Below are 50768 nucleotides of genomic sequence, written 5' to 3'. Positions count from 1 at the left end.
TTTAGGTTCAAAAACCGGTCTTAAAGTGGCGCACTTTTAAAGCATAACTGTGGCTCATTTTTAGACCATAATTGACACTCAGGTCACAAAGTTGCCGCAATTCAGGCGGCAAATGGAACTCCAGCAGGTCACACGCCGCCGCGGGCTGGGTCATAAAATTCTTAAAAAGTGCATCATGGGGTGTAGGGGTCGTTTTCATCGGGCGATGATAGTTATGAGGATCAGTGTGAGCAATCACTCTGCTCCACTTTAGGACAAACATTTTTTCTTTTAAAATAATGGGTTATCGAGATGAATAAGAGAGGGAAAATAATCACAGTACGGAATAAATAAGGTGCGAAAAACTGGTAAAATAAGGCGACGTCTAACACAACATCGCCCGCTAGAATGGGGGTTAACGCGTTATTGCGTCAGGTCTTCATCACGTAGGCCAGTAACTTCCTTTACCAGAGTGCGATCAACACCTTCGGCCAGTAGAGACCTAGGGCCGTTTCCCGATAGCTTTCAATGTATCCTTTCAGAAAGCTTTCTAGTTCCACTGCTTCTGCAATTTTCATCAGTGCTTCCTTGTACTACGACGAGTTATTGGGTCACCCATCTGATCGTCGAATTAATTAATAAGCGTTTATTAGTCGACGGTGTTTAGGTAGCCACCTTGAGATTCCCGTCTCCGTAGGTGGTGAGCTGGATGGGGTGACAGACCAGTCACAAAAAAACCGACGCATCCTGCGGTGCCCCCGCCCAGCTCACCATTTCTTGCTTATTACCCATGTAACCGTGTCTACGTCATGCGCTTTGGTGTATGCCGGACTGCCAAATCCGGTAAAGGATTTCACCGCAGCGGTGTGACTATAACCCGATGAGGTTCTGCTGATCAATTAGCCAACATCATTTTAGGAAAAACTTTTTCCTAAGTTAAAATAATGAGTTACAGGTAAAATCAAGAAGTATCTATACCACATCCGCTAAAGATAATAGTAGCGGAAGCCGGTGGAATTTATTGCTCGTTCAAATCATTGTTGACGAGCTTGCCGCTGGCAGATGTTTGCAATTGAGTGAGGGCGGGTAACAGGATACTGATTGATGCCAGACAGTGGCCCAGTTGGCACAGACTTTCTGCTGAGAGATCCAACACCTCGTTGTCGGCAAAGGACACAAAAGTATCCCCGATAAAATTTAGCCCATGCAGCAGTCCGGCTAACACTCTTCGCTACTGTTTGCCAGTTCCAGTGTGTCATCAGCACTCAGGTGTGACATATCCAGCTTACCGAACACCTCAGTCAATGTGGGATAAAGTCTATTGGTATCAGGCAACATGGCGCTTCTCCTGTGGTTTGCAAGAAACAAACACCAGTGAGAAACCGGCCAGCAGATTGCGGGCTTCACATTCAGTGGGAGCCAAAACGGAGATCAGGCGCAACGGAGAAATTTCGGCCAATAATGTGTTAGAACGGGCGTTAAGGAAGGTGTAGAGCTTTGAATATGCACGTATGTTACTATTAGCGTCAGCCATAGCATTACCTCGTTTAATGTTGTGGTTAGATGCCCTGACGGTGTTCCCGCACTTTCAGGGCATTGCAATTACAGCAGTTATTACCATCAATAATTTCAACGTACTATTTTTGTGGCTGATGGTAACCACAATTATTCTGATTCGAATTATTCGCCTAACCAGTTGTCGACAATCAGTCCAGGCACGCGATCAAATTCTTTACGGTTATTTGTGACTAATATCAATCCAGTACTTCGGGCATGACCTGCGATATGTAAATCATTAACACCTATGGGTGTCCCTTTTTGCTCCAGACTCGCACGTATCGAACCATAGTGAATGGCGGCTTTATCGTCATAATCCAGTACAGTAAGACGTGAAACAAAGTCCTCTACAACACTCAAATTGCGTTCAGGTGCCGCACTTTTCTCTACGCCATGCAACAACTCAGCAAGTGTGATGGAAGAAATAACCATTCTGCCCGCATTAGCGTTAAACCGACCTAACACTTCTATAGGTCGGCGTTTAATGACATATATAACGATATTAGTATCGAGCATGTACTTATGCATTAAAATAACTCACGCTCTGATTGATGCTGTTCTGCACGTTCTGTCAGAAAATCATCTGAAACACGCGGACTATTGAAGAAAAAGCTATCCCAAGAGTTTTCAACGGGTGACAAGATACGCTCATTCCCTACCGCTCTTACCGTCACTGATTTAACATTCTCTGGAAAGCGCATATCCACCGGTAAACGCACATTTTGAGTACGATTGTTTGTAAAAATGGTGCCCTGTGACATGTTGAGCCTCCTCTATATATAAATTATGATTAAAGTATATACAACACCTAGCCATAGAGCAATGCCATATAGCACATGTGTAAGCAAAAAAATGGAATTTAAGAGAACGCATTGATATATAAATTGCGAGAGTTTTATTGATTCACTTTAGCTAGTTAAGTCTCTCTAAGAAAGTCACCAGCAATCGTTAAGTCATGCTGGTTTAGTTTTTTGTCCTGTTGTCTAACAAGATTAGACAATGGTCAATATTTTCAAACGATAGAGAGTCGTCTTTTGTAGCCCCGGAGACACAATAATTCAGTTTATGGCGATAAGTGTAGTCCTTGGGATACAAGAAATTAAAAAGCCATTGTCGATAAAGCGACTGATTCAGTAAACAATACACCGACAAATATCCCGCTAACTGTAACCACGGACATCATCCCGAACAATGCCTCAGCTGTGGATAAAAAGGATATTGCGTAGAGAGTTACGCGAAAGAGGCATTGAACCTAAAGGTTAGTGGAATCATAAAAACAGACGGGTTTAGGTTTACTGATTAGAGTTGGCCTTGTGCACTTTTTAGATAAATCGAACAGCCCGAAAATGAACTACAATGAACCTCGCGCTGGCTGGGACAATGGATGGACGCATCGTTAACATTTCAGACGAAGCGAGGACATCAGTTTACGAACTCATTCAGCTGGTCGGAGGATCAATGGCCCAGTCATCCGAGCCTCTCGATAATCCCAGGCACCTTCATGTTGATGCTTCACTTGCTCGTAGTCTTGGCTTTCAGGCCACTGTAAGGACTGTCTATCAGGCTCAACAGGAAGGACTGCTTTAAGCCCTTCTGATATCGAGTCCGGTATTTATCTAACTGGATGTTATATTCCTTTTAATCAGCAGACGGATGATTTGCTGCTTTCACTCTGGGTATTGTTTGACGTGACGGGCTTAATTGCCCGGCATGTTATAAATTGTGTGAAATCACTACGCTTATTAAAGCCTTTATCCACTTCACATCTGAAAAGTATTTTTTATAGACGCCACTTTCAATAGATCCTTTGGCAGCTATCAATAAACCATTGACAGAAATAGGTGTACTGTCACTATATTTCTGTCATATAAAATACAGGCTTTATATTGAGCTATTCGGCCGCATTATTAATATAATGACTGAAGAATATGATTAGCTGCTTCCACTCGGACAGGATTAGGGTAATTTTTATTAGCTAACATCACTATTCCTATCTTCTTCTCTGGGATAAAAGCGATATATGCGCCAAAACCATTAGTGCTACCCGTCTTGTGTACCCAAGATGCTGGAACAGCAGAATATGGAGGCATCAACGCGTTGATTTTATGGGGTTGCAAGGCAATCTCATTGCTACTGAAAGCAATGACTTCTTGTGAGTTAATCGGCCAATTATACATTTCCCATCCCAGCCCTTGAAACATGTTCCCTGATCGGTAATAACGCGATTGGGCAGCGATGATGGCTTTCTTTAATTTATCATTATCAGCAAGAAGTTTTTCAGGCTCAATATTTGCCTGCATAAATTTTACCATATCTTGAGCCGTAGATTTTACTCCGTAGGCTTCAGCAGCCAGTACACCCGGAGTGACACGAACCGGTTGACCGTCTTTATATCCCCACGCGTAGTCTGATTGCATGGAATCGGGGATAGTTATAAAGGTATGTGTTAACTTTAAAGGTTGAAACACATGTTGGGCCATATAGTCTTCAAACGACAAATTGCTTTTTTTCACTGCCAGTGTGCCGAATAATCCAATACTGGCGTTGGAGTAGTTTCGCATCACGCCGGGTGCCCACTGCGGCTGCCATTGCTGGTAGTATTGCCACAATAGTTTCATGTTAGTGACAGTATCAGGAATTTGAAGAGGGAGACCACCCGCGGTGTATGTCGCCAAATTCAGCATGCTAATATCTTTCCACTGACGGCCAGTTAGCTCCGGGCTGTATTTTGTTACAGAGTCACTTAGGTTAAGAATACCTGTTTGCTCAGCATATCCACCAACTACCCCAGTGAAAGTTTTACTGACTGAGCCAAGTTCGAATAAGGTATTTTCCGTTACCGGGCGGCGATTTTTTATATCGGCAAAGCCATAGTTAAAGAACAAGGGTTTGCCGTCATAAAACACAGCAACGGCCATGCCAGGAATATCCTGTTTTTCAATTAATGGCGTCAGAGTGTTATTGACAATAGCCGCTATCTGCTGTTGTGTGAGAATCTTTTGTTCAGATGCATAAAGCGGCGAGGCTGCAAGAGTGGCAAAAATAAGAGAGCTGATAATCGAGGTTTTCATTGTGAGGACATCTTCCATGGGTTATTAAATGGCAAACAGTCATTTCTGTCCGTAACTAGTTTAGCTTGTATATTATAACGCACTGTACGCCGTTGACCACTGGTCAGAAAAGGAATGACTGAATTTAAGTGACCACGTAATGGAGACGTTGTTAGCGCCAACCTTTAAGGACTATCTGTGATGTTGCTATGACTTCGCTATCTCTCAGCTAAGCAGTCTTGTAGAATTTTTAACGTATCATGGTATAGTCCGATTTTTACGGAAAATTATGCTGACTAACTCATCCATTCGTCTTAACAAATACATTAGCGAGAGCGGTATCTGCTCGCGCCGCGATGCTGATCGTTACATCGAACAAGGAAATGTTTTTATTAATGGCAAGCGGGCTGCGGTTGGTGATCAGGTATATGTCGGGGATGTGGTGAAAGTTAATGGCCAACTTATCGAACCGCGTGACGAAAACGACTTAGTATTGATCGCGTTAAATAAACCGGTTGGCATTATAAGCACCACGGAGGATGGTGAATCCGATAACATCGTCGATTTCGTTAATCATAGTAAACGCGTTTTTCCTATCGGGCGTCTCGATAAAGACTCTCAGGGATTGATTTTCCTGACGAATCATGGCGATTTAGTCAACAAGATCCTGCGCGCTGGAAATGATCACGAAAAAGAATACGTGGTGACGGTTAATAAACCGGTGACTGACGAGTTTATTCTCGGCTTGGGTGCGGGTGTGCCGATGTTGGGTACGGTGACCAAAAAATGTAAAGTGAAAAAAGAAGCTGCCTTTGTGTTTAGCATCACATTAGTGCAGGGGCTTAATCGCCAAATCCGCCGTATGTGTAAATATTTTGGTTATGAAGTAACCAAGCTTGAACGCACCCGTATTATGAACGTCAATCTGAAAGGCCTGCCACAAGGCGAGTGGCGAGATTTGACCGACGATGAACTGACAGAATTATTCAAACTGATTGAGAATTCGTCGTCTGATGAAAAACCGCCAAAAAAGCCGAAGGTTAAAGCTATTACAGATAAAAAACCCGTCATTGTCCGATCCAAAAACACTGAAAAATCAGAAGGTAATTCAGCTGCCCGTAAGCGTTTTACTCAACCGGGGCGCAAGAAAAAAGGGCGCTAATTTCACGTGATTTTTACTCCTCCTGTGGCTAATGAATAGTATTTTTTTGTGAACCTAATGGCGTTGTATTTTATAACAACGCCAAATTTTGATTTTTTTAATCGGGCGCTTAATTGAATCAACTTAATGGGGTAAACATAGGGAGTAATAAAGACAACTTAATCACGATAGCATTGGCTATATCCAGGAAGAATGCCCCGACCATCGGAACAATAAGAAACGCAACGTGAGATGGCCCGAAACGATCGGTAACTGCCTGCATATTGGCAATTGCCGTTGGTGTAGCGCCTAAACCTAAACCACAATGCCCGGCGGCAAGAACCGCCGCATCGTAATTTTTCCCCATAACCCGGTAAGTCACAAATATTGCGTATAATACCATTAACAGTGTTTGCGCCAGTAGAATAGCCAACATTGGCAGGGCCAGGGAGGCTAGCTCCCATAACCTTAAGCTCATCAACGCTATTGCCAGGAAAAGAGAAAGGCTAACGTTACCCACGACAGAGACAGCACGGTCAAATACCTGATAAAACCGAGTGTAAGCGAGTATATTACTGAGAATGACCCCAACAAACAGGACATAAACAAAGACAGGTAATTCAAATACTGTTCCTACCAGCAGTTCCCTAATATAGCCGCCGATCATTAGACAAATGGTAATCATGGCAATGGTTTCGACCAAAACCAATGAGGTAATCATCCGCCCCGACTGAGGTTTTTCGAAGGTTGTCGGTTGTAACGTATCTTCTGGTCTTCCATTAGGCATCGCAGAATGTTTAATGAGATAAAGTGCAACAGGCCCGGCGATTAATCCACCTAATACCAAACCGAAGGTCGCGCAGGCCATTGCAACTTCAGTAGCATTAATTAACCCATAATTTTCGACAAATACACTGCTCCAAGCGGCCCCAGTACCATGTCCGCCAGACAGCGTAATGGTTCCGACCAATAATCCCATTAAGGGTTCCAGCCCGAGCATTTTAGCCATACCAATGCCAATCGTATTTTGTAATAGCAATAGGCCAATAACTACGACGATGAATTTTATTAATACCTTTCCACCCGCTCTTAAACTGGCGAGATTAGCGTTAAGGCCAATTGAGGCAAAAAAGGTCAACATCAATGGGTCTCGTAATGACGTATCAAAGTGAGCTTCCCAACTTGTGGTTTGGTGTATAAGCAGAAATATTAATGCGACCAGGAGGCCGCCAGCAATGGGGTCAGGAATAGCATATTTTTGTAATAAAGGAATTTTTTTGACGCACTGCCTTCCTAGTAATAGAACCAGACTTGCAGCGACGAGTGTGCCATAAGCATCGAATTGGAACATTTTTTTGGAATCCTTTATATGTAAAAGCAATAAACCGTTATTTACGGTGTTCTTTACACATTTTCAGATATCACATGAAGGAGGATTCATTGTAAAACTCCTGGTAAAAGGGATGGTTACTTATGGTTATGGCCTATTTTTTGATAAGTGTTTATATTCTTTGATAGGTGTTTATATGCCATATATTTAATACTCATATTGCCCTTGATACTTAATTAAAGCCTAGCAGGACTTTCTATTTTATTACTCCTGTCGCAATAATTTTTTTGCATAACATATTGTTTACACAATGAAGCGAGCAGACGGGGGTTATTACTGTAGAAACAGTTAAATTTAGGCAGTAAAACTCACTTTAAATGTATTACTCAGATTTATCACTATCAGGGTGGCGGTAGACTTCACCACAAATCAATACCACATCGGGTCTTCTTTGATGAAGACGAGCAGCGACAGCCATACACTCATGGCGTGTTGCGTAAATATCGTCAGTGACGGGCAGAGCCTCGCAAGCATCCATTCCGCAGGTGCTAACCAGTAAAGCAAATCCTATGAGCATATATTCTCCTTATTTATAGGATTTATATGAGTATAGCGTATTTACAGAAGAGGTCGCACACTCGTTTTTTATCGAAGCGATAGGGAGCAGGTCAGTTTCCTTGGGAGATTAAAAATCAACCAAATTTGGTAATAGCCACTCCGGCCATAATAATGGCACTGGCTATAAGCCGTAACATTGAGGGTTTTTCTTTTAACATCCAGATAGAAATAACCATTGCAAAGAGAACGCTCGTTTCGCGGAGTGCGGCTACCAAGGCAATTGGCGTACTTTTCATGGCCCAAATGACAATGCCATAAGCCAGTAATTGCATGGCCCCCCCGATGATGCCGTGACGCCAATGTTGTCGGATTTCACGAAACACCACATTGCGATGCAGGACCCAAAGTAGTCCAAACATGGTCATGCCATTGAACATAAATAGCCATAAAATATAACTGAGTGGTTCAATACTGGCACGGCTTCCTGCTCCATCGGATAGAGTATAACAGGCGGTAAATGCCGCAGTTGTTAATGCATAGAGGGTGGCTCTGAGATTAAGTTTATTTGGGCCATGGCGACCATCAAATGTCATCATAATAACCCCAGAAACCAAGATAACGGCACCTAATAAAGCCATTGCTCGTGGGATTTCAGACAAAATTAACCACGACAGCAGGGCGCTTAATAATGGCGCTACACCACGGGCAATCGGATAAATTTGTCCAAACTCTGCTTGCTCGTAGGCTTTACTGAGAAAGAGGCAATAACCTGTGTGAAAAGCGACAGACAGAAGTAACCACGGGATCGCGCTAAGCGAGGGTAAACCAACAAAGAAAATACCGAAGAATGAGATGACACCGGAAAAAAAGGCCATTACCGAAATAGCGACTAAACGGTCAGTACCAAATTTGACTAAAGCATTCCAGCTAGCATGCAATAGCGCTGCACCCAGTACCGCAATAAATATTTCCGTGCTCATCCCATCTCCTTATTTAGGCGCATTAGTTTACCTTGAATGACTTTGTTTGGCATGAGAATTAGTGGTGTAAAAGCAAATAGGATTTTTAACATTAGGATTAGAGGCGTTTAAGATTCAATGAAAAGGAATATATATGCCGAACATACTCAATATAAAAAGGTATTGAAAATGAGACTGAATAGCGTTACGGCTAGTGCTTCCTAAAAAAGCGGTATTTTGGCATTATATCGGTATGCAGTGTTTTTTTAGGATGAGTGATGAAACAGTTCCCTTTTGATAAACGTTACGAGATTGAAGATGCCAGCGGTGTTGTTGATTACTATATTGACGGCGATGAGTATATTCGTGGTCAGGATGGTGTGCCGGGTTATCGAATTGCAGGTTATGAAGTGTACGAGCATAATGCTGAAGCCAAACTCGCTGGTTTCCTGGAAGGGAAACATATCACAACCCCGGATGCGGATATTTTGCTGACGATTTTAGATGATATACCCGCAGAAAATTAATCTTTGTTAGTGTATTTTTCGGCTATGGGCTGCGATATAAACGTTATTCGCAGCTCATGAAAAGACGAGAAGTGGCACATGTGATGAGATATGTTTGAGGGCACAATGCATATGGTTGCTCAGTTTACTATGGAAAACATTGTCGGGCTGATTTTAGTCATCAGTTGCGTCATTGCCTTATTAATTGTCTCGGTGTGGGGAATGCGACGGCACCATTCTCGTTATAGTTTTATATTACAATTTGTAAGCTTCCTGCTGTGGTCTGTCATGGTGATTGTAGTGGGGAAAATCATCAATAATGCACTCGCTGACATAAAGATAAACTTCATCACAGCCAAGACAGTTAATTTTATCTGTATGTCAGTTATCCTGCTGATGTTGATGCGTAGGATGTTTGTATTATTTGATGTATTGGAAAAACGACAGGTAGCAAAAGGGAGTGATATTACCAGCGCTAAAATCATCTCGCGCATGCTAAAAATTACATTCGTGGTGGTCGTCGTTCTGCTCTATGGTGAGCATCTGGGCATGAGTTTTTCCGGGCTGGTTACCTTTGGCGGTATTGGGGGGCTTGCTGTCGGTATGGCTGGAAAAGATATTTTGAGTAATTTCTTTTCTGGCGTGATGCTTTATTTTGATCGCCCTTTTAATATCGGAGACTGGATACGTTTGCCAGATCGCCATATTGAGGGTGTTGTTGTTGAAATAGGTTGGCGGCTGACAAAAATAATGACGTTTGAAAACCGTCCACTGTATGTTCCAAACTCCACATTCACCGATACTAGTGTTGAAAACCCAGGGCGCATGACCAACCGCAGAATAAAAACCACTCTGGCGCTGCGTTATGAGGATGCGGATAAAATAGGGATAATTGTGGATGAAATGCATAATTTTTTAGCCAATAATGATGATATTGATCAGCATCAGACCTTATTGGTCTATTTCAATGGGTTTGGCGAGTCTTCCCTCAATGTTATGGTTTATTGCTTTACTAAGACCAAAGTATGGGCTGAATGGCTGGCAGTTCAGCAGAACTGTTATTTGAGATTTATCGATATAGTGCATAAGCATGGCGCAGACTTTGCTTTCCCCAGCCGCACACTTTTTATCGAAAATAACATAGAGCCACCGGAAACTTCAGCGAAACAGTAAAATCGACTAACGTCATCTTTTAGTGATAACCCGGTGGAGACATCATGAGTCAGCAAACCATTACGTTGTATACTGATGCGGATTTTTTCAGCCCTTATGTTATGTCTGTGTTTGTGTCACTGACAGAAAAAGCCCTTCCTTTCACTTTAAGTGCTATTGACCTGTCCGCTGGCGAGAACTTACGCGAAGAGTTTGCCAAGCTATCGGTCACTCGTCGTGTGCCAACCTTGATAATCGATGATTTTCGATTATCAGAATCCTCCGCGATTGCTGAATATTTGGAAGAGCGATTTTCTTCGCCAGAATATGCACGGATTTTTCCACAAAATAGGCAAGAGCGCGCTAAAGCACGCGAAATCCAAGCATGGTTACGCAGTGATTTGATGCCGATTAGGGTTGAACGCCCCACCGAAGTTGTTTTTGGCGGAGTGAAAATGCCCCCATTATCGGATGCGGGGCAACAAGCGGCACATAAACTTATTTCAGGGTTGAAACCTTTACTTTCTGATGGTCGGAAGAATTTATTCAGTGAATGGTGCATTGCAGATACTGATTTGGCGTTAATGATTAACCGGCTGGCGCTCAATGGTGACGAACTGCCGGCATACTTGCGTAAGTATGCAAGTTATCAATGGCAACGGCCTTCAGTACAGCAATGGCGTGGGTTGTCACAACAATAGTGAAGCACCGGGCGCAGAAGGGAGATATTTCGGTAAACAGCATCGGAGGGTCGGTTATTACTTTTTAATCGCCCTCACCAACAGCGGCTTAACCGATTATTTGGTTTTAGGCGATTTTTATGAAAGTAATATAAATTTAGTGAGTTAACAATGGCCGTGCTGCTGGAAAATATAATGATAAAAAGTGGGAAGTTAATACGTGCCACGGTGCTACTGACGGGCTTTTTTTTATTAGGCGCGTGTAGTCAATTACCCAGAAACCCAGTCCCTGTGGCGTTAATGCCACAGGCGGAAATCCTTGGTATGCCCAATATTCGTGCGGGAGCCGGGCATATTAGCCCAATATTTGAAGCTGACTTACTGCAATCTTATCAAGACGAACCGAAAGAGATGTTCCGCGTGGCTGATGGAACTCATGTTTATCCTCATTTAGCCTTATCTGGCGGAGGCCCTAATGGCGCCTTCGGTGCCGGTTTTTTGAATGGCTGGACTAAAACGGGCAAACGCCCGGTTTTTAAAGTGGTGAGTGGGGTATCAACCGGTGCTCTGATCGCGCCTTTTGCCTTTTTAGGCAGTGATTATGACCAGGCGTTGCATGACTTTTATACCACGACGACCACCCAGGATATTTTCCATCTGAATAATCTGCTATTTCGTCTATTTTTCCGCGAGTCATTGGCGGATACCAGCCCACTATCTCAGCTCATTGATGGTCATATAACACCGCAATTACTGAGTGAAATAGCCAAGGCCCATCAACAAGGGCGGCGGTTGTATATGGGCACGGTTGATCTTGATTCGCAGCGCTTTATTGTGTGGAACATGGGGCTGATTGCCACGAAAGGGACACCGGAAGCTTTAATGTTATTCCGTAAAGTGATGCTTGCCTCTTCCTCCGTCCCCGTCGCTTTTTCACCGGTATTTTTTGATGTGGTGGCTAAAGGGAAACATTACGATGAAATGCACGTCGATGGCGGTGTTGCGGCGCGAGTCTTTTATAATGGTGGGGTATATAGCTCCAAAGTGGTGCGTGCCAGAGCGGGCTTAGCCGAGAGTAAAGAAGACATTTATATTATTCACAATGGCCAGCTTGGCCCACAACCCGCACCTACTCCGCGATTGGTCCGAAATATTGCTTTACGCACGTTGGATTCAACCAGTAAAGCGGCATTAGTCGGCGATTTGTATCGGATTTATGCTTTCTCATTAGCTGAAAAATCAGGGTTTCACTGGATAACTATTCCACCGGATATTGATATTAACGGCGCAGAGATTTTTGATCCGGTGAAGATGGAGCATTTATATCAGGCGGGTTATGCAGAGGCTTTACAGGGGCCTAAATGGGCGTTACGGCCGCCGGGTGCTATTGAGATGGGGGCCTTATTGCAAGATGCTATCTCTAACGAGAATGGGGTAACAGACTCGCATTGACCGACATCAGGCTAGAATAACGGCATCTGGCTAAATAGAGGCAGCGAGCCATCAATAATTGCGGCACTGATATAAATAATAAAAAGTGAATAGAGAAAGAAATTGCTGATCATTTGACACCTCGGGTTACCTACAGGGGTAAAACATGTGACTATGTCAGAACCATAACACTATAGACTCTAATTGAATAAAAAGCGCACAACAAATGAATAAATAATGAATTTATTGTTACTGATTTGCGACAAAATTGGTTTTTTTTAGAAAACATTGAGATTTGAGGTCAAATTTTGCGGGCCACTAAGAGCGTGGGGCAAATGAGCCAGAGCTAAGAGTCACTGATAATATTTATTGAATCTCGTTTTTTATCAATCGGTTAGCCTAAATAGAAAACAATTTAAGCAGCATATGAGCAGAGAGAGTGAGATTGTGCTACACTATGCGACCGATAATCAAGGATAAAACATGAAAAAAGTCTCAATCATTGCTCAGTGCTTAATAAACGCTAAGAGTTTCAGTGAGATGTCCGAAGCTGAATCCTCGATAAAAAAGGTTTTCAACGACAGTTATGCCGATCATTCGTTTGATGAATGGAATACGGATGTTTCTACGTTGAGCGCGAACCGTATTATCAGCCTGGTTGCTGGTGCTTCCAAGGTTCGGGTCAGAGGGTTGATCCAAGAATTATGGAATCACTGATCCCAGACCAAGGGTTTCCAATAACCTGCCTACCATTTCACTACGCCAAGCATGCCAGCCATGCAGCGTGGTGAATATTTCCCCTCGTATCTTTCCATTTTCTGCTTGTTTCTTTCCATTGTCTCCTGCAAAACCGGTTATTTCCACTGAGTGAAATCTCATCCGGTAAAGATAATCTGAGTAACGCTGACCACTCCACGGTTTAGGGGCGTTGGTTAACGTAATCTAATGAGGTTGTACAACTGAGAGGCGAGCATATGTCATTTCTTGATAGCATCAGAAAACTGGTTAGTAGTGCCAAAGTAAACATTAAGTGCCCAGATTGCGGCGCAGCATCTGAGCAAAGCACAGAAAAAGTGCATAAAAATACAGCGTTAGTGTGCCCAAAATGTGGCTGTTTATTTTTGCCTAAAGACAAACAGTAGTGGCGGCTCAATCAGCCAAAAATCATAGACGCCCACCGCAGCAGCATTAATGCGCCACAGATGCAAAGTAATACCAAAAACATTTTCCAATGTTTTGTATGCAAGCGTTTGGTCACCATAGGCCTTTATTTTTACCTCAATAGATTTGTTTGACTTGAAATTGTTTGATTTGAAATTGCTTCGCGGGATTTATTTTTTTACCGCAATTTAGGTATAGTAGCGAAAATTTATGTTGATGCGAGAGTGAGTTTATAGCGTTAAAGTATAATATGCGCTGCATCAATAATATTACGAATAGGAATAATGAAACTATGGCTGCAATTCCACAAAAATATGAAAACGCCGAACGTTGGGCTTTTGGTGATACTGAACAAGTCGCTGATGATTTATTGGCATTAGTCCTCAATGGCACTAAAACAGCAACTTGTGCTGCATTGGATGAAGAAGGTGTCCCGCAGGCGGGTGATGTTTTTGTTGTGGTCAATGGCCGTAATGAACCGGTTTGTGCCGTCGAGCTGACGGATGTTGAGTTGAAAACCTTTGATCAGGTTGATGAAGCGCATGCTTTTGCTGAAGGCGAGGGCGATCGTTCTTTGGCTTATTGGCGTAAAGAGCATCAGCGGTTTTTTGCAGAGTACGAACTATTTTCCCCAGATATGATGCTGATTTGTATGCAATTCAAACTGTTGGAAACATTCTGATAGCAGAAATTGTGATGCAAGCAGCAAGCGCTTTTTAGCCGCGGGCTTTATCGAATGTAACGGTTTTATCGAATGTAAAATGAAGAAACCGCCACTCATAAATTTTAGCTATGGGTGACGGATCTTTGAATCATCAAGTGACCTTCATCACCCAGGCGTCTTGATGTTGGTCATAATGTTTTTTGTAGAGCAGCTTATCTTTACCGTCTAATGTTGCAGGAATACTGGTATTTTCATCCCATCCATCTAGCTGCATACACAATTCAGGATCTGATTTGCACGGGATACTGAGTGTGTTTTCACCTTTCTCCAATGGTGCGGATAATACTGCGTCATCCACTTCGAAACTTCTGATTTTTACCACGGTTTTTCCCATAAAGACTCCTTCTTTACCGAGTGGTATGAGGTATGACCAGATTGGCCGCCTTATTGAGAATAGCCGAGCTAAAAAAAAGCGCCAGAATGTGGCGCGAAAAAAATGCCGCTAGCCGCTAGCAGGGAAGCTCGGCCAAATTAAACTGATTACGACCATTCTTTTTAGAATAATAAAGCGCCTGGTCAGCAGTCTGCACCAAATCAGCCTGATCAGTAATATTGCTGTGCAGTTGAGATTGATAGACGGTGACACCCAAGCTGATGGTAACTTTGCGGAATTTGCTTTCGCCGTGTTTGATACCCATCGCCCGGATAGATTGCAGAATATGCTCCGCCACTAAACTGGCCCCTTTTTGGTCTGTGTCTGGCAAGATAGCAGCGAATTCCTCTCCGCCATAACGGGCGACAATATCGGTGCTGCGTTTCAATGATTTGCGCAATGCTCTGGCGACCAGCCGCAGACAGGCATCGCCAGAAATATGGCCGTAGCAATCATTGAAATTCTTAAAATAATCTATATCAATCATTAAAACGGCCAATGGCGAGTTTGAGCGCCTTGCCCGCATAAATTCATGGGCCAATACTTTCTTGAACTCTCGGCGATTAGGTAATTTGGTTAGTGAGTCAGTTCTGGCTTGAATTTCCAGCCGCCGGTTAGCCTTAATCAGCTTAAGTTCCAGTAACTTGCGTTCATGAATATCTTCCGCGGTGCCGTACCAACATTCCACATTACCCTGATCATCAATGCTGGGGACGGCGCGGATACGCATCCAGTTCCAGCCTTTTTCCACATGACAAAAACGTATTTCGACGTCGAGTGGTTCCTGTGTTTGCAGAGAATGCTCCCAACTTATCAATGTGGGGTGGCGGTCATCCACATGGATAGTGCGCAGCCATCTGTCTGCCAGTGCTTCTTCGCGGGTTAACCCCGTGATTTTTTCAAAGCGAGAGCTGATATTGGTGATCATGCCGTCTGGCGAGGCCGTCCAGGGGATCTGTGGGTTCAGTTCCACCATATTGCGATAATGTTGTTTACTGCTGCGCAGCTTTTCTTCCATCTTTTTCAGCGCAGAGATATCTATCATCGCGACAGACAGGCCACTGACCTGACCATTCGGATATCTGGCGGCATTGATGCGCATGAAAAACACCCGTTGTTTATCCGGCATCTGAAACTCAGCATCTGGGATGCTATCGTTACAATAGGCTTTTAGTAGGGCACTTTGCAGAATAGGGATGATGCTGGGCAAGAAATCTGCCACTTTACGGCCATTAACATCTACGGTTTTTTTACCCAATGATTCAGCAAGATAGTCATTGACTGTCAGGTAACATAAGGTTGTATCGATAAAACACAGCCCCGCTGGGGCACTGGAATAAATCGATTCCAACTCAAAAAGGCGTTTATTGGCATCATAAGGTAAATTGCTCAGATTACGGTCTATTCCCCGATAACCTTTGAATTCCCCATGATTGTTAAAAAGCGGGATACCGCTGCTTTCTACTAATACTTCGCTGCCATCTGCGCGGATACTACGATTTTGTATACCCGCAAAAGGAATGCGCGCAGCCGCGATCTTGTCAAATATCGTACCTACCCGATTAGCTTCATCTTCGGACATAAAATCAAATGGGGTTTTACCAATCACTTCATGCGGGAGACGGCCGAGCAGCTCGATAGATTTTGCAGATGAAAACGTATAACGGCCGGCAACATCAACCTCCCAGATCCAGTCTGAATTATTTTCGATGATATCCCGTAAGCTGTTCATTTCTTTTAACAGAGTAATGTCAGCTGATTTCTCCCGATTATCATAATCAGTCATGGTGCCCACTCCTGTTTAATCGCGGCTTTCCTTAGGTAGAAGTCTTTCGGCTATTATTTAAGCCCGCAGATTGTATAACAGGGACAGATTTAGTACAGCTCATTCGGAATTTTCTTATCTTTAAGTTATTTCTTAACTATTATCGCACTGAAAAATAAAGGGAAATACATAACTCTCCACGTCAATATAGGATAAATACGATATCCTCATAATTAACAATTAATACACAAGTACCAGACTGACATTGTCCTGATAGTCGCCTGGAGTTCGTTGATTCTGATTGGCGTTAATAACGGCGTGATAAGGAACAAGTTGCGCAGCACCCGTCCCTGAGCCGGGTTGCATTGAGGTTGCATTCCATAGTGTGGTGCCAGACGTGCCTTGGTAAAGCTGATATTGTAAATAGTCAGTGACGGTCGTGGAGTTCAGTTTCATTTGCCGCCAGTTGGTCACGGGGTTATCCCCAGCAGTGACATAAGTATTAAAGGTCGAGCCTTTGGTGCAGGTGAGAGTGATATTTTGGCTGACGGGGTTGAATTGGCCCACTAAAGCAAAACCACCGAAATTGACATCAGGGGAGCTATTAATCGCACAATCTTTGCTGACCACCAAGGTGACGGTGACGGTGGAAATATCGACCCCTGTACCATTACCCGACCAATAGCCACCAATACAGGCACCTAACGCAGCCACTTTGCAAATATTGTAAGTCCAGGCCAGATTAATGACGTCGGTATAAGTCCCGGCACTGATATTGACGTTAATTGCGCCATTGGTTCCGGTTCGGATATAGATAGGGAGATTTGCGGTGATCCCTGTTAAACCGACCACCAGTAGATTAGCGCTACTGTAATCCAGCACACCATTGAGACCCAGCGCTGGGCTAAAAGATCCATTGCGATAAATCGAATAAGGAATTAGGTCTCCGGCCGCGTTTTTAAGGTTAAGATTATTAGTAGTACTGGTTATTTTGGCTGACAATGAATAGGAGGATAATAAACTGACCCCCAGGCCGGAACAAGACATCGCAGTATTGCCCTGAGCATTGACTGCGGTGGTATTGGCCGCAACCGATGAACTTGGTGGCAAGGTCACAGCGCCGGGTGAAAAGGAGCAGGAGTCAGCGTGAGCGGAGGGAACCATAAACCCTATCAGTAATATCAGCAACGCGATAATACCGGAGAGGTTGCTAGCATAATCTGCTCTGATGTTCTTTTGGGTCATATGTTCTCCGTTATTTCCGCTATTTTTGTCTATTTGTCTATTTGTCTATTTGTCTATTTGTCTATTGATAGATAGCTTTTGTTTATTGGCATATCAGAGTGCCGATATTCTGTATTCCTACACTGTTTTTCAGTGTGAATTGCACATAACACTGGGCACCATTATCCGCTCGGATTATTTTCAGTTTATTATGGGGTTTAGTTTGTTCAATATAAGCAATGCCATCCCAGCCGACATAGCTGACGGGTTGGGTATCGAGGGTAAATATCGGGCTGCCTTTGGGTAAATCTTTGCCAGATTTATCAGTAACATGCAGCGTCGCGGCAGTAATTTGTTCCAGTGGGAAATCGACTAAATAACCGCTACGTTCGCTAATAGCCAGGCGGCGTTCAACTTCCGGCATGGAAACATCCGCCGGTAGGCTCATTGGGTCTATCTGGAATTTTGCCTGATAATAAGAGGTGACATTCGGAATGAGTAAATAACCGTCGTCGTTGGTGATGCCTATTAATTGATTTTCATAACTTACCGGAATTTTGCCAAAGCCGTGGGTTGATACCAGCGCAAAAGCATCATTAATAGTATTACTGGCATAGACTCCATGATTCATCATGACCAGTGATCCGCTGATTTCTCCCCAGCTACGATAATCGCTGGCATTGCCATACACGCCAACCCGACTCTCCATCACGCGGGTTCGCCAGATGAGGTCGGCTTGCTGATAACTGCTGCTTTCACCGGCGCCATTGGCATAAGCCAAATTCCAGCCAAACCCGCCATTCGTTGGGGTTGCACGGCTATAATTGACACGTTGGCTCCAGGCGTTATTGGTGTCGCGCACACTGCTGATGCTGCCCGCCCCCCAATCCCCCAGAGGGATGCTGAACACCATTTGTGCGTTATAACCTTTGCTGCCCAGCTCTCGGTTGACCGAAAAATAAAAGCTGGTATTACCCACGACAGTGGTGCTGTAACTGAGGTTGACCAGGCGGGTTCGCTCTCCTAATGCATCCCGGACATCAAAGTAACCGGAGCCGATAGAACCATAGGCACCCAGCCCGAGGCTGCCGGTGATTTGGTCTGTACGGCGACTGGGCCGGTATTCACTTTTATAATTTGCCAGGTCACCGTAATTTTCACTGCGAGTAATACGTTGCGCATTCAAACTGAAAAATGCATTGCTATAGCTGTAACCGAGTGCGTATTGATCACCGCGCCCGCCATAGCGCAGAGTTGAGGTGGAGGCCGGGAAATCGACATTTGTTTCTGTGGGGGCAATGCCACTGCCTAGCACGTCATCACCGGCTTGACTGATACTGTAGGAACCATTCAAAACGCCATAATTCCCGACCCGTAAGCTGACGCCACTTCCGGCGACATTCAATTGTTTGGCAATATCTGCCCGGCCCTCAAGTGTCAGCCAAGGGGTGGTGCCATAACGAAGCACGCCGCTGGCAACCGGGGAACCATAATCAGCAGAACGAATACCATAGTTTTGGCGTAGCATGCCGCTTGAAATACTGAAGTCCCATAAACCGGGTTTGAGCAGATTACTGGCGACATAGAAAGGGATTGAGGTGCTGACCTGGCGGCCTAATGCATCCGTGGTGACCACGGTGGCTTGCCCGGCGCCATTGATTCTGGGTCCATTATCAATAACAAAAGGGCCGGGGTTAACCATTGCCGATTGGGTTCTAAAGTTATCAATATAGAGGTCAACGGTACTGGGGATAGCGGCCTGACCTGCAAACTGGGGCAGCGGGTAAGTGACTAAGTCCGGGCGGATGGCAAAGTTGCGTGATATTTGAAACCCACCCAAGCGGACTGAACTGCTCCAGGTTAGTGAGTTAGTTATCAGGTCGCCCGCCGTGTAGCTGAGTATATGATTTTCATCATTTAATCGCCACTGAGTATCGTATCGGACATACCCTTTTTCGACGGTGATATTATCGGTATCCGTCAAACTAGTGCGATAAACCCCGGTGTTACTGAACAAACCGAAGTGGTCGAATAGGCGCTGTTCCGTCCAGGCCGAAACATGACTGGGGTGGCCACTATTATCTCCCTGACTGGCATAGACATCATAGTTAAAGAGCAGCCCAAGGCTGCTTTGAGCCAGATTATAGTCCTCTGTAGCGGCAGTATTGACCCGCTGCTGCGGTAACCATTCACTAGGAATATCAATGAGTAATTTTTGGCTATCACCTTGGTAGGTGACATGCACTTTATCCATAGTATCAATGGCAACTTCGGGCGTATTCGCTACGGATGAGGGGAAACCGACGGCTTTTAGTTGTTCGGACGTCAGATAATAATGCCCGCCACGGTATATCACCGGCACAGCTTCGCCGAAGTTGCGGCCATTAACCACCAGTTCAAGATATAAGGTCGTGTCAGGCATCACCGCAGCAGATGGCGGGGGAGGCAAATCATCCCCCAATACCGTTAGTGGTATAAATACAGGAGATATCATTGAGGCATACATCAATGTCAAAAATGGCGACAGCCTGAATTTGATAATCATGCCAAACCCTAACGTGTTTACAGTTATTCCTGTTTATCAATGCATTAACCCTGCATTAATTAATAAATAAAAGACTCTTCACCTGGATAGTCTATTGATGGGGAATAACAATAGGTTTTGGGTGGCTATTCACCAAGGCTGTTAATTGACCGACACTTGCTGACGGCGGAACTTGGAAACGCATTTCATTACCTGGCAACACGTAGCCCATCAGCCCGCTATTAATATTTTTATTCTGTAAACTGACGTGAGAAATTCGGGCATGAGTCTGTCCTTGATTACGGATCGCCAACCAGGTTTTACCGTTATCCTGAATGAACTTGTAGCCGAGATTCAGCGGAAAGAAGGTCGCGGGGTTATTCGCATCTTCAGATTTCAGACCCTCGCCATAGATAAATAACGGAATGGAGTAGCGCATCTGAAATTTCAGCCCCATATTCAAAGAGGGCATAGGTGCGTCTTCGTTGGGATCTTTGCGGGGAATTTCATCAATCAACACTCGGAATGCTTGTTCCTGGCCTGCGGGCACCGGGGTGTTTTTAATGAGGCGGATCAGCTGGCGCTTACCCGGCAAAATAGTCGCCACGGGTGGGCTGGCAATAATAGCCGACTGATTGCTGTAATCTTCCTGCCCAGCTTTTTGCTGCCAGCCTAATACGCGGATTTGCATATAAACCGGCTGACTGTCTTTATTTTCCAGCCACAGCGCCGTCGCTTTCTCATTATTGTTTATCACCGGGTCAATAGGCCAAATCAGTACCGAGGAAGCGGCATAAAGTGCGCTGTTGGTAAATGTTGTAGCCAATAAAACCATTGATGCGAGCGATGTTAATTTAACCATAGTGAACTCCTTGTCGGTAAAGTAACCACATTAAATAAATAGCCATTTAATAAGTGACGGTGACTAATAGCGTATCGGTGTAGTTCCCCGCAGTGGGGAGTGTGCTGGTGGCAAATAATTGCGCATATAAAATAATTTGTTGCAGTGTGCTGTTTGCGTTAATAACCTGCGCAGTTCCGCCGTTACTGCCATTGCCCCAAATAACACTGCGGGCGCTATTTTGGAATATTTGGTAAAACAGATATTCACCGGTGGCACTGTTGAGTAACCGCCTGCCTGCGGAAATATTGCCGGTGGTATTTGCCCCACTATTAAGTGCCAGAGTGATGCTGGGTGTGCCACTGCATTGAATCATGATTGAACCGGCGTTTTGGCTGGAGACGATATTAATCACCGTTGATAATGAAGAGATATTGCCAAAGTTCAGTGTGCCAAAACTGCTGCTATCAGCCGTTCCACTGCCTAAAATACAGCCGGGTAATATCGTTGCTTTAACGGCAAAGGGGCTAGTTAAAGTCTCCCCATAACTGCCGGTCACGGGTAAGCCGAATAAGCTCAGAACCAGTAATTGAATTAAGGTGGGGTAGAAACTGTTATGTGCCATATTACGCCCTCCCTACCAATTGACGGTGACTTGAATGGTGTCGGTATAAATGCCGGCAGCCGGAGTGCTCTGTATCGGGATCAGCCCATAAACGGGGAGGATAACGGGTTGTCCGGTGGCAACCTGTGAAACCCCCAGGGTGTTGTCCCAAATTTGGCTATGTGCTGAGTTGGTATACAGGTTGTAATTCACATGCTGACCGGTCGGCCCGCCAGTCAAATAACGGCTATTGACACTGCCGCTTTGGCCGGGGCCAAGCAACACGCTAAAGCTGGTGTTTTTGCTGCATTGGACAGAAATCGCCCCAGTATTGGCCTGGCCGGTAACCGCTATCGGGGTGTTCAGCACGGTGGTTGAGCCAAAATTTAATGTGCCAAAGCTGGTGGTGCCACCGACTGTAGTCCCCGCGATACAGGTGGGTAATAACGTCGCATTAACCGTAATATTGGCGGTTTTAGTCACGGTATAAGCCGGATAGGTTCGCAGTAATAACAGAGAAAAAATAAACCCCAATAGTGCCGTTTTATCTCGAATTATTGGTGAGTTATCTGGGGTAATATCCCATGTCATGCCGGTTACCAACTGACGGTCACGTTAACGGTGTCGGTATAGGTGCTGACACTCGGCGTTGCCTGCACCGGGACTTCAGAGTAGACCGTGAGTGGGATAGGCGTGGCGATAGCGGTGGCGGTTCCGGTGAGAAGGCCCGCGCCAGTAGTTCCCCATGGGACGGTATAGGCGCTGTCGTTATACAAATTGTAATTCACAAACTCTGAAGTCCCACCGGCCAGGCGGCGTTGAGTGCCGGTGGCATGGGCTCCGTTATCTATCGCGATGCTATAGATCGTTCCGGCGCTACAGTACAAATTCAGCGCGCCATTGGCTGTACTGTTATACGCTCGCCGGATCCGAACATTTAAGTCTGGCACCGTGCCAAAGTCGACTGTACCTAAGTTAGCCAGGCCGCCCGGGGCTGAACCGTCATTGATATAACATCCAGTAATAATCGTTAATGTCGCGCCTAGCGTCCCGCTTATGGTACCGGCACTTTCTGCTGACGGAACGGATTGCAGTAAAACCATTGCACCGAGAATAAGTAAGGGTTTCTTCATTATTGCTTCCTTAATCATATAATTTGCAGCCAGGCAATCTAGAATTGAGTTGGGCCAATGACGTAGCGCAACTGATGTTTACGACATGAATGATTAAAAAATCTAGATAATTAATTAATAGCAGCAAGATTTGAAAAGTGTCTAATTTTAATGAAAAAATCACATATCCATCTCATATTTATCATTTAATCTGTTTTTTACTGGAAAAATAATGGCGGGCATCTAACCGCCATGTTTAAGGTAAATTGATGTTTTATAACTTTAATTTTCAATATGAATCCTTTCAGCAGAGTGATAAGCAGGCAGTATCTGTGGGGCGAGAGATAACTATTGATTAGATTTATTTCTCAAGTGGCTTGCGGAAATTCCTAATGCTATGACTGCTAATAGTGCGGTGACGCCGTAAGTCAATTGCATGCCTTGAATAATATCCGTCGCTGCTGCCCATTGAATATCTTGAGAGGCCGACGCGAAAGCAAAAATCGCCCCCATGACCGATGCGCCAGTGATCAACCCAAGATTGCGTGATAGGTTAAGCATGCCAGAAACAACCCCCCGCTGATCCGCGCTAACAGATTTAATCATCAGGGTGTTGTTAGCGGTCTGGAAAACGGCATAACCTGCCGTAATCAGGCAAACTGGGACAACATAGCCGAGCACCCCCAAGCTTGTGGGTATTATCGCCAATATCATGGACCCGAAAGCGATACCGACTAATCCGCTGGAGACCATGATTCGAGCACCTAATTTATCCACGCCATAGCCTGCCGGAATACCGCTCAGCGCCGCGACTATCGGGCCAGCAGACATTGCTAATCCAACCCATTGGGTTGGCAAACCCAGCGCGCGGGAAAGATAAAATGGCCCGACAATTAATGTGGACATCATGATGGTAGCGACCAATGTGCTCATGATTAAACTTCCGCGCAATACTGAATGGTGCAATATAGCGGTTTGAATTAAGGGGAATTTCGCCCTTTTTTCTGCCCAGCCAAAGAGTCCGACACCGATGGCTGCCCCAGCTAATAACACTAAATTATGCCCATCGAATGTGCCCTGTCCCCATGTCATTGACAGAGCATACAGCGCGAGAGTTAAACCCAACAGCAGCATGCCGAGGGGATCAAAACCAGAGGGTGGTTTAATCAATGAGGCCTTATTACAAGGTAAGTAACGTGATGCCAGGAACAGGGCCAACAGTCCAAAAGGGATATTGATTAAGAACATCGCAGGCCAACCGGCCCCGGCAATGAGTATGCCGCCGAGAGTGGGGCCAAGGGCGGTGCCGATGGCGGATACTGTGCCGAGTATCCCCATAGCGCGCCCGGTTTTTTCTTGGCTAACAGCTTCACCGACCAATGCTAATGTCAGTGTCATCATGGCGGCGGCCCCTAATCCTTGTAAGACTCGGGCGGCAATCAACATTCCCATGGTCGGAGCCAAAGCACAGCCCACCGATGCCGCAGTGAATAATCCAATGCCGGCTTGTAGCAACAGGCGCTTGTTAATGATATCGCCCATGCGGCCAATACTGATGGCCGATGTGGTTATCGCCAGCAAGTAGGCTAATACCACCCATTGCGCATCCTGAAATGAGGCATTTAAAGCCTGCGTTAATGTAGGTAATCCGACATTGGCAATGCTGGTGGCTAAGGAAGAAAGCAGCATTGGCAGAGCGAGACTGAGCATGGTTTTTCGCAGATGGGCATTTTCAACTATCGGGTCAGCAGATCTCGGGTCAGCAGATTTGAGTGAGTTTATGTTGTGGTTATTCGCTTTCATGTAGAGGAGCTCCAAATAAGACTTATTCAGGAGACTATTCCATTGCATAACAGGGCGGAAGACGCACGTAATGCAGTTTATTGATGCATGTAACGCCATGTTATGACGGATTATGCTAGAGTCACGGAATGACAAAACCTGATCTCAATTTATTAATCACACTCAATGTTCTGCTTGCGGAGGGGAGTGTGGTGCGAGCCGCTCAGCGATTAGGGCTTAGCCCATCGGCGATGAGCCGATCACTGGCCAGGTTGCGCCAAACCACCGGCGACCCTTTATTGGTGAGGGCGGGGCGGGTGTTGGTTCCGACGCCACGAGCACTTGAACTGCGTGAGCAAGTCAGTCAATTGGTGCAAGACGCAACCTCGGTTCTGCGCCCGGCAGAGGCACTCAATCTTGCGCAGCTGGCGCGTGTTTTCACCTTGCGTAGCAGCGACGGTTTTGTCGAAAATTTTGGTGCGGCGCTGTTGGCTCGGGTTAACCAAGATGCTGCGGGGGTGCGGTTGCGCTTTATGCAAAAAATGAACAAAGACAGTGGGTTACTTCGCGATGGCATGGTCGATTTGGAAACCGGTGTGGTGGGGGCTGCGGCCAGCCCTGAATTGCGCACGCGGGCATTATTTGGTGACCGTTTTATCGGTGTGGTCAGAGCCGGACATATATTGAGTGAGGGGGAGATAACCGCTGAGCGCTACGCGGCCCAAGGCCACATTATGATTTCACGGCGTCAGGGTCATCAAGGGCCAGTTGATGATGCGCTGCAATTATTGGGGCTTGAAAGAAACGCCGTCACTTATGTTGACGGCATCTCGACCGCACTGGCGTTGGTGAAAGGCTCTGATTTAGTGGCCACGGTTCCAGAGCGCCACACCTTGAATTTGCGCCGTGGCATGTTCAGTTTCCCGCTGCCAATAAGTTTGCCGGCTATCAGGGTTTCGATGCTCTGGCACCCGCGAATGGATGCTGACCCCGCGCATCGCTGGTTACGAAAATGTGTGTTGGATGTTTGTGGTGATAGCGATTAGGGCAGCACATTTGCTGCCCTGTCGCCAGTTGAATTAGAAGCGCGGGATCGCCGTCCCCCAGTTGCGCCAGTCTTTTGGCTCTTGTGGGTTCAGCAAAAAGTGTTGATTGACTTCGGCTTTCGGTGCCAGCGGTGTGGTGGGGGGCGTGGCGAAAGCAATGCCACCGCGAATAAACTGCTGGAAGGTGCCACTTTTCACGACTCCACCGGTCAGGCCGAATTCGAGGTTATAGCCCGATGCCAACCAGAAAACGGTATTTTGCCGCACTAATTGCTGGAATTTCTGACTGATACGCAGAGAAACTTGCACCCGATCAGACATCGCCCCCAGATTAAACCCAGTGACGGTGCCCACTTCCAGCCCACGGAACAGCACTGGCGTGCCAATTTGCAACGAACCGGCTTCTGCGGTATCAAGAATAATGCTCAGGCCATCAAGATAGCGCGAATCGGTAATGGTGGCGGTTTGCAGCTCAAAAGTGCGCAATGTGCCCCCTTTACCCGGCTCGACATTAATATAAGGCTGGAACAGGGTATCCAGATTATTGACTCCCGCTGCGGAGATCTCCGGCGAAACAATCGAGAAACGGGTCCCGGCGCGGGTAAAGCTCTGCACATATTCGGGGTAGAGCACCGCCTTGGCTAAGACTTCATTGCGCTCAGGGGCCAGCTTGAGTGATTCAACTTGGCCAATATTGATGCCGAGATAGCGAATTGGCATACCTGCCGCCAGTTTACTGGCATCAAAAGTGCGTAAGATAATCTGGCTGCCGACCGCGCGGGCGGCGGTTTCATTGGCATAAAGTGTGCGTTTTGCCCCTTTATCCAGTGTGACGCCCTCCAGATTATCGAAACTGATGGCGCCTTTTAATGCCCGATTCAGCGGGGAGGCCTGCACGGTGAGGCCGCTGCCATTAAATTGGACTTTCGCGCCACCCTCGGCCCAGAAAATACTCTTATCAGTGAGCAGTTTGCGATATTCCGGCTGAATATAAACATCCACCTCGAACTCATTGGCTTTCGGCCTGATTTGGGTAATTTCACCCACCTGGAACTTGCGATACAGCACCACGGAGCCGGTTTGCACATCAGGCAAACTGGTGGCGGTCAAGGTTAGGGTGGTTGCCGGGCCATTACCTAAAATCCCATCAAGGGCTTTATCCACACTGCTGTATAGCGGGTATTTATTGAGCGGATCGCCTTTACTGCCCGGCAGAATCAAAATACCGCCATCAATCCACTCCTGTGCACTGGCACCTTGAATATTAATGCCGTCGATACCGAGTTTCACATCCAGCCGGCTGTTCACCACGAATTTGCTGTCTTTATGCACTAAATCCCGGTATTTCGCTTCAATTGCCGCCGTAAAACTGACGCCATTGGCTGACAGTTCGCGCGTCAAAACCTGACCAATTTTAATGCCATGCAGTGAGATGGGCTGACCCACATCAATGCCATAGCTTTCTGGTGCAGTGAGTTGCAGTTCAAGCACATTGGGTTGCTGTAACAGGCTTTTGCTGCTGGGCAGCACGGTAAAGCGCTGTTGCGGTTCACCCTCGCCGGGGATAAGTTCCAGGGTGTTGCCAGTTAAAAGTTCACTCAGTTTGGCATCATTAAGACTGATTCGCGGGCTGTTCATTTCAATACGCGTGCCGCTGCGCATTAAATCCACCACTGACGGGTCAATGGTTAATTCGCCGGTCACTTTGCTGTCCGGCTGAAGAGTCATTTTTGTCAAAGTTCCGACTTGTAAACCCTGATAAATCAGTGGGGTGCGCCCCGCACTCAAGCTGCTGCCGCTGGGCAAATCCAGTGTAATAGCCACACCGCGTTGGCTGTGCGCTAAATCGGGATAGAGCTGGAAGGGCTGATCTGGCTTCGCATTTTGGCTGTTTGGCGGGGAGTCAAAGGCAATCGCGCCATTCACCAAAGCGGCCAGGCTTTCCATTTGTACAGAAGCGCCACTTAGGCTGAAATCACCTTTAAAACCAGACACATTCCAGAAACGGGTATCATTCTTGACCAGTTTGGCAAAACGCCGGTCAATCAGCACGTCAATGACAACGCCGCTATTATCAGGCGCAATGTTGTAATCATAGACTTTGCCCACCGGAATTTTACGGTAATACACCAGCGAGCCGCTATTGAGCGAACCTAAATCAGGCGCATGAAGATGCACCATTAACTCGCCGGTATTCAGACGGAATTTGGGCTGGGTATCTAACGCGGTAAAGTGACTCTGAGGTTTGCCCTCGCCCGGCATCATGCCGATATAGTTGCCGCCCACTAAAGCATCCAGCCCGGAAACCCCGGCTAATGAGGCTTTTGGCGTGACCAACCAGAATTGAGTCCCTTCGCGCAGCGAATCTTCCATATCATTCTTAATACTGGCGGTGACTTTAATATTTCGCAGGTCATCATCCAGACTGATGGATTGCACCATGCCAACTTCCACACCTTGATAGCGAATCGGGGTGCGCCCCGCGACAATCCCTGCCGCAGACTGGAAATCAATGGTGACTTCGGTGCCGCGTTCCTGCCAGTTGTTATAAACCAGCCACCCCGCAATCAGCAGGGCAATAAAAGGCAGCAGCCAGAAAGGCGATATCCGGCGTTTATGTTTAACCTGTGCCTCAGTCGGTGTACTCGGCGTTTCCTGTTGCATGTGCATCCCAAATCAACCGGCTATCCAGCCACTCAACAGCAAGGATAGTCAAAATAACCGCAGACCCAAAATAGAAGGCTGCTGGCCCCATAGTGAAGGAAAGGAGCTGATCGCGATTAATCAGCGACATCATTAGTGCAATAACAAAGAGATCCAGCATTGACCAGCGGCCAATCCAAGTTATCAGACGCAGCAACCGCATGCGGGTTTTCAGACTGTGCTGTGTCTTGAGATGAATACTCAGCAACAATGTTATTAAGACAATGACTTTGGTAAAGGGCACCAGCACACTGGCGATAAATACCACGGCGGCGATGGGCATATTACCCGATGAAGCAAGAGAAACCACGCCCGAGAAAATAGTATCCTCCATACGCACGCCGTTGGCATAAACAATTGATATCGGCAATAGGTTGGCCGGCAGTAACAATACAATAGAGGCAATTAATGCCGCCCAGGTTTTTTGGATGCTGTGACGGCGGCGATGGCGCAAAGGTGTATGGCAACGCGGGCAGCGCCCCAGTGCATCAGGGTGCCCGGTATAATGGCAGGAGAGACAAACGCGCAGTGTTTCTCTGGGGCCGGGCGGCTGTTCTTGCGGATAAAACCGCTCCCACAATTGCTCCAGATTCAAATGCACCAGCGCCAGAATACTCAGTAATGTTAAGGTCAGGTAGGCTATTAATCCGCTACCGGCCATCACGTCGGCGTATTCTTTGACTTTAATACAGGCCACCGCCATGCCGATAAGATAGATATCCAGCATCACCCACTCTTTTAAGCGCTCCAGCATCAGCAAAATAGGGCGCAGATTCATGCCAATCCGGCTGCCAATTCGCAGATACAGTATTGAGACGGTCAATGTAATCGGCGCACCCATAATACAAAACGCCACCATGCTGGCGGTGATGGGGTGGCCCTGACGGCTCATTTGCCAAATCCCCTCCAGTAAACTGGCATCAATCCGTGTGCCGAGCAGACGGATTGTGATGAGTGGCTCGGTAAAGGCAAACGGCATCAATAACAGCATGGCGACAGCAATGGCCGTCAGCCGGGTCAATGACCAATCGCGCCCGCTGGCTATTTTCGCACTGCAACGCGGGCAATAGGCCGTCTGCTTGCCATTGAGAGGGGGCAAGGTAAATAGCGCATCGCACTGACAGCACCGCTGAACTCTGGCGGTGGACAAGGGGCGTTGAATGGCATGTATCTTCATCAGATAAGAACCCTGGCCCCAATATATAAATAATAAAGCGGATGGTAGCAGAGCAATGAGTCAAAACAAGGGGCAAAAAGGGGCAAACCCCACTGTGGGCAAATCTTTTCCATGGTAAGCGCCGAATAACCTTGTAGCAACGCGCATTTAATGATTATTTTATATAAGCTAGGCGTATCAATCGCCTCTGGCTATTCTTAGGTTTCTAATGGTTATGACATGAAAAAAGCAGAATTCTACGCGGAATTAAAACGTGATTTGAGTGCCCTGATTGCAGGTGAAACCAACTTCATTGCCACATTGGCTAATGCCAGCGCGTTAATTTATGAACGCCTTGAGGGTTTGAATTGGGCCGGTTTTTATTTGCTCGATGGCAATCAATTGGTATTAGGCCCTTTCCAGGGAAAAATCGCCTGTGTGCGAATTCCTGTCGGGAAAGGGGTATGTGGAACTGCGGTGGCAGAAAATCGCGTTCAGCGGGTCGGTGATGTGCATGCATTCCCCGGTCATATTGCTTGTGATGCCGCCAGTAATGCTGAAATTGTGCTGCCAATCACAGTTAAAGGAAATGTTATCGGCGTTTTGGATATCGACAGCATTGTTTATGATCGCTTTGATAAAGACGACGAATTAGGCTTAATCTCAGTCGTGGCGGGGCTTTGCGAGCATCTTGAGCTTTGTGACAGTGCAAAATATGTTACAAAGAGTGCAAGTTGATAGACGGATAACGTGGCAATTGCTGATGGCGTCATTATAATGACGCCTGTTCATGCCTGCGCTGGTTGGCAAACCCGTTGTAATCAGGAAATTTCATGGAAAATCAACCTAAGTTGAACAGTAGTAAAGAAGTCATAGCCTTTTTGGCTGAGCGGTTCCCGCTTTGTTTCACCGCCGAAGGCGAAGCACGTCCACTGAAGATCGGTATTTTTCAAGATCTGGTCGAACGTGTTCAGGGGGAACAGAATTTAAGCAAAACGCAATTGCGTTCTGCGCTGCGTCTCTATACCTCTAGCTGGCGTTATCTTTATGGGGTCAAAGTCGGTGCTGAACGTGTTGATTTAGACGGCAACCCTTGTGGTGTGCTGGAAGAACAACATGTCGAACATGCCCGCAAACAGCTGGAAGAGGCGAAAGCCCGTGTTCAGGCACAACGTGCTGAACAACAAGCTAAAAAGCGCGAAGCTGCCATTGCTGCGGGTGAAACCCCAGAGCCACGTCGCCCACGTCCGGCAGGTAAAAAACCTGCACCGCGTCGTGAAGCGGGTGCTCCGGTGGAAAACCGCAAGCCTCGTCAGTCACCTCGCCCACAGCAGGCTAATCAAAAACAGGCTCGGCCACCTCGTCCACAGGCTGAGGAAAACCAGCCACGCCCTGTGCCGGTCACAGATATCTCTAAACTGCAAATTGGTCAAGAAATCAAAGTCAGAGCAGGCAAGAGCGCGATGGACGCAACCGTATTAGAAATCGCTAAAGATGGCGTACGGGTGCAGCTGTCTTCAGGTCTGGCGATGATTGTGCGCGCAGAACACTTGCAGTTCTGATACGGAGGCCAACCTAGGCATGAACAAATTTGTCAGACTAACAGCAATCGCAGGCTTGTTACTGGCGGGGGCAAGTTACGCGGCTGATACAACGTATCGCATCGATCAACTTCCTCAATTGCACCAGGAACCAGAGCATGCAACCGTGAGTGAGCGCGTAACATCGCGCTTCACTCGCTCTCACTATCGTCAGTTTGCATTGGACGATCAGTTTTCCGCCAAAATATTTGATCGCTTTCTCAACATGCTGGATTACAGCCATAATGTGTTGTTGGCATCAGATGTGGCACAGTTCGCGGATAAAAAACATTCGCTGGACGATGAGTTAAAATCCGGCCAGCTAGATACGCCGTATGCATTATTCAATCTGGCGCAAAAGCGCCGTTTTGAACGCTATCAATATGCGCTGTCAGTTTTAGACCGGCCAATGGATTTCGCCGGTAATGACACCATTGATATTGATCGCAGCAAAGCGCCTTGGCCGACCAGCGAAGCTGAACTGAATAAGCTTTGGGACGCCAAAGTTAAGTATGACCAGCTCAATTTGAAATTAACCGGTAAAACGGATAAAGAAATCAAAGAGACGTTGACCAAGCGCTATCAGGCAGCCATTAAGCGCTTGACGCAGAGTAATAGCGAAGACGTCTTCCAGCTGATCATGAATGCGTTCGCTCACGAAATTGACCCGCATACCAATTACTTATCCCCACGAAATACCGAACAGTTCAATACTGAGATGAGCTTGTCTCTGGAAGGTATTGGCGCAGTTCTGCAAATGGATGATGATTACACATTAATCAATTCCATGGTTCCAGGTGGCCCGGCAGCGAAAAGTAAAACTATCGCGGTGGGTGATCGGGTGATCGGCGTAGGGCAAACCGGCAAACCGATGGTGGATGTCATCGGCTGGCGTTTGGATGATGTGGTCGCGCTGATTAAAGGGCCGAAGGGCAGTAAAGTCCGGTTAGAAATTTTACCTGCCGGTAAAGGGACTAAACCGCGCACGGTGACCTTGACCCGCGAACGTATTCGTCTGGAAGACCGCGCGGTGAAAATGTCGGTGAAAACCATCGGCAAAGAGCGTGTCGGCGTGCTGGATATTCCGGGCTTCTATGTTGGCCTGACCGAAGACGTCAAGGTGCAATTGCAGAAGCTGGAGAAAGAAAATGTCAGCAGTATTATCATTGACTTACGCAGCAATGGTGGTGGGGCTCTGACCGAAGCTGTCTCTCTGTCTGGTTTGTTTATTCCGAGTGGCCCGGTGGTTCAGGTGCGGGATAACAATGGCAAAGTACGTGAAGACAGTGATACTGACGGCGTGGTGTATTACAAAGGCCCGCTGGTGGTCTTGGTTGACCGCTACAGTGCCTCTGCCTCCGAGATTTTTGCGGCTGCCATGCAAGACTATGGCCGTGCATTAATTGTCGGTGAGCCGACCTTCGGTAAAGGCACGGTTCAGCAGTACCGTTCGCTGAATCGCATTTACGATCAAATGCTGCGCCCTGAATGGCCAGCATTGGGCTCACTGCAATACACTATCCAGAAATTCTATCGGGTAGATGGCGGCAGTACTCAGCGCAAAGGGGTTGTTCCAGATATCGTGATGCCAACGGGGGTTGATCCGGCAGAAACCGGTGAAAGCTTCGAAGATAATGCTTTGCCTTGGGACAGCATCAATGCTGCCAGCTATACCAAGACGGGCGATTTGAAACCGTTGGAGCCGGAATTGATCAAAACCCATGCCGCACGTATCGCCGTCGATCCTGAATTTCAGCATATTCAGCAAGATATTGAACGTTATAAGGCACTGAAAGATAAGAAAAACATTGTCTCTCTCAATTATGCTCAACGCGAAAAAGAGAATCATGATGATGATGCCACGCGGTTGAACCGCTTAAATGAGCGCTTTAAACGTGAAGGTAAAAAGCCGCTGAAGTCATTGGAAGATTTGCCAAAAGACTATCAGGAACCGGACCCTTATCTGGACGAAACAGTTCATATCGCATTGGATTTGGCCCATAAAGAAAAAGCGCAGCCGCAGGTTGAATCTCAACCAGTAGCGCCTGCACAGGCCGCTACCGCCGCAAAATAGTTTGCGGATGATAAGCATAATCCGGGTTCTTGCAGCCCGGATTTTTTTTACTTTTTTTTCATGCCCAGTCGTTGGATTGGTGAAAAAACAGCTTAATATGTAATGAAAAGCATCCAAATTTGTAAAGTTATGTTGATTTACTCTGTTAGAACTTAACAAGCCTTGAAAATTTGTCAGATGCCCATACGATCAGCATATCTCAGTAATCATTTAGCTAAGTCATCATGACAATGTTGGCTTAATACAATGTCGATTTAGTGCAATGTCGATTTAATACGGTCGTCAATTAACAGAATAAGGAAATAACTTTTTATGATGCGTATCGCTCTATTCCTTCTCACCAACCTGGCTGTCATGTTGGTGTTCGGGTTGGTGCTTAGCCTGACAGGTATTCAGTCCAGCAGTGTGCAGGGGCTGATGATCATGGCCGGTCTGTTTGGTTTCGGCGGCGCATTTGTTTCGTTGCTGATGTCCAAATGGATGGCGCTGCGTTCCGTGGGCGGTGAAGTCATTGAACAACCGCGTAATGAAACAGAGCGCTGGTTGTTGGAGACGGTTCGCCGCCAGTCTCAGCAGGCCGGTATTGCTATGCCACAAGTGGCTATTTACCAGGCGCCGGATATTAACGCCTTTGCCACCGGTGCTCGTCGTGATGCTTCACTGGTGGCCGTCAGCACCGGTTTGTTGCAGAACATGAGCCGCGATGAAGCCGAGGCAGTTATTGCTCATGAAATCAGCCATGTGGCAAATGGTGATATGGTCACCATGACCTTGATTCAAGGTATTGTGAATACCTTTGTTATCTTTATTTCGCGCTTGATTGCGCAGGTGGCCGCTGGCTTCTTGTCGGGTGATCGTGATAATGAAGGGAGCAGTTCAGGTAACCCAATGGTTTACTTTGCGGTATCCATGGTATTGGAGCTGGTGTTTGGTATTCTTGCCAGCATTATTACCATGTGGTTCTCACGTCATCGTGAATTCCATGCCGATGCCGGCTCAGCCAGATTGGTCGGGCGTGAGAAGATGATTGCCGCATTGCAGCGGTTAAAAACCAGCTATGAGCCGCAGGAAGCGGGTAATCTGATGGCTTTCTGTATTAACGGTAAATCTAAATCATTCAGCGAGCTGTTTATGTCCCATCCGCCGCTGGACAAACGTATTGAAGCTTTGCGTTCTGGTGAATACCTGAAATAACCCGCATTTAACAATAAAATGATCGGTTGACCGATCCAGCTGGTTTGCAAAAATCCGTAATCTCTCAGGGGTTACGGATTTTTTTATGCTTCTAAGTCAGGCGCTTAATGCCGGTCATAAACTCACTGTGCAAGGTAAGACTACGCGTGTAGGTGATGGCTTTCATAAATAAGAATATACACCTACACAAAAATAATCTCCGTCCTATATTCGACTGTGGTTTGTTTATTAATAATACCTGTTCGGAAATAAGTTATTTTAAATAGGATTAAATAGTCATCGTCAAAAAAGAGAATAAAATAGATAAAATAACCATAATATAAATGGTGGTTATTTATTATCAATAAATAATTCTGTTTTATATAATAAATTTAACTTTGTAGGAAAAAATTATGCGCAAGATTTTATTAGCCCTCACCCCCGTTGTTTTATTATTGTCCGCTGGCGCTCAGGCTGCTTCTAATGGAGAAATAGAGATCACTGCGTCTGTGGTTGCCGGCACCTGTGATATTGCTTTATCCAGAAACACTCTGGATTTAGGCAACTATTCGGTTAAAACATTAGGAACATCAATAGACAAACCGCTGGCAGACAGTACTGGCTCTTTCGCCCTGAGTCTGAATAAATGTGACGCACCAGCGAAAACGGGTGACACTGCTAGTGTCATAGTTTCAGGGCCAGTCGTCACTGGCACGCAGAATCTATTTAATGGCACCGGCGTCGGCGCCGATACTGGGATTATGTTAAGCACTTCGACTGAGACAAATAAATACATTGCTAATGGCGACTCAGTAGTTATTGCGACTGCGGAAGACATTCCTGATGTCAACAAGGCCGATTTAACAAGTTTCGATAATCAGAGTGTAATTTTTAATGTTGGCGTGGCGAGTCATGTTAAAGAGCCTAAAGTTGGTGTTATCAGTGCGCCACTGTTGTTCAGCTTCTCCTATAACTAATTACTTTAAATAGGAGGGGCTTCCCTCCTATTTTTTTTCTTTTATGGTTGAGGAATATGTTGCATGGCCCGCTTTCTGCTGTTTATTTCTATGATATTTGTCTCGTCAGTGGCACAAGCTAATGGTTTTGGCATCAATGTGACGCGCCTTATTTATCCTCAAGGGGCGGATAATATCAGTGCGACGTTACGCAACACCACCGTCGCGCTGCCCTATTTGGTGCAGGTCAGTGTCAGTGGCGCTAAAGAGAGTTATACCCCCGCGCCATTTTTAGTCACGCCGCCGCTGTTTCGTTTAGAGCCGAATAGCGTTAATCAAGTGCGTATTAGCGGGCAAAATATCAATCTGCCCAAGGATCGTGAGTCAGTCTTTTATTTCCATGCCAGCGCTATTCCGTCGGGTTCGCCCACCGAGGTTGTGACTCAGCCCACAGCGAGTTATGTTACAGCGCAGTTTGGCATCGGCAACATTATTAAGCTGTTTTATCGGCCGAAAGACCTGCCGTCGTCACCGGCTATTGCTCAACAACATCTCCAGTTCTCGCGCAGTAAAACGGGGCTGAAGGTGAATAATCCATCACCTTACTTCATCAGTTTCGCCAGTCTGAGCGTGGGCGGAAAGAGGCTCAAACTGGACGCACCAGACGAACTGATGATTGCACCTTTCAGCAGCCATACCTACCCGACAACGGCCGCGCACGGGGCGGTGCAGTGGCAGACCATTAATGATCAGGGAGGCAGCGATGAGTTTAATCAGCCTTTGCCGTAGCGCAAACCAGCTCGGCACCCTATTTATTGGCTTGTGGCTATTGACCCCATTGATGGCCTCCGCGACGGAGATCAAATTCGCTGCAAAAATTGTGCCTGGGACTTGTACCTTGAAACTGAATAAAAGCGTGCTGTCACTGGGCGAGGTGAACAAATCGCAGCTCCATACCGGAGACATCGCCGCCGCACAGAATTTTACGCTTAACGTGGCCGGCTGTACTGGCGGGAAACGAGGCAGCCTGACCCCCAGCGTCCAGATCACTGGCGCGGGTGAAAAGCAAGATGGGAAATGGCTATTTCGCACCGATGAATCTGAAGCCACTGGCATAGGCATCATTTTGCATCAAAGTAGCGATAGCAAAAAAGAAGTCGTCAGTGGAGACAATATTTCACTGGCAAAGGTCGGTGAGATTCCCAAGGATCAGGATTTATCCTTTTCTGCCGGGGTGAGTTGTGGCGCTTGCACCTCCGTCAAACCGGGGAAACTTACCGCCCGGATTATATTCCAGTTTGATTACCGCTGAGGCTGTTATGTCAATGAGGCCGGTTTCATTGGTTGTATCTCTTTTGTTGGCCGGAATATTGCCGATTGTCCTCTTTGTCCCGCCCACATTGGCGGTGGAGGGTATCAGCCTCAACCAAACCAGAGTGGTGTTCTCATCGAGCGATAAGGCGCAGACGGTGGCGGTTAAAAACAGCAGCGACCAGTCTTACCTTATCCAAAGCCGCATTCAGCGCCCGCTTGATAATGCTGTCGTTGATAATGATCTGGCGGCACCTTTTATCGTCACGCCACCCTTGTTGCCACTGCGGCCGGGGCATCGCCAGTTGCTGCGTATTTTATCGCAGGGAGCAGCACTGCCAACAGATCGTGAATCGCTGTTTTATCTCTCTGTGCTGGCTATCCCGGCACAAACAGAAAAGCCACTGGCAGAAAGTGAGCCGGCGCAGTTGTCGATGGGATTTCGCTTTACTATCAAATTATTTTATCGCCCTGAGGGGCTAAAACCGTCGCCTGAGTTAGCCGCCTGTCAGTTGCGTGTCAGCCGTACGGATAACGCAATAAAGATAGAAAATCCGACACCTTATTTTCAAACGTTGGGGCGGCTGACATTCAACCAGCGCCCGGTCAACCTGAATGCCACCTCATCAATGTTATCGCCGATGAGTTCGCAGAGGTACCCAACCAGCACGGCAATAACACAGGTTGAATGGCAAACCATCACCGACTACGGCGGTTTCTCCGCTCAGTGCCAACAGATGTTGCCATAGACTCAGGAATAACAATGAATTATTTATTGCTCCGTTTTTTAATGCTAACGGTGGGATTGCTCATGCTCAATAATCCTATCGCTCAGGCTCAACAGACTGAAACAAAAGGTATTTCTTTTTATGTGATCAGGGTTATTTATCCGCAAAGCGCCAAAAAAGGCGTGACCCTGACCGCTTACAACAAAAGTGATCGGGCGTACCTGATGCAATCCTGGATACGTCCGGTTGACCCACTGACCGGTGATGTGGATATCACCCATGCCGATCAGGCGGCCACGCCTTTCATCGCGACACCGCCGCTACAGCGTTTGGAAGCCAACGACGAGCTGACATTGCGTTTGCGAAGAAATGGTCAGCCGCTACCGACTGACCGGGAGTCCGTGTTTTTTATCTCGATGAAAGCGATTCCCTCCCAGACCAAGAGTGATAAACCGCAGAAAACCGGCCAGATGATCATGACGGTGGTGAGCAATATCAAACTGTTCTACCGCCCTGAGGGGTTAGTGAAGCGTGCAGTGGCCGATGTTGCCTCTCAACTGCATTTTCGGCGCGAAGGAAACGCGCTGATCGCGGAAAACCCGACACCTTATTGGTTGACGTTTTCGCACTTAAAAATAGGGGAGGTGGCGCTGGGTAAACCGGCGCTGCGCCTGATGGTGCCGCCGAAAGGCAAACAACGTTATGTCCTGCCCGACAATAGCAAGTTTTCAGGCAACGTCACTTGGCAATTGATTGATGAAGACGGCTGGAATACGCCGGTCGCACAGCAATCTTTGTGATCTTTGGAATATGGTTGACAACATTTTGTGATGGATGAAATAACAATGAAAACTTGTTGTAAGAACATGAGGTTCCTCCCCTCAGCCGCCGGGGCTATTTTGCTGGTCAGTGCTTCGCCAGTCTGGAGTAAAGACTATTTTGACCCCGGTTTGCTGACATTAAGCGGCGGACAAGTGGCAGACATCGACCTGAGTCAGTTTGAAACCTCGGGGCAGATCCCGGCAGGCACTTATCCGGTGACGGTGTGGGTGAATCAGACGGATCAAGGCCAGCAGAGCGTGGTATTTAAAAATGATGCGCATGGGCAAATCCAGCCCGAGTTGACACCGGCACTCTTGCATCATCTCGGGGTCAACACCCAAGTCCTGCCTGCCTTTGTCGGGTTACCCGCCGAGGTTCCGGTAAAGAACCTGACCAAACTGATCCCTGATGCTCAGGTACGGTTTGATTTCCAGCAATTGCGGCTGGAAATCAGTATTCCTCAGGTGGCGATGCAACCTAATGTTCAAGGCTATGTCGATCCTGCTCTGTGGGATAAGGGTATCCCGGCCTTTTTGATGAACTACAGCCTGAGTGGTGGCCGTAACTGGCAGGAGGGGCAAGCTGGGATGAACAAAAGTGAACAAACTAACCTGTTTGCCAACCTGCGCGGTGGGTTTAACTGGCAAGATTGGCGGTTACGCAGTGATATGACGCATACCCGAAACCAAAGTAGCGGTAGTAACCAGCCGAGCCAGTCCTACCAGAAAACGCAGTTTATGAATACCTATTTGCAACGGGATATTCAGGCCTGGCGTTCGGAAATACTGGCCGGTGACAGCACCAGCAGCAACGAAGTGTTCGATAGCATTCCATTCCGTGGTGTCAAACTTAACTCCACCGAGGAGATGTTACCCAATAGCCTGCGCGGCTTTGCCCCAGTGATTAGCGGGATTGCCCAAAGTAATGCCCGCGTCACGGTGAGCCAGAATGGCCACGTGGTCTATCAGACTTACGTGGCACCGGGGCCGTTTCGCCTGAATGACTTGTACCAAACCGGTCAGGGGGGTGACCTGACGGTGACCATTACCGAGGCTGATGGCAGCGTGCGCACTCAAAGTGTGCCTTTCTCCTCGTTACCAATGATGCAGCGGCCCGGCGGGTTTAAATATGAGCTGACCAGCGGGCGCTATAACGGCGGCGTGACTCGCGGTTCGCAGCAAGCGAACTTCGGACTAGCCACCTTAATGTATGGTTTGCCTCACAACATCACCCTGTATGGGGGCGGATTGGTGGCAGAGGATTACCACTCACTGGTGCTGGGAACCGGTATTTCGCTGGGGCAGGCTGGGGCGATTTCTGCGGATATCACCACCTCAAGTGCCCGATTTGCCACACAAAATGAGCGGCAGCAAGGGAACTCTTACCGTATCCGCTATGCCAAAAGTTTGCTAACCACCGGTACCTCGGTCGATTTGGCGGCCTATCGTTACTCAACGCGCAACTACTACAGCTTTGCTGACTTTAATAATCAAGGTTTTCAACTCAGTGACGGGCAGGTGCCCTGGGCGCTTCAACGCCAGCGCTCCAATTTTCAGCTACAAATTAGCCAACAGTTGGGGTCATTCGGCTCACTCTATCTCTCAGCCTCGCGCAATGACTATTGGGGGAGTCATCAGGTCAATAATAACCTCTCTGCGGGCTACAACGGCAGCTACCACGGGGTGAGCTACGGTTTGGCTTACAGTATTGACCGCATCGAGGGGGATGGCAGTTGGCCAGAAAATCGCCAATTGTCGCTGAATATACAGTTGCCATTCAGTCTGTTCAGTTCCAGCGCCTTAGCCAGCCGCAGTTACGCCAGTTATCAGATGACCCACAATAATCAGGGGCAAGTCCGGCAACAGGCGGGGTTAAATGACAGTGCGCTGGATGACCGGCTCTCTTACAGCGTGATGCAGGGTTTCTCGAACAGTGACAGCAGCGATGGTGGCAACCTGAATGTGGGTTATCAGGGCAGTAAAGGTATGGCGAATATGGGCTACAGCTACAGCAGCCAGAGCCGCTCGCTGAATATGAATGGCAACGGCGGGGTGGTGGTGCACCCGCAGGGTGTGACTCTGAGCCAAATGCTGGGTAATTCAGTGGCGCTGGTCAGTGCTCCCGGCGCGGGGGGCGTTCATATGATGAACGGCAATGTTGAGACCGACAGCCGAGGCTACGCGGTGGTGCCGTATCTGTCGAACTATCAGAAAAACGATATCAGCCTGAACCCGTCCACCTTGCCCGATGATGTGGATATCACTCAGTCCAGCCTGAATGTCTACCCGACCAAAGGGGCGGTGGTGATGGCCAGTTTCGCCACCCATATTGGTTATCAAGCCCTGGTGACGCTGAATAAAGGAACAACGCCAGTGCCGTTTGGTGCGCTGGTTACCGTCGAGGGTGCGCCATCAGGGGAAGTTAACACCGGCATTGTCGGCGATAACGGCCAGGTGTACTTAACCGGCTTGCCAGAACAAGGTCGGCTTATCACCCAATGGGGCAAGGGCGCTGACCAACAGTGTCAGGTGACGTTTAATCTGCAAGATATTCCCGCGCCATCAGCCAATAATCCGATTCGCACCCTGACCGCCCACTGTGAGGTTAATCCGTGAAAATGACTCCGCTACAGGAAATAACAGCATGAAAATCATTAAATATATTGATACCCTTCGCCAGGCTGGCGTGAAGCGCGCTATTGCGAGGGTAAGTCTGGTGGCACTGCTGTTCACGTACTTGCCAGCGGCGCAAGCGGAAAAAATTACTATTGGTAAGGGTTCTGGGATTGTTTGGGAGGGATTGCCTATAAATAAAAGCGAAACTAAAGCGATAACCAAGGTAGATATGCAACCTAAGTGGGGAATAGTTGCGGTATCAACAATTGATACTCGGTGTATGCTAACAAGTGCATTAACAAATATTATGGGTATCGATACCGTTAAAATTGCTGATGGCATTGGTATTGCTCCACGGGTCAACGCCAGCGCCACATATAAAATACAAGCCAATAATGCTACCGAGACGCTATCGGGAACCATTGGTGTCGATGGTACCACTGCCACCACCAGCGGCGGGGGGCAAGTCACCGGAAAAGGATTCGCCTGGTGTCTTCCCCCTCGAGAGTCAGCGGATAATAACTTCTATCAAAAAGATAAGGAAAGAACTGTCACGCTTAATGGGACATGGGTGATAGTGGCCGATGGTCACCAGGCTAGTCATGATAATATTGCCATTCCGCCGCTCTATTTCGGCTCATATACTCAATTTAATGATGGAGATATTAGCGTGCCCATATCCCCTATCAACTTAACCCTGCGAGTCTCTACATTAGAATGCACGGTCGCCACCCCCACGCTGGTTGACTTTGGTTCGGTAGAATATAATAAAAAAGCGGATGCTGAGTTGGGTAAAATAACGAATGCCATGGCGACCACCTGCACTCAGGACAATAATAATATTACCGCTGATATTAATCTGCAGTTTCGAGCCATAAGTGGTCAATATAAAGGGACACCGTCACATTTAGCATTAAATGAAGGCGGCGGCTATATTACCGGTGAAATCAAAGACACTAACGCCAAAAATGGCGCATGTGGCGGCGGGGGCGGTATTTCGTTTGATAATACCGTGATTAAAATCGGTGAAATGAAAGACAGCGATAAATCTAAAAAATATGATAATCCAGTGACCTGGCGCTTGTGTTCCGGCGGCGATGATCTGCCCGATGGCGCGGTCACTGCCTCGACGGAAATGATGGTAACATTTAACTAACTTTAGCCATAAACCATTACGCACATCGCTTTTATTATGGTATCTGATGGGATAACAAGGACGGGCTTAATGACTTTTATCCCATTGATATTTTTAGCTTGAATTTAATTATTAGGCAGAGTTAAATCTAGTCGGTGATAATTGAGGGTGTATATTAAAAATATCATAAGCGCCATGATTAAAATAATGGCCAATAGGAATGTTTTTCGTTATTAAGTACAAAGAAAATAAGTTGCAGTAACTGTATGTTTTTCATCTTTAAAAATAGTTTTTGGCCAGAGCTATATGAGGGTTAATAGGTAAAGACCATGGTCTTATTATTGACATTTAACGCAACATTCCATAACCTTGTAAGGTGAGTTGAATACACACAATAAAATCGACTTTGAGCATCGTAGCCAATTTTATATTGAACGGCATATAGTAGCTAATATATTTTCATGTGAAATATATTATCTCATTTATTTCAGCGTGAAGTTGAAAGAGATTATTTCGTTTAAAAATTGCTTGCTAGAGATATTAATAACGACAACTTCAGGATGACACCTGTAGGGTTGGACTGTCATGGGTTGGCGTATTTACCGACGTAAACTTAATCGCTGGCTGATATTAATAGGTGAATTTTATCATCATGCTGACTGCATTACAGCCAATTAACATTAAATAGAGTAAATCTCTAATGTTAATTATTGAAGACGATATTTTTAATTTCAGGGGAAAATATTTTGAATGACAATACCCATATGACTGCCTTGATTATTGATGATCACCCGCTAGCCTGTATGGCCATCCGAGGTTTATTGGAGCAAGAGAATATTGAGGTATTAGCTGAAGCCAGCGACGGTGCAGAAGGTCTGAAGTTGTTTGAAAGTTTCCAACCCAGCCCAAGTATGGTGACCATTGATGTAGCGATGCCTATTATTAATGGTATTGAGTTAGTTGAGGAAATCAGAAAGAGGGGGTATGTCGGCATTATTATTGTGGTATCAGGTGAAAATGATCGTTTTTATGGCAAACGCAGCGCTGATGCTGGTGCTAATGCCTTTATGAGTAAAAACGAAGGAATTAAAAATATTATTGCTGCTATTAATGCATCGAGAAATGGCTATAGTTACTTTCCGCTAACGGTTAACGGGTTTGTCGGCAGTATTTCCTCTGAAGAGCAGCTGCTAGAGTCTCTCTCTACCCAAGAATTAAAAGTCATGCGTTATATTTTAAATGGCGTAGATAATATGGATATAGCCGTAGCAATGAATATCAGTGCTAAAACAGTTGCCACCTATAAACATCGTCTTATAGAGAAATTGAAATGTAAATCTGTCATGGAGTTACTCAGTTTTGCTCATCGCAACCGAATTAGTTAACACCATGCTGCGACCACTGGCAGGTTTTTTCTTACTGTTCTTCAGCCTATTATTCCCCTTGGCTCATGCGGAAGAAAATGGGCCGGTAACCTTGGAGTTGTTGGGAAAGCACGGGGCGGTGACACCCACAATTAAGTTGAGTCATTCGGACCAATTGTGGCTGGCACAAAAACGCACCTTGACCATAGCGGTATTTCCCCCTGAATTACCCCCACTGGCATTAAACAGTATTGGCGGGCGTTATCAGGGAATGAATGCGGATTATCTCGAATTACTCCACAACGTTTACAATATTAACGTTGTGATTAAACGTTATTCTGATGAACAGCAAGCGCTGGCCGCCGTAAAGTCGCGCGAAGCAGACCTTATGCTGACGCACTTGTCCAATTATGAGAAAATAATTCCCCCTTTTATTGCCTCTCAAGCCATGGTTCAGGCTTATCCCGCCTTGGTGACCAAACAAGACGAGGTGATGAAACCGCTGCATACCGATAAATCGGTCACTATCGCCATCACAAACAGTTATCCCTCTGAAGAATTTATTCGGGCGTCATTTCCCCACGCCACAATTGTCTCATTTAACAGTAATTATCAAGCCCTATCATCGGTTGCCGACGGACAAAATGACTATTTTATCGGCGACAGTCTGAGCAGTAGTAACATTATTATGAGGGACTTTAATCAAGTACTCAGCATTGTTAAGTTTTGGTCAAAGCCGCAAACCTACAACTATTTTATCGCACTGGATAACCAACGCCAGCTTATCAATATAATCAATTTGTTCCTAAATTCAGTGGCCGATAAAATTAGCCACCAGATAACACTGTCATGGATAGAAGATGATTATCTCTCATTTTTAACTAAGACACTGTCACTTTCACCTAAGGAAGAACGCTGGATTAAAAATAACCCTAAGCTACAGGTGCTAATTAACCCTTATTATGCCCCCTTGACGATGCTGGACTCTAATTTAGAAGTTAGAGGTCTCATTGGTGATATTCTTAATCTTATTCACCTGCAAACAGGGTTAATATTTGAACCTGTTATTGCTAACACTGATAGTGAAATATCCAGAACCCTACAAAATGGCGATTGGGATTTGCAACCTACAGCCACCGAGAGTGTCGAACTTGAAGATCAACTCTCTTTTACTCACCCCTACCTCACTACACCCTTTGTTGCGGTAGTCAGAGACTCTCCCCAGGCGATATCAGAATTATCATCCGGCATGAGAGTTGCTATTCCAGAATATCATGAATTATACGAAAAACTTAAAGTTAAATATCCTGGAATTAAATGGGTGCAGGTTGAAAATACCGGCATAGCACTCAATATGGTTGAGGCTGGAAAACTGGATGCATCTATTTATACGCAAATTTCCGCCCGCTATATGATAGAGCATTATTATCCCGGCCAATTGAAATACTTCAGCCTGCTTGATGAAGAACCTGCCACCATCAGTTTTGCGCTACCCTGTGGACATCAAGAACTACAAAGTATCCTAAATAAAGCATTAGATAATATTTCTCCCCGGGAGATAGGGCGTTTATCCGGAAAATGGACAACAATGCCTAATATCCAAATTGATACCTGGAATTTGTATAATAAGCAGTTTTATGTGGTGTTGGCGCTGACGGCAATGTTGATTTTTAGTTGTCTATTATGGGGGCGATATCTTTTACGTGAAATTCGCACCAGAAAACAGTCCCAGGCAGAACTGGAGTATCAACTTAGTTTCAGCAATACATTAGCGAATTCTATTCCTCTGCCCAACTATGTTATTTCACCAATAGGCACGTTGCAGAATTATAATCACGCCTTTACTGATTTCTTTTCAGCAGATCTTCGTACTGAGATCAGACCATCACTGTTCGATAGCCGTCATCCGCTGGCGGGCGTATTTTCGGCCATTCGTCGTGATATTGAAAACCTCATACCCGATAACGTTATCTTGCATCCATTGATACTGAATAACGGTGTTGAAGATCGTCATATTCTACATTGGTCAACTTTATGTGTGATGCCCGCCACCGGATCCGCGACGATTATTTGTATCTGGCAAGATATCACTGACTCAAAAAGATTAATGAAAGAAATCCAGATTGAAAAGGATAAAGCTATTCGAGCAAACCGGGAAAAAAGTGGCTTCCTGGCCAGCATGAGCCATGAAATTCGCACCCCAATCAGCACCATTATGGGGTTCCTTGAACTTCTTGCCACCAACAGCCAGGAATCTGATAAAGACATCGAGTTAATTCAATTATCTTATTCGAGTGCCCAGTCTCTGCTGGAATTAATTGGGGATATTTTAGATATAGAAAAAATTGAATCCGGTCATTTTGAACTTTCTCCAGAATGGCTCGATCTTGAGTTGCTCATAACCTCAGCCTTACGAAGCTTCGAAGGCTTAGCAATACAAAAAAAACTCAAACTGACTTTTGTTAACCGGCTAGTGAAAGGGCAACACCTGTGGCTAGATCCTAAAGCGCTGAAACAAACTCTGGTTAATCTCCTGAGTAATGCGCTTAAGTTCACACAGCAAGGTCACATTGAAGTCTGTGCTGAAACAAGCAGCGCAAATGCCAATCAAAGCCAACTGATACTTAGCGTCACTGATACCGGTTCTGGTATTAGTCAGGAAGATCAGCAACAGTTATTTCAACCTTTCAGCCAAACTGAGGCCGGTAAACAGCAGGTGGGTTCGGGCTTAGGATTAATGATTTGTCGTAAATTGATCCTGCAAATGGGCGGAGATATTAAGATCGCCAGCAAGCTCGATATGGGAACGACTATAACCATTATGCTAACGACGGATATGGTTCGTAATAGCATCGCCACGGTGACGACTTCGCTGCCAGCAATCACCGCCCCGAAGAGGATAAAAATCCTCATTTCCGATGACCATTCGATTAACCGCCTATTGTTAAAGCGGCAGTTGGATACGTTGGGATATCATGTGGATGAAGCCGTTGATGGTGAGCAAGCACTGGCGCTAATTAAACAAAACAGCTACGACCTTCTAATTACTGACATCCATATGCCGGGTATTGATGGCATTATGCTCGCGCGTCATATCCGTAATTTTAACAATAAGATTGTGATATGGGGGCTAACCGCCAATGCGCAAGCACAAGAAAGAGAGCGTTGTCTGGCAAGCGGCATGAATTTATGCTTATTTAAGCCATTAACGTTACAGAAATTAGAGAATTCATTAGGGACTCTCAATACCTTAGAACCCCACTGTCAGCTCGGTGAATTTATTGATCTCGAGATGCTAAATACGCTGACCATGGGAGATGCGCTCTTAATTCGCCAGATGCTTGAAAAGTCTCAACAAGAAAATGCCCAAGACTTGAAATGTGCCCAAGAAGCCGCTCGTTTAGGTGACTGGCCTGGATTACACCATCATCTGCACCGTATTAAAGGCACTGCACAGATTTTGGGTGCATCAGAACTGTATAGATTGAGCCTACGCTTAGAAAATCACCAACCGATGCAGCAGCAAGATAATATCATGCAGGCAGATTTACTTGAGTTGGAAAAACGACTCAAGACCCTCAGTGATGAGATCGATCGATTTTATGCCGCCTAAGTCGGTTTTTATACTCTTAGCCCCTATTGTCACATTAGATTAACGGCGTTTTTGACTGACCCGCAGGAGGCTCACCAGTGCTGCAAGGCTGGCGAAGCAGCCAGCAACGATCAACGACGCGTGAGTCCCATTGTCGGAAAACAGATTAAACATCAAAGCGACCAATGCAGCCCCCGATGTCTGCCCCAACAGGCGCGCTGTGCCCAGCATACCACTGGCCCCACCGCTGCGATTCTGGGGGGCAGCAGAAATAATCGTGTGGTTATTGGGCGCTTGAAACAGGCCAAACCCCGCACCACACAGCACCATACGCCAGATAATATCCAAATCAGTGGGGTTGGCTGGCAATATGGCTAACAGGAATAACCCACTGGCAAATACTGCCAGACCAATCCCACCGAGTAGTCCAGCATGGTAGCGATCAACCAATCGCCCGGCGATAGGGGCGATCACCATGGTGGCGAGTGGCCACGGGGTTAATAGCAATCCGGTAGCAACTTCATCGCGGCCCAATACAGTTTGTAGGAAGAAAGGCAGTGAAACCATGGCCAGCATTTGTGCGGCGAAGGAGCAAACTGATGTGCCGATCGACAAGGCAAAAATAGGAATACGCAGTAAATCCACCGGCAGCAAGGGGAAGGGCTGACTGAGTTGGCGGCGTACAAAGAAAAAGCCGATGACTAATAAGGCGATCACCTCGGCGGCAATCAGTGTCGGGCTTTGCTCTTGGGCAAAACCACTGATCGCGGTTATCAGTAAACCAAAGGTCAACGCATTCATAATACTGCTGGTGACATCGAAACGGTTGCCGTTGCTTTTCATATTGTTGGCAGGTAAGAACTTCATGCCCAGCCCCCAAGCGACCAGGCCGATCGGCACATTAATGGCAAATAGCCATTGCCAGGAGGCAACTGACAACACTGCGGCTGCAATGGTTGGCCCCGCAGCCGCAGAAACCGCCACAATCAAGGCATTAATACCGATACCTCGGCCTAACTGAGCTTTGGGATAAATAATTCGGATGAGAGCAGTATTCACACTCATCAATGCGGCGGCCCCTAGCCCTTGTAGCACGCGAGCAAATGTGAGTGTCCACAAGGAATCGGACAGGGCGCAAAACAGGGATGTTACACTGAAGACCAGTAAACCGGTCTGATAAACCCGTCGATAACCAATGATATCCCCCAGTGAGGCCATCGAAAGTAAAGATACGGTAATGGCTAGCTGATAGGCATTCACTACCCAGATAGACGTGGCCGGGCTGGCATTGAGATCACGGGCAATGGTCGGTAATGCGACATTGGCGATGGTGCCGTCCAGCACCGCAATCATAATACCTAAAGCAATGACAACGACCGCGGCATAGCGTTGTGGAACCGGCATTCCATCGGTTGCAGATGGGTTCATAGATTTTGTCTGTAAAAGTAATAAGGTAGCTGAATCTTTCCATGCTAACGACTATCGTGCTTGAATGCACCCTTGCGGCCAGGGTTATTTGTAAAAGACCATTTTGTGGCTGAGTAATGTCGGCTGGGCAATCATAGTAACAGCGGATCGTCGCTAAAAAATTGAGTGAAATCCTCCTTTCAGTCAAGATTAACAGCCTGATAAAGACCGTAATTTGTGGAAATCAGTAAAAGTAGAACCGCGATCACGGAAAAATGAAACATCGTTTCTATAATGTGAGATAATATTAACCGAACAGATTATCCTGCGGGTAAATTTTAATTCTCTGATGATTTTAAGGACTTTCCTGATGGCTAAAGGTAAACAAATCCCCCTGACATTTCATACTTATCAGGATGCCTCTACCGGCGCACAAGTGACACGGTTGACGCCCCCTGATGTGACTTGCCACCGTAACTATTTCTATCAAAAATGTTTCACCCGTGATGGTAGTAAGTTATTGTTCGGCGGCGCTTTTGATGGCCCATGGAACTACTACTTGCTGGATCTTAATACTCAGGTGGCAACACAGCTGACAGAAGGGCGCGGCGACAATACCTTTGGTGGTTTCTTGTCACCGGATGATGACGCGCTGTTTTATGTCAAAGATGGCCGCAATCTGATGCGTGTTGACCTTGCTACATTAGAAGAAAATGTGGTTTATCAAGTGCCTGAAGAGTGGGTTGGTTACGGCACTTGGGTAGCAAATTCAGATTGTACTAAGTTGGTTGGCATTGAGATCAAACGCGAAGATTGGCAGCCCTTGACGGACTGGAAGAAATTCCACGAATTCTATTTTACTAAACCTTGCTGCCGCTTGATGCGGGTTGATCTTAAAACCGGTGAATCGGCGGTGATTTTACAAGAAAATCAATGGCTCGGTCATCCAATTTACCGCCCTTATGATGACAATACCGTGGCATTTTGCCATGAAGGCCCCCATGATCTGGTTGATGCGCGGATGTGGCTCATCAATGAAGATGGCAGCAATATGCGCAAGGTGAAAACTCATGCGGAAGGCGAAAGTTGCACCCATGAATTTTGGGTGCCAGATGGCTCAGCGCTGGTGTATGTTTCCTACCTAAAAGGCAGTCCAGATCGCTTTATTTACAGTGCTGACCCAGAAACACTGGAAAACCGACAATTGACCTCAATGCCAGCCTGTTCGCATCTAATGAGCAACTATGACGGCACGTTGCTGGTGGGTGATGGTTCTGATGCGCCGGTCGATGTGCAAGATGATAGCGGGTATAAGATTGAAAATGATCCATTCCTGTATGTCTTCAATCTGAAGAATGGCACTCAGCATCGTGTGGCTCGCCACGACACTTCATGGAAAGTATTTGAAGGTGACCGCCAGGTCACACATCCACACCCTTCCTTTACACCGGATGATAAGCAAATCCTATTTACCTCGGATGTTCACGGTAAACCGGCCTTATATTTAGCCACATTGCCTGAATCAGTCTGGAAATAATCGAATTTTACACTAGCCTCTTTCATGGAAAGAGGCTAATTTGCTGTCTGCAAGGCTAATATCTTATTATTCACATTGGTTTATTGCACAGTCTCGCGACTTCCCTTTATAATAAAACCACTGTTCTATTTTTTTTAAAACATATTGTTTTATCAAACACAGAAAATGAGTAGGGTAACCAAAAAATGGCTATTGCAGATTTAGATAAACAGCCCGACTCTGTTTCGTCGGTTCTGAAAGTTTTTGGCATCTTACAAGCCTTGGGTGAAGAGCGGGAAATAGGTATTACCGAGCTTTCTCAGCGTGTAATGATGCCTAAGAGTACCGTGTACCGCTTCCTACAGACCATGAAATCTTTGGGATATGTCGCACAGGAAGGCGAATCAGAGAAATACTCCCTGACTCTGAAGTTATTTGAGTTAGGTGCTAAAGCATTACAAAACGTCGATTTGATCCGTAGTGCTGATATACAAATGCGTGAATTATCCAATGAAACTCGTGAAACTATTCACTTGGGTGCCTTGGATGAAGATAGCATCGTTTATATCCATAAAATCGACTCTATGTATAACCTGCGGATGCATTCTCGTATCGGCCGTCGTAACCCGCTGCACAGCACTGCCATTGGTAAAGTATTGTTGGCGTGGCGTGACCGCGGTGAAGTAGAAGAAATCTTGTCTCATGTCGAGTTTACCCGCAGCACCAAACACACACTGGGCAGTGCAGCGGCCCTGTTGCCGGTGTTAGATCAGGTTCGTGAGCAAGGCTTCGGTGAAGATATCGAAGAACAAGAAGAAGGTTTACGTTGTATTGCTGTGCCGGTCTTTGACCGTTTCGGTGTCGTCATTGCGGGCTTAAGTATTTCATATCCGACGTTGCGATTCTCTGAAGACAGTAAGAGTAATATTGTGAAATCTTTGCATCGCGCTGCACGTAATATTTCTGAGCAAATGGGCTATCGCGATTATCCTTTCTGAGGAAATCTCTTTTAGGGTAAATACTGTATAATTATTGGATATTTTAAGTCAGCTGTTAATTATAACTATTTATCCCTTCCCATATTCCAAACGGCTCCTCTCATCAGGAGCCGTTTTTTATTGGTATAATGTGTAATAG

The 50768-nt window shown here is 46.5% G+C and carries 44 protein-coding genes and 2 pseudogenes; 24 read left to right on the top strand and 22 right to left on the bottom strand.

What is annotated here, in order from left to right; genetic code table 11:
* Positions 1-76 precede the first annotated feature (76 nt).
* The 6 genes and pseudogenes from FTA91_RS07190 to ampC form a co-directional block, all read right to left on the bottom strand.
* A pseudogene (locus FTA91_RS07190) lies at positions 77-199 on the bottom strand (Rpn family recombination-promoting nuclease/putative transposase); the annotation flags it as partial.
* 798 nt (positions 200-997) lie between these two features.
* Positions 998-1317 (bottom strand): annotated as a pseudogene (locus tag FTA91_RS07185) (hypothetical protein).
* A complete protein-coding gene (locus FTA91_RS07180) occupies positions 1307-1513 on the bottom strand; it encodes a host cell division inhibitor Icd-like protein (protein ID WP_046051084.1) in 207 nt (68 codons plus the stop codon). Before FTA91_RS07180 ends, FTA91_RS07185 begins: the two are co-directional and overlap by 11 nt.
* A gap of 146 nt (positions 1514-1659) precedes the next feature.
* Complete coding sequence (gene vapC, locus FTA91_RS07175; protein ID WP_005170069.1) at positions 1660-2064, bottom strand: type II toxin-antitoxin system tRNA(fMet)-specific endonuclease VapC; 405 nt, start codon at positions 2062-2064, stop codon at positions 1660-1662.
* Entirely contained in the window at positions 2064-2297 is a 234-nt protein-coding gene (gene vapB / locus FTA91_RS07170; protein WP_042546888.1) for a type II toxin-antitoxin system VapB family antitoxin, read from the bottom strand. Before vapB ends, vapC begins: the two co-directional genes overlap by 1 nt.
* A 1146-nt stretch (positions 2298-3443) precedes the next feature.
* Positions 3444-4607 (bottom strand): class C beta-lactamase, encoded by a 1164-nt coding sequence (gene ampC / locus FTA91_RS07160; protein WP_145583120.1) that lies wholly within the window; start codon positions 4605-4607, stop codon positions 3444-3446.
* Positions 4608-4875: 268 nt separating this feature from the next.
* On the opposite strand from ampC, the gene rluF reads away from it, so the two are divergent.
* Complete coding sequence (rluF, locus tag FTA91_RS07155) at positions 4876-5748, top strand: 23S rRNA pseudouridine(2604) synthase RluF (protein WP_050116315.1); 873 nt, start codon at positions 4876-4878, stop codon at positions 5746-5748.
* Positions 5749-5866: 118 nt separating this feature from the next.
* On the opposite strand, the gene gltS is transcribed toward rluF, so the two are convergent.
* The 3 genes from gltS to FTA91_RS07140 all read right to left on the bottom strand — a co-directional run bounded on the left by gltS (position 5867) and on the right by FTA91_RS07140 (position 8595).
* A complete protein-coding gene (gltS, locus tag FTA91_RS07150; protein WP_145536073.1) occupies positions 5867-7078 on the bottom strand; it encodes a sodium/glutamate symporter in 1212 nt (403 codons plus the stop codon).
* Between the two features lie 361 nt (positions 7079-7439).
* Complete coding sequence (locus FTA91_RS07145) at positions 7440-7634, bottom strand: hypothetical protein (protein WP_050116317.1); 195 nt, start codon at positions 7632-7634, stop codon at positions 7440-7442.
* A 115-nt stretch (positions 7635-7749) separates the two neighbouring features.
* On the bottom strand, positions 7750-8595 hold the full coding sequence (locus FTA91_RS07140; protein ID WP_145536074.1) for a DMT family transporter: 846 nt from the start codon (positions 8593-8595) through the stop codon (positions 7750-7752).
* A 257-nt stretch (positions 8596-8852) separates the two neighbouring features.
* On the opposite strand from FTA91_RS07140, the gene FTA91_RS07135 reads away from it, so the two are divergent.
* The 6 genes from FTA91_RS07135 (at position 8853) to FTA91_RS20215 (ending at position 13485) form a co-directional block, all read left to right on the top strand.
* Positions 8853-9101, top strand: a complete 249-nt coding sequence (locus tag FTA91_RS07135) for a hypothetical protein (protein ID WP_050116319.1) — start codon at positions 8853-8855, stop codon at positions 9099-9101.
* 111 nt (positions 9102-9212) lie between these two features.
* Positions 9213-10253 carry a mechanosensitive ion channel family protein gene (locus tag FTA91_RS07130; RefSeq protein WP_145536075.1) on the top strand — a complete coding sequence of 347 codons (1041 nt, stop codon included), beginning with the start codon at positions 9213-9215 and terminating at the stop codon, positions 10251-10253.
* A gap of 44 nt (positions 10254-10297) precedes the next feature.
* Positions 10298-10933: a glutathione transferase gene (yfcF, locus tag FTA91_RS07125; protein WP_145536076.1), complete on the top strand. Its 636-nt coding sequence runs from the start codon at positions 10298-10300 to the stop codon at positions 10931-10933.
* 174 nt (positions 10934-11107) lie between these two features.
* Positions 11108-12364, top strand: a complete 1257-nt coding sequence (locus tag FTA91_RS07120) for a patatin-like phospholipase family protein (protein ID WP_050116346.1) — start codon at positions 11108-11110, stop codon at positions 12362-12364.
* Positions 12365-12826: 462 nt separating this feature from the next.
* Complete coding sequence (locus FTA91_RS07115) at positions 12827-13060, top strand: hypothetical protein (protein WP_005272441.1); 234 nt, start codon at positions 12827-12829, stop codon at positions 13058-13060.
* Between the two features lie 257 nt (positions 13061-13317).
* Positions 13318-13485, top strand: a complete 168-nt coding sequence (locus FTA91_RS20215) for a YnfU family zinc-binding protein (protein ID WP_215624503.1) — start codon at positions 13318-13320, stop codon at positions 13483-13485.
* Positions 13486-13496: 11 nt separating this feature from the next.
* Here FTA91_RS20215 and yniD read toward each other — a convergent pair whose 3' ends face one another.
* Positions 13497-13604, bottom strand: a complete 108-nt coding sequence (gene yniD, locus FTA91_RS20300; RefSeq protein ID WP_086019094.1) for a small membrane protein YniD — start codon at positions 13602-13604, stop codon at positions 13497-13499.
* 192 nt (positions 13605-13796) lie between these two features.
* Here yniD and FTA91_RS07110 point away from each other — a divergent pair, with 192 nt between their 5' ends.
* Positions 13797-14186: an ASCH domain-containing protein gene (locus FTA91_RS07110; RefSeq protein WP_050116321.1), complete on the top strand. Its 390-nt coding sequence runs from the start codon at positions 13797-13799 to the stop codon at positions 14184-14186.
* 133 nt (positions 14187-14319) lie between these two features.
* Here the strand turns inward: FTA91_RS07110 and FTA91_RS07105 are convergent, their stop codons facing one another.
* From FTA91_RS07105 to FTA91_RS07065, 9 genes are all read right to left on the bottom strand, one after another.
* Positions 14320-14562 (bottom strand): DUF1480 family protein, encoded by a 243-nt coding sequence (locus FTA91_RS07105; protein ID WP_050116322.1) that lies wholly within the window; start codon positions 14560-14562, stop codon positions 14320-14322.
* Positions 14563-14677: 115 nt separating this feature from the next.
* On the bottom strand, positions 14678-16387 hold the full coding sequence (locus FTA91_RS07100; RefSeq protein WP_050116323.1) for a sensor domain-containing diguanylate cyclase: 1710 nt from the start codon (positions 16385-16387) through the stop codon (positions 14678-14680).
* Between the two features lie 219 nt (positions 16388-16606).
* Complete coding sequence (locus FTA91_RS07095; protein ID WP_050116324.1) at positions 16607-17611, bottom strand: Csu type fimbrial protein; 1005 nt, start codon at positions 17609-17611, stop codon at positions 16607-16609.
* 82 nt (positions 17612-17693) lie between these two features.
* Entirely contained in the window at positions 17694-20135 is a 2442-nt protein-coding gene (locus FTA91_RS07090; RefSeq protein WP_145536077.1) for a fimbria/pilus outer membrane usher protein, read from the bottom strand.
* 91 nt (positions 20136-20226) lie between these two features.
* A complete protein-coding gene (locus tag FTA91_RS07085; RefSeq protein ID WP_145536078.1) occupies positions 20227-20976 on the bottom strand; it encodes a fimbrial biogenesis chaperone in 750 nt (249 codons plus the stop codon).
* A gap of 46 nt (positions 20977-21022) precedes the next feature.
* Positions 21023-21580 carry a Csu type fimbrial protein gene (locus tag FTA91_RS07080; protein ID WP_050116327.1) on the bottom strand — a complete coding sequence of 186 codons (558 nt, stop codon included), beginning with the start codon at positions 21578-21580 and terminating at the stop codon, positions 21023-21025.
* Between the two features lie 12 nt (positions 21581-21592).
* Positions 21593-22150, bottom strand: a complete 558-nt coding sequence (locus tag FTA91_RS07075) for a Csu type fimbrial protein (protein WP_050116328.1) — start codon at positions 22148-22150, stop codon at positions 21593-21595.
* Between the two features lie 5 nt (positions 22151-22155).
* Entirely contained in the window at positions 22156-22710 is a 555-nt protein-coding gene (locus FTA91_RS07070) for a Csu type fimbrial protein (RefSeq protein ID WP_072082741.1), read from the bottom strand.
* 309 nt (positions 22711-23019) lie between these two features.
* Complete coding sequence (locus FTA91_RS07065; RefSeq protein WP_145536079.1) at positions 23020-24474, bottom strand: MFS transporter; 1455 nt, start codon at positions 24472-24474, stop codon at positions 23020-23022.
* 128 nt (positions 24475-24602) lie between these two features.
* On the opposite strand from FTA91_RS07065, the gene FTA91_RS07060 reads away from it, so the two are divergent.
* Positions 24603-25499, top strand: coding sequence for a LysR family transcriptional regulator (locus FTA91_RS07060; RefSeq protein ID WP_050116331.1), 897 nt, complete (start codon positions 24603-24605; stop codon positions 25497-25499).
* Positions 25500-25532: 33 nt separating this feature from the next.
* Here the strand turns inward: FTA91_RS07060 and FTA91_RS07055 are convergent, their stop codons facing one another.
* Both FTA91_RS07055 and yebS read right to left on the bottom strand, forming a co-directional pair.
* Entirely contained in the window at positions 25533-28163 is a 2631-nt protein-coding gene (locus FTA91_RS07055; RefSeq protein ID WP_050116332.1) for a PqiB family protein, read from the bottom strand.
* Complete coding sequence (gene yebS / locus FTA91_RS07050) at positions 28132-29379, bottom strand: membrane integrity lipid transport subunit YebS (RefSeq protein ID WP_050116333.1); 1248 nt, start codon at positions 29377-29379, stop codon at positions 28132-28134. Before yebS ends, FTA91_RS07055 begins: the two co-directional genes overlap by 32 nt.
* A gap of 219 nt (positions 29380-29598) precedes the next feature.
* Here yebS and FTA91_RS07045 point away from each other — a divergent pair, with 219 nt between their 5' ends.
* The 13 genes from FTA91_RS07045 (at position 29599) to FTA91_RS06985 (ending at position 46729) form a co-directional block, all read left to right on the top strand.
* Positions 29599-30096, top strand: a complete 498-nt coding sequence (locus FTA91_RS07045) for a GAF domain-containing protein (RefSeq protein ID WP_050116334.1) — start codon at positions 29599-29601, stop codon at positions 30094-30096.
* Between the two features lie 95 nt (positions 30097-30191).
* Positions 30192-30920 (top strand): RNA chaperone ProQ, encoded by a 729-nt coding sequence (gene proQ, locus FTA91_RS07040; protein WP_038632507.1) that lies wholly within the window; start codon positions 30192-30194, stop codon positions 30918-30920.
* A gap of 19 nt (positions 30921-30939) precedes the next feature.
* Entirely contained in the window at positions 30940-33012 is a 2073-nt protein-coding gene (gene prc, locus FTA91_RS07035; protein ID WP_145583118.1) for a carboxy terminal-processing peptidase, read from the top strand.
* 312 nt (positions 33013-33324) lie between these two features.
* Positions 33325-34206 carry a protease HtpX gene (gene htpX / locus FTA91_RS07030; RefSeq protein WP_050116336.1) on the top strand — a complete coding sequence of 294 codons (882 nt, stop codon included), beginning with the start codon at positions 33325-33327 and terminating at the stop codon, positions 34204-34206.
* 392 nt (positions 34207-34598) lie between these two features.
* The gene (locus FTA91_RS07025) at positions 34599-35162 is read left to right on the top strand and encodes a fimbrial protein (protein WP_145536080.1); all 564 of its coding nucleotides are present in this window, start codon (positions 34599-34601) and stop codon (positions 35160-35162) included.
* Between the two features lie 63 nt (positions 35163-35225).
* Positions 35226-35930, top strand: a complete 705-nt coding sequence (locus tag FTA91_RS07020) for a fimbrial biogenesis chaperone (RefSeq protein WP_145536081.1) — start codon at positions 35226-35228, stop codon at positions 35928-35930.
* Entirely contained in the window at positions 35905-36453 is a 549-nt protein-coding gene (locus tag FTA91_RS07015; protein WP_050116339.1) for a fimbrial protein, read from the top strand. The genes FTA91_RS07020 and FTA91_RS07015 overlap by 26 nt, the downstream gene beginning before the upstream one ends.
* 7 nt (positions 36454-36460) lie before the next feature.
* A complete protein-coding gene (locus FTA91_RS07010) occupies positions 36461-37201 on the top strand; it encodes a fimbrial biogenesis chaperone (protein WP_227507682.1) in 741 nt (246 codons plus the stop codon).
* Positions 37202-37215: 14 nt separating this feature from the next.
* Positions 37216-37980: a fimbrial biogenesis chaperone gene (locus FTA91_RS07005; RefSeq protein WP_145536082.1), complete on the top strand. Its 765-nt coding sequence runs from the start codon at positions 37216-37218 to the stop codon at positions 37978-37980.
* A 45-nt stretch (positions 37981-38025) separates the two neighbouring features.
* Complete coding sequence (locus FTA91_RS07000; RefSeq protein ID WP_145583116.1) at positions 38026-40617, top strand: fimbria/pilus outer membrane usher protein; 2592 nt, start codon at positions 38026-38028, stop codon at positions 40615-40617.
* A gap of 28 nt (positions 40618-40645) precedes the next feature.
* On the top strand, positions 40646-41773 hold the full coding sequence (locus tag FTA91_RS06995; RefSeq protein ID WP_235896832.1) for a hypothetical protein: 1128 nt from the start codon (positions 40646-40648) through the stop codon (positions 41771-41773).
* 743 nt (positions 41774-42516) lie between these two features.
* Positions 42517-43137 (top strand): acid-sensing system DNA-binding response regulator EvgA, encoded by a 621-nt coding sequence (gene evgA, locus FTA91_RS06990; RefSeq protein ID WP_145583124.1) that lies wholly within the window; start codon positions 42517-42519, stop codon positions 43135-43137.
* A gap of 250 nt (positions 43138-43387) precedes the next feature.
* Positions 43388-46729, top strand: a complete 3342-nt coding sequence (locus FTA91_RS06985) for a response regulator (RefSeq protein ID WP_235896831.1) — start codon at positions 43388-43390, stop codon at positions 46727-46729.
* A 39-nt stretch (positions 46730-46768) separates the two neighbouring features.
* Here FTA91_RS06985 and FTA91_RS06980 read toward each other — a convergent pair whose 3' ends face one another.
* A complete protein-coding gene (locus FTA91_RS06980) occupies positions 46769-48136 on the bottom strand; it encodes an MFS transporter (RefSeq protein WP_145535824.1) in 1368 nt (455 codons plus the stop codon).
* Between the two features lie 349 nt (positions 48137-48485).
* Here FTA91_RS06980 and ogl point away from each other — a divergent pair, with 349 nt between their 5' ends.
* Both ogl and kdgR read left to right on the top strand, forming a co-directional pair.
* On the top strand, positions 48486-49652 hold the full coding sequence (gene ogl / locus FTA91_RS06975; protein WP_049560151.1) for an oligogalacturonate lyase: 1167 nt from the start codon (positions 48486-48488) through the stop codon (positions 49650-49652).
* A 185-nt stretch (positions 49653-49837) separates the two neighbouring features.
* On the top strand, positions 49838-50629 hold the full coding sequence (gene kdgR / locus FTA91_RS06970; protein WP_004393245.1) for a DNA-binding transcriptional regulator KdgR: 792 nt from the start codon (positions 49838-49840) through the stop codon (positions 50627-50629).
* Positions 50630-50768 lie beyond the last annotated feature (139 nt).

The sequence above is a fragment of the Yersinia thracica genome, from assembly GCF_902170565.1.
GTDB classification, from domain to species: Bacteria; Pseudomonadota; Gammaproteobacteria; order Enterobacterales; family Enterobacteriaceae; genus Yersinia; species Yersinia thracica.
The sequence above is the reverse complement of the archived record's forward strand: the minus strand, read 5'-3'. Positions and strand labels throughout refer to the sequence as shown.

Excerpts from the sequence above, each read along its gene's own strand:
- FTA91_RS07180 (WP_046051084.1), bottom strand. The coding sequence starts at position 1,513 with ATGGCTGACGCTAATAGTAACATACGTGCATATTCAAAGCTCTACACC.
- vapC (WP_005170069.1), bottom strand. The coding sequence starts at position 2,064 with ATGCATAAGTACATGCTCGATACTAATATCGTTATATATGTCATTAAA.
- vapB (WP_042546888.1), bottom strand. The coding sequence starts at position 2,297 with ATGTCACAGGGCACCATTTTTACAAACAATCGTACTCAAAATGTGCGT.
- ampC (WP_145583120.1), bottom strand. The coding sequence starts at position 4,607 with ATGAAAACCTCGATTATCAGCTCTCTTATTTTTGCCACTCTTGCAGCC.
- rluF (WP_050116315.1), top strand. The coding sequence starts at position 4,876 with ATGCTGACTAACTCATCCATTCGTCTTAACAAATACATTAGCGAGAGC.
- gltS (WP_145536073.1), bottom strand. The coding sequence starts at position 7,078 with ATGTTCCAATTCGATGCTTATGGCACACTCGTCGCTGCAAGTCTGGTT.
- FTA91_RS07145 (WP_050116317.1), bottom strand. The coding sequence starts at position 7,634 with ATGCTCATAGGATTTGCTTTACTGGTTAGCACCTGCGGAATGGATGCT.
- FTA91_RS07140 (WP_145536074.1), bottom strand. The coding sequence starts at position 8,595 with ATGAGCACGGAAATATTTATTGCGGTACTGGGTGCAGCGCTATTGCAT.
- FTA91_RS07135 (WP_050116319.1), top strand. The coding sequence starts at position 8,853 with ATGAAACAGTTCCCTTTTGATAAACGTTACGAGATTGAAGATGCCAGC.
- FTA91_RS07130 (WP_145536075.1), top strand. The coding sequence starts at position 9,213 with ATGGTTGCTCAGTTTACTATGGAAAACATTGTCGGGCTGATTTTAGTC.
- yfcF (WP_145536076.1), top strand. The coding sequence starts at position 10,298 with ATGAGTCAGCAAACCATTACGTTGTATACTGATGCGGATTTTTTCAGC.
- FTA91_RS07120 (WP_050116346.1), top strand. The coding sequence starts at position 11,108 with ATGATAAAAAGTGGGAAGTTAATACGTGCCACGGTGCTACTGACGGGC.
- FTA91_RS07115 (WP_005272441.1), top strand. The coding sequence starts at position 12,827 with ATGAAAAAAGTCTCAATCATTGCTCAGTGCTTAATAAACGCTAAGAGT.
- FTA91_RS20215 (WP_215624503.1), top strand. The coding sequence starts at position 13,318 with ATGTCATTTCTTGATAGCATCAGAAAACTGGTTAGTAGTGCCAAAGTA.
- yniD (WP_086019094.1), bottom strand. The coding sequence starts at position 13,604 with ATGGTGACCAAACGCTTGCATACAAAACATTGGAAAATGTTTTTGGTA.
- FTA91_RS07110 (WP_050116321.1), top strand. The coding sequence starts at position 13,797 with ATGGCTGCAATTCCACAAAAATATGAAAACGCCGAACGTTGGGCTTTT.
- FTA91_RS07105 (WP_050116322.1), bottom strand. The coding sequence starts at position 14,562 with ATGGGAAAAACCGTGGTAAAAATCAGAAGTTTCGAAGTGGATGACGCA.
- FTA91_RS07100 (WP_050116323.1), bottom strand. The coding sequence starts at position 16,387 with ATGACTGATTATGATAATCGGGAGAAATCAGCTGACATTACTCTGTTA.
- FTA91_RS07095 (WP_050116324.1), bottom strand. The coding sequence starts at position 17,611 with ATGACCCAAAAGAACATCAGAGCAGATTATGCTAGCAACCTCTCCGGT.
- FTA91_RS07090 (WP_145536077.1), bottom strand. The coding sequence starts at position 20,135 with ATGATTATCAAATTCAGGCTGTCGCCATTTTTGACATTGATGTATGCC.
- FTA91_RS07085 (WP_145536078.1), bottom strand. The coding sequence starts at position 20,976 with ATGGTTAAATTAACATCGCTCGCATCAATGGTTTTATTGGCTACAACA.
- FTA91_RS07080 (WP_050116327.1), bottom strand. The coding sequence starts at position 21,580 with ATGGCACATAACAGTTTCTACCCCACCTTAATTCAATTACTGGTTCTG.
- FTA91_RS07075 (WP_050116328.1), bottom strand. The coding sequence starts at position 22,150 with ATGACATGGGATATTACCCCAGATAACTCACCAATAATTCGAGATAAA.
- FTA91_RS07070 (WP_072082741.1), bottom strand. The coding sequence starts at position 22,710 with ATGATTAAGGAAGCAATAATGAAGAAACCCTTACTTATTCTCGGTGCA.
- FTA91_RS07065 (WP_145536079.1), bottom strand. The coding sequence starts at position 24,474 with ATGAAAGCGAATAACCACAACATAAACTCACTCAAATCTGCTGACCCG.
- FTA91_RS07060 (WP_050116331.1), top strand. The coding sequence starts at position 24,603 with ATGACAAAACCTGATCTCAATTTATTAATCACACTCAATGTTCTGCTT.
- FTA91_RS07055 (WP_050116332.1), bottom strand. The coding sequence starts at position 28,163 with ATGCAACAGGAAACGCCGAGTACACCGACTGAGGCACAGGTTAAACAT.
- yebS (WP_050116333.1), bottom strand. The coding sequence starts at position 29,379 with ATGAAGATACATGCCATTCAACGCCCCTTGTCCACCGCCAGAGTTCAG.
- FTA91_RS07045 (WP_050116334.1), top strand. The coding sequence starts at position 29,599 with ATGAAAAAAGCAGAATTCTACGCGGAATTAAAACGTGATTTGAGTGCC.
- proQ (WP_038632507.1), top strand. The coding sequence starts at position 30,192 with ATGGAAAATCAACCTAAGTTGAACAGTAGTAAAGAAGTCATAGCCTTT.
- prc (WP_145583118.1), top strand. The coding sequence starts at position 30,940 with ATGAACAAATTTGTCAGACTAACAGCAATCGCAGGCTTGTTACTGGCG.
- htpX (WP_050116336.1), top strand. The coding sequence starts at position 33,325 with ATGATGCGTATCGCTCTATTCCTTCTCACCAACCTGGCTGTCATGTTG.
- FTA91_RS07025 (WP_145536080.1), top strand. The coding sequence starts at position 34,599 with ATGCGCAAGATTTTATTAGCCCTCACCCCCGTTGTTTTATTATTGTCC.
- FTA91_RS07020 (WP_145536081.1), top strand. The coding sequence starts at position 35,226 with ATGGCCCGCTTTCTGCTGTTTATTTCTATGATATTTGTCTCGTCAGTG.
- FTA91_RS07015 (WP_050116339.1), top strand. The coding sequence starts at position 35,905 with ATGAGTTTAATCAGCCTTTGCCGTAGCGCAAACCAGCTCGGCACCCTA.
- FTA91_RS07010 (WP_227507682.1), top strand. The coding sequence starts at position 36,461 with ATGTCAATGAGGCCGGTTTCATTGGTTGTATCTCTTTTGTTGGCCGGA.
- FTA91_RS07005 (WP_145536082.1), top strand. The coding sequence starts at position 37,216 with ATGAATTATTTATTGCTCCGTTTTTTAATGCTAACGGTGGGATTGCTC.
- FTA91_RS07000 (WP_145583116.1), top strand. The coding sequence starts at position 38,026 with ATGAAAACTTGTTGTAAGAACATGAGGTTCCTCCCCTCAGCCGCCGGG.
- FTA91_RS06995 (WP_235896832.1), top strand. The coding sequence starts at position 40,646 with ATGAAAATCATTAAATATATTGATACCCTTCGCCAGGCTGGCGTGAAG.
- evgA (WP_145583124.1), top strand. The coding sequence starts at position 42,517 with ATGACTGCCTTGATTATTGATGATCACCCGCTAGCCTGTATGGCCATC.
- FTA91_RS06985 (WP_235896831.1), top strand. The coding sequence starts at position 43,388 with ATGAATGCGGATTATCTCGAATTACTCCACAACGTTTACAATATTAAC.
- FTA91_RS06980 (WP_145535824.1), bottom strand. The coding sequence starts at position 48,136 with ATGAACCCATCTGCAACCGATGGAATGCCGGTTCCACAACGCTATGCC.
- ogl (WP_049560151.1), top strand. The coding sequence starts at position 48,486 with ATGGCTAAAGGTAAACAAATCCCCCTGACATTTCATACTTATCAGGAT.
- kdgR (WP_004393245.1), top strand. The coding sequence starts at position 49,838 with ATGGCTATTGCAGATTTAGATAAACAGCCCGACTCTGTTTCGTCGGTT.